55 protein-coding genes and 1 other RNA gene (2 of these 56 only partly in view) are annotated in these 55,464 nt (G+C 69.4%); 35 read left to right on the top strand and 21 right to left on the bottom strand.

The window, feature by feature from the left end:
• The 3 genes from rpsK to rplQ all read left to right on the top strand — a co-directional run.
• A protein-coding gene (gene rpsK, locus DK368_RS13090) for a 30S ribosomal protein S11 (protein WP_114394399.1) crosses the window boundary here: on the top strand, positions 1-203 show its 3' portion. The gene continues 196 nt to the left of window position 1, outside the view; only the last 203 of its 399 coding nucleotides appear in the window; its start codon lies beyond the left edge, outside the window; its stop codon occupies positions 201-203.
• A 181-nt stretch (positions 204-384) separates the two neighbouring features.
• Positions 385-1,401, top strand: coding sequence for a DNA-directed RNA polymerase subunit alpha (locus DK368_RS13085; RefSeq protein WP_114394398.1), 1,017 nt, complete (start codon positions 385-387; stop codon positions 1,399-1,401).
• A 167-nt stretch (positions 1,402-1,568) separates the two neighbouring features.
• Entirely contained in the window at positions 1,569-1,994 is a 426-nt protein-coding gene (gene rplQ / locus DK368_RS13080) for a 50S ribosomal protein L17 (RefSeq protein ID WP_114394397.1), read from the top strand.
• 83 nt (positions 1,995-2,077) lie between these two features.
• On the opposite strand, the gene DK368_RS13075 is transcribed toward rplQ, so the two are convergent.
• Positions 2,078-2,272 carry a phage holin family protein gene (locus DK368_RS13075; RefSeq protein WP_114394396.1) on the bottom strand — a complete coding sequence of 65 codons (195 nt, stop codon included), beginning with the start codon at positions 2,270-2,272 and terminating at the stop codon, positions 2,078-2,080.
• Positions 2,273-2,435: 163 nt separating this feature from the next.
• On the opposite strand from DK368_RS13075, the gene DK368_RS13070 reads away from it, so the two are divergent.
• The 3 genes from DK368_RS13070 to DK368_RS13060 all read left to right on the top strand — a co-directional run bounded on the left by DK368_RS13070 (position 2,436) and on the right by DK368_RS13060 (position 4,797).
• Positions 2,436-2,678, top strand: a complete 243-nt coding sequence (locus DK368_RS13070) for a hypothetical protein (RefSeq protein ID WP_114394395.1) — start codon at positions 2,436-2,438, stop codon at positions 2,676-2,678.
• 47 nt (positions 2,679-2,725) lie between these two features.
• Positions 2,726-4,141 (top strand): DegQ family serine endoprotease, encoded by a 1,416-nt coding sequence (locus DK368_RS13065; protein WP_114394394.1) that lies wholly within the window; start codon positions 2,726-2,728, stop codon positions 4,139-4,141.
• 221 nt (positions 4,142-4,362) lie between these two features.
• Entirely contained in the window at positions 4,363-4,797 is a 435-nt protein-coding gene (locus DK368_RS13060) for a DUF1842 domain-containing protein (RefSeq protein ID WP_162306022.1), read from the top strand.
• 85 nt (positions 4,798-4,882) lie between these two features.
• On the opposite strand, the gene DK368_RS13055 is transcribed toward DK368_RS13060, so the two are convergent.
• Positions 4,883-5,848 (bottom strand): pseudouridine-5'-phosphate glycosidase, encoded by a 966-nt coding sequence (locus DK368_RS13055; RefSeq protein WP_114394392.1) that lies wholly within the window; start codon positions 5,846-5,848, stop codon positions 4,883-4,885.
• 187 nt (positions 5,849-6,035) lie between these two features.
• On the opposite strand from DK368_RS13055, the gene DK368_RS13050 reads away from it, so the two are divergent.
• The 5 genes from DK368_RS13050 to DK368_RS13030 all read left to right on the top strand — a co-directional run bounded on the left by DK368_RS13050 (position 6,036) and on the right by DK368_RS13030 (position 11,706).
• The gene (locus DK368_RS13050) at positions 6,036-7,580 is read left to right on the top strand and encodes an AbgT family transporter (RefSeq protein ID WP_114394391.1); all 1,545 of its coding nucleotides are present in this window, start codon (positions 6,036-6,038) and stop codon (positions 7,578-7,580) included.
• Positions 7,581-7,695: 115 nt separating this feature from the next.
• On the top strand, positions 7,696-8,679 hold the full coding sequence (locus DK368_RS13045) for a ligase-associated DNA damage response exonuclease (RefSeq protein WP_240002482.1): 984 nt from the start codon (positions 7,696-7,698) through the stop codon (positions 8,677-8,679).
• A gap of 3 nt (positions 8,680-8,682) precedes the next feature.
• The gene (locus tag DK368_RS13040; protein WP_114394389.1) at positions 8,683-10,287 is read left to right on the top strand and encodes a cisplatin damage response ATP-dependent DNA ligase; all 1,605 of its coding nucleotides are present in this window, start codon (positions 8,683-8,685) and stop codon (positions 10,285-10,287) included.
• A 72-nt stretch (positions 10,288-10,359) separates the two neighbouring features.
• Complete coding sequence (locus DK368_RS13035) at positions 10,360-10,632, top strand: hypothetical protein (protein WP_114394388.1); 273 nt, start codon at positions 10,360-10,362, stop codon at positions 10,630-10,632.
• A gap of 78 nt (positions 10,633-10,710) precedes the next feature.
• Positions 10,711-11,706, top strand: coding sequence for an aspartyl protease family protein (locus DK368_RS13030; protein WP_114394387.1), 996 nt, complete (start codon positions 10,711-10,713; stop codon positions 11,704-11,706).
• A 7-nt stretch (positions 11,707-11,713) separates the two neighbouring features.
• Here DK368_RS13030 and DK368_RS13025 read toward each other — a convergent pair whose 3' ends face one another.
• On the bottom strand, positions 11,714-12,823 hold the full coding sequence (locus DK368_RS13025; protein WP_114394386.1) for a bactofilin family protein: 1,110 nt from the start codon (positions 12,821-12,823) through the stop codon (positions 11,714-11,716).
• A gap of 212 nt (positions 12,824-13,035) precedes the next feature.
• On the opposite strand from DK368_RS13025, the gene DK368_RS13020 reads away from it, so the two are divergent.
• Entirely contained in the window at positions 13,036-13,737 is a 702-nt protein-coding gene (locus DK368_RS13020; protein WP_114394385.1) for a hypothetical protein, read from the top strand.
• Positions 13,738-13,756: 19 nt separating this feature from the next.
• On the opposite strand, the gene DK368_RS13015 is transcribed toward DK368_RS13020, so the two are convergent.
• On the bottom strand, positions 13,757-14,104 hold the full coding sequence (locus DK368_RS13015; protein WP_114394384.1) for a hypothetical protein: 348 nt from the start codon (positions 14,102-14,104) through the stop codon (positions 13,757-13,759).
• Positions 14,105-14,352: 248 nt separating this feature from the next.
• Between DK368_RS13015 and DK368_RS13010 the strand changes: the two genes are divergently transcribed.
• The 3 genes from DK368_RS13010 to DK368_RS13000 all read left to right on the top strand — a co-directional run bounded on the left by DK368_RS13010 (position 14,353) and on the right by DK368_RS13000 (position 17,674).
• The gene (locus DK368_RS13010; protein ID WP_114394383.1) at positions 14,353-16,260 is read left to right on the top strand and encodes a propionyl-CoA synthetase; all 1,908 of its coding nucleotides are present in this window, start codon (positions 14,353-14,355) and stop codon (positions 16,258-16,260) included.
• Between the two features lie 83 nt (positions 16,261-16,343).
• Positions 16,344-16,865 (top strand): sigma-70 family RNA polymerase sigma factor, encoded by a 522-nt coding sequence (locus tag DK368_RS13005; protein ID WP_240002481.1) that lies wholly within the window; start codon positions 16,344-16,346, stop codon positions 16,863-16,865.
• Complete coding sequence (locus DK368_RS13000; protein ID WP_114394382.1) at positions 16,862-17,674, top strand: hypothetical protein; 813 nt, start codon at positions 16,862-16,864, stop codon at positions 17,672-17,674. The genes DK368_RS13005 and DK368_RS13000 overlap by 4 nt, the downstream gene beginning before the upstream one ends.
• Before the next feature lie 257 nt (positions 17,675-17,931).
• Here the strand turns inward: DK368_RS13000 and DK368_RS12995 are convergent, their stop codons facing one another.
• Entirely contained in the window at positions 17,932-18,423 is a 492-nt protein-coding gene (locus DK368_RS12995) for an Hsp20 family protein (RefSeq protein ID WP_114394381.1), read from the bottom strand.
• Positions 18,424-18,708: 285 nt separating this feature from the next.
• Here DK368_RS12995 and DK368_RS12990 point away from each other — a divergent pair, with 285 nt between their 5' ends.
• Entirely contained in the window at positions 18,709-19,110 is a 402-nt protein-coding gene (locus DK368_RS12990) for a DUF1465 family protein (RefSeq protein WP_114394380.1), read from the top strand.
• Between the two features lie 167 nt (positions 19,111-19,277).
• Here DK368_RS12990 and rpmE read toward each other — a convergent pair whose 3' ends face one another.
• Entirely contained in the window at positions 19,278-19,499 is a 222-nt protein-coding gene (gene rpmE, locus DK368_RS12985) for a 50S ribosomal protein L31 (protein WP_114394379.1), read from the bottom strand.
• 204 nt (positions 19,500-19,703) lie between these two features.
• Between rpmE and DK368_RS12980 the strand changes: the two genes are divergently transcribed.
• From DK368_RS12980 to DK368_RS12970, 3 genes are all read left to right on the top strand, one after another.
• A complete protein-coding gene (locus DK368_RS12980) occupies positions 19,704-21,512 on the top strand; it encodes an ABC transporter transmembrane domain-containing protein (protein ID WP_114394378.1) in 1,809 nt (602 codons plus the stop codon).
• Positions 21,513-21,665: 153 nt separating this feature from the next.
• The gene (locus DK368_RS12975) at positions 21,666-22,283 is read left to right on the top strand and encodes a LysE family translocator (protein WP_114394377.1); all 618 of its coding nucleotides are present in this window, start codon (positions 21,666-21,668) and stop codon (positions 22,281-22,283) included.
• Between the two features lie 190 nt (positions 22,284-22,473).
• Positions 22,474-22,905 carry a DUF5990 family protein gene (locus DK368_RS12970; RefSeq protein WP_114394376.1) on the top strand — a complete coding sequence of 144 codons (432 nt, stop codon included), beginning with the start codon at positions 22,474-22,476 and terminating at the stop codon, positions 22,903-22,905.
• A 45-nt stretch (positions 22,906-22,950) separates the two neighbouring features.
• Here DK368_RS12970 and DK368_RS12965 read toward each other — a convergent pair whose 3' ends face one another.
• The 4 genes from DK368_RS12965 to DK368_RS12950 are packed head-to-tail and all read right to left on the bottom strand — an operon-like array spanning position 22,951 to position 26,774.
• Positions 22,951-23,664 carry an ABC transporter ATP-binding protein gene (locus DK368_RS12965; protein WP_162306027.1) on the bottom strand — a complete coding sequence of 238 codons (714 nt, stop codon included), beginning with the start codon at positions 23,662-23,664 and terminating at the stop codon, positions 22,951-22,953.
• A gap of 2 nt (positions 23,665-23,666) precedes the next feature.
• Positions 23,667-24,527 carry a high-affinity branched-chain amino acid ABC transporter ATP-binding protein LivG gene (gene livG, locus DK368_RS12960; RefSeq protein ID WP_114394374.1) on the bottom strand — a complete coding sequence of 287 codons (861 nt, stop codon included), beginning with the start codon at positions 24,525-24,527 and terminating at the stop codon, positions 23,667-23,669.
• On the bottom strand, positions 24,524-25,840 hold the full coding sequence (gene livM / locus DK368_RS12955; RefSeq protein ID WP_114394373.1) for a high-affinity branched-chain amino acid ABC transporter permease LivM: 1,317 nt from the start codon (positions 25,838-25,840) through the stop codon (positions 24,524-24,526). The genes livG and livM overlap by 4 nt, the downstream gene beginning before the upstream one ends.
• 1 nt (position 25,841) lies before the next feature.
• Entirely contained in the window at positions 25,842-26,774 is a 933-nt protein-coding gene (locus DK368_RS12950; protein WP_114394372.1) for an ABC transporter permease subunit, read from the bottom strand.
• A gap of 345 nt (positions 26,775-27,119) precedes the next feature.
• Here DK368_RS12950 and efp point away from each other — a divergent pair, with 345 nt between their 5' ends.
• The 5 genes from efp (at position 27,120) to DK368_RS12925 (ending at position 31,724) form a co-directional block, all read left to right on the top strand.
• Positions 27,120-27,686 carry an elongation factor P gene (gene efp, locus DK368_RS12945; RefSeq protein ID WP_114394371.1) on the top strand — a complete coding sequence of 189 codons (567 nt, stop codon included), beginning with the start codon at positions 27,120-27,122 and terminating at the stop codon, positions 27,684-27,686.
• Positions 27,687-27,884: 198 nt separating this feature from the next.
• Positions 27,885-28,721: an inositol monophosphatase family protein gene (locus tag DK368_RS12940; protein WP_114394370.1), complete on the top strand. Its 837-nt coding sequence runs from the start codon at positions 27,885-27,887 to the stop codon at positions 28,719-28,721.
• 118 nt (positions 28,722-28,839) lie between these two features.
• A complete protein-coding gene (locus DK368_RS12935) occupies positions 28,840-29,433 on the top strand; it encodes an OmpA family protein (RefSeq protein WP_155524572.1) in 594 nt (197 codons plus the stop codon).
• 68 nt (positions 29,434-29,501) lie between these two features.
• Positions 29,502-30,635, top strand: coding sequence for a flagellar motor protein MotA (locus DK368_RS12930; protein WP_114394442.1), 1,134 nt, complete (start codon positions 29,502-29,504; stop codon positions 30,633-30,635).
• 36 nt (positions 30,636-30,671) lie between these two features.
• Positions 30,672-31,724, top strand: a complete 1,053-nt coding sequence (locus tag DK368_RS12925; RefSeq protein WP_114394368.1) for a peptidoglycan -binding protein — start codon at positions 30,672-30,674, stop codon at positions 31,722-31,724.
• Positions 31,725-31,739: 15 nt separating this feature from the next.
• On the opposite strand, the gene DK368_RS12920 is transcribed toward DK368_RS12925, so the two are convergent.
• Positions 31,740-32,636, bottom strand: coding sequence for a LysR family transcriptional regulator (locus DK368_RS12920; protein WP_114394441.1), 897 nt, complete (start codon positions 32,634-32,636; stop codon positions 31,740-31,742).
• 83 nt (positions 32,637-32,719) lie between these two features.
• Between DK368_RS12920 and DK368_RS12915 the strand changes: the two genes are divergently transcribed.
• Together DK368_RS12915 and DK368_RS12910 are read left to right on the top strand one after the other, a co-directional pair.
• Complete coding sequence (locus DK368_RS12915) at positions 32,720-33,943, top strand: YbfB/YjiJ family MFS transporter (RefSeq protein ID WP_114394367.1); 1,224 nt, start codon at positions 32,720-32,722, stop codon at positions 33,941-33,943.
• Positions 33,940-34,539: a glutathione S-transferase family protein gene (locus tag DK368_RS12910; RefSeq protein ID WP_114394366.1), complete on the top strand. Its 600-nt coding sequence runs from the start codon at positions 33,940-33,942 to the stop codon at positions 34,537-34,539. The genes DK368_RS12915 and DK368_RS12910 overlap by 4 nt, the downstream gene beginning before the upstream one ends.
• Here DK368_RS12910 and DK368_RS12905 read toward each other — a convergent pair whose 3' ends face one another.
• The gene (locus DK368_RS12905; protein WP_240002480.1) at positions 34,540-35,556 is read right to left on the bottom strand and encodes a lipid II:glycine glycyltransferase FemX; all 1,017 of its coding nucleotides are present in this window, start codon (positions 35,554-35,556) and stop codon (positions 34,540-34,542) included.
• Between the two features lie 55 nt (positions 35,557-35,611).
• On the opposite strand from DK368_RS12905, the gene epmA reads away from it, so the two are divergent.
• Positions 35,612-36,679, top strand: coding sequence for an EF-P lysine aminoacylase EpmA (epmA, locus tag DK368_RS12900; RefSeq protein ID WP_114394439.1), 1,068 nt, complete (start codon positions 35,612-35,614; stop codon positions 36,677-36,679).
• A 19-nt stretch (positions 36,680-36,698) separates the two neighbouring features.
• On the opposite strand, the gene thiE is transcribed toward epmA, so the two are convergent.
• The 8 genes from thiE to tkt all read right to left on the bottom strand — a co-directional run bounded on the left by thiE (position 36,699) and on the right by tkt (position 47,831).
• On the bottom strand, positions 36,699-37,322 hold the full coding sequence (gene thiE, locus DK368_RS12895; protein ID WP_114394365.1) for a thiamine phosphate synthase: 624 nt from the start codon (positions 37,320-37,322) through the stop codon (positions 36,699-36,701).
• 160 nt (positions 37,323-37,482) lie between these two features.
• The gene (locus DK368_RS12890; RefSeq protein WP_114394364.1) at positions 37,483-38,412 is read right to left on the bottom strand and encodes a class I fructose-bisphosphate aldolase; all 930 of its coding nucleotides are present in this window, start codon (positions 38,410-38,412) and stop codon (positions 37,483-37,485) included.
• A gap of 127 nt (positions 38,413-38,539) precedes the next feature.
• Positions 38,540-38,965 carry a hypothetical protein gene (locus DK368_RS12885; protein ID WP_114394363.1) on the bottom strand — a complete coding sequence of 142 codons (426 nt, stop codon included), beginning with the start codon at positions 38,963-38,965 and terminating at the stop codon, positions 38,540-38,542.
• A 137-nt stretch (positions 38,966-39,102) separates the two neighbouring features.
• Positions 39,103-41,178 (bottom strand): methyl-accepting chemotaxis protein, encoded by a 2,076-nt coding sequence (locus tag DK368_RS12880; RefSeq protein WP_114394362.1) that lies wholly within the window; start codon positions 41,176-41,178, stop codon positions 39,103-39,105.
• A 283-nt stretch (positions 41,179-41,461) separates the two neighbouring features.
• Positions 41,462-43,537, bottom strand: coding sequence for a methyl-accepting chemotaxis protein (locus tag DK368_RS12875; RefSeq protein ID WP_114394361.1), 2,076 nt, complete (start codon positions 43,535-43,537; stop codon positions 41,462-41,464).
• 525 nt (positions 43,538-44,062) lie between these two features.
• Positions 44,063-44,293, bottom strand: a complete 231-nt coding sequence (locus tag DK368_RS12870; RefSeq protein ID WP_114394360.1) for a DUF3126 family protein — start codon at positions 44,291-44,293, stop codon at positions 44,063-44,065.
• Between the two features lie 151 nt (positions 44,294-44,444).
• Positions 44,445-45,452 carry a type I glyceraldehyde-3-phosphate dehydrogenase gene (gap, locus tag DK368_RS12865; RefSeq protein WP_114394359.1) on the bottom strand — a complete coding sequence of 336 codons (1,008 nt, stop codon included), beginning with the start codon at positions 45,450-45,452 and terminating at the stop codon, positions 44,445-44,447.
• Positions 45,453-45,830: 378 nt separating this feature from the next.
• Entirely contained in the window at positions 45,831-47,831 is a 2,001-nt protein-coding gene (gene tkt / locus DK368_RS12860) for a transketolase (protein WP_114394358.1), read from the bottom strand.
• A 264-nt stretch (positions 47,832-48,095) separates the two neighbouring features.
• Here tkt and DK368_RS12855 point away from each other — a divergent pair, with 264 nt between their 5' ends.
• The 5 genes from DK368_RS12855 (at position 48,096) to DK368_RS12835 (ending at position 50,525) form a co-directional block, all read left to right on the top strand.
• Complete coding sequence (locus DK368_RS12855; protein WP_114394357.1) at positions 48,096-48,356, top strand: DUF4164 family protein; 261 nt, start codon at positions 48,096-48,098, stop codon at positions 48,354-48,356.
• A gap of 1 nt (position 48,357) precedes the next feature.
• Positions 48,358-48,726, top strand: coding sequence for a cell division protein ZapA (locus tag DK368_RS12850; protein WP_114394356.1), 369 nt, complete (start codon positions 48,358-48,360; stop codon positions 48,724-48,726).
• Between the two features lie 13 nt (positions 48,727-48,739).
• Positions 48,740-48,898: non-coding RNA, 6S RNA (gene ssrS / locus DK368_RS12845), on the top strand.
• Between the two features lie 117 nt (positions 48,899-49,015).
• Positions 49,016-49,681 carry a 5-formyltetrahydrofolate cyclo-ligase gene (locus DK368_RS12840; protein ID WP_114394355.1) on the top strand — a complete coding sequence of 222 codons (666 nt, stop codon included), beginning with the start codon at positions 49,016-49,018 and terminating at the stop codon, positions 49,679-49,681.
• 4 nt (positions 49,682-49,685) lie between these two features.
• Complete coding sequence (locus DK368_RS12835) at positions 49,686-50,525, top strand: TIGR00282 family metallophosphoesterase (protein WP_114394354.1); 840 nt, start codon at positions 49,686-49,688, stop codon at positions 50,523-50,525.
• A gap of 63 nt (positions 50,526-50,588) precedes the next feature.
• On the opposite strand, the gene DK368_RS12830 is transcribed toward DK368_RS12835, so the two are convergent.
• Positions 50,589-51,962 (bottom strand): cation:proton antiporter, encoded by a 1,374-nt coding sequence (locus tag DK368_RS12830; protein WP_162306021.1) that lies wholly within the window; start codon positions 51,960-51,962, stop codon positions 50,589-50,591.
• A gap of 517 nt (positions 51,963-52,479) precedes the next feature.
• Between DK368_RS12830 and DK368_RS12825 the strand changes: the two genes are divergently transcribed.
• The 3 genes in view from DK368_RS12825 to DK368_RS12815 are tightly spaced (at most 4 nt apart) and all read left to right on the top strand, a layout consistent with a single transcriptional unit that may run on beyond the window.
• Positions 52,480-54,807 (top strand): putative monovalent cation/H+ antiporter subunit A, encoded by a 2,328-nt coding sequence (locus DK368_RS12825; RefSeq protein ID WP_114394352.1) that lies wholly within the window; start codon positions 52,480-52,482, stop codon positions 54,805-54,807.
• On the top strand, positions 54,804-55,241 hold the full coding sequence (locus DK368_RS12820) for a Na+/H+ antiporter subunit B (protein ID WP_114394351.1): 438 nt from the start codon (positions 54,804-54,806) through the stop codon (positions 55,239-55,241). Before DK368_RS12825 ends, DK368_RS12820 begins: the two co-directional genes overlap by 4 nt.
• Positions 55,242-55,245: 4 nt before the next feature.
• On the top strand, positions 55,246-55,464 hold the 5' portion of the coding sequence (locus DK368_RS12815; protein ID WP_114394350.1) for a Na+/H+ antiporter subunit C. 192 nt of this gene lie beyond the right edge of the window; 219 of the gene's 411 nt are visible here — the first part of the coding sequence; its start codon is at positions 55,246-55,248; its stop codon lies beyond the right edge, outside the window.

Below are 55,464 nucleotides of genomic sequence, written 5' to 3'. Positions count from 1 at the left end.
CCCAGGTCGCTGCCGAGGATGCCGGCCGCAAGGCCCAGGAGCACGGCATGAAGACCCTCGAGGTCGAGGTGAAGGGTCCGGGTTCGGGCCGTGAGTCGGCGCTGCGCGCTCTGCAGTCGATCGGCTTCCAGATCACCTCGATCCGTGACGTGACGCCGATTCCGCACAACGGCGTTCGCCCGCCGAAGAAGCGTCGCGTCTGATCCACCGGTTACCGGATCACAGCCCCGCCGCCCCGGGACAGCCGGCCGCCAGCCATCGCGGCCGGCCAAGCATGGGGGCGGCGGGTCTTCCATTTGGTGCTGCCCTGTTCATAGAGGCGACGGCGAATGGAGGACCGGCTGGGATCGGGTGGTTTCCCCCTGATGGCGTGAGGTTGTCCCCGTGATCCAGAAGAACTGGCAGGCTCTCGAAAAGCCGAGCAAGCTCGACATCACTCCCGGTCATGACCCGAAGCGTGAGGCGACCATCGTCGCCGGTCCGCTGGAGCGTGGCTTCGGCCTGACGCTGGGCAACGCCCTGCGTCGCGTGCTGCTGTCCTCGCTGCAGGGCGCTGCGGTCACGTCGATCCAGATCGACGGCGTGCTGCATGAATTCTCCTCCATCCCCGGCGTGCGCGAGGATGTCACCGACATCGTCCTGAACATCAAGGCGATGGCGCTGAAGATGGGGGCGGAAGGTCCGCGCCGCATGCGTCTGCGCGCCGAGGGGCCGTGCAACGTCGTTGCCGGCATGATCGAGACCGGTGCCGATATCGAGGTCCTGGACCCCGAGCATTTCATCTGCACCCTGGACGCTGGCGCCAAGCTGAACATGGAACTGACCGTGCACAGCGGGAAGGGCTATGTCCCGGCGTCGATGAACCGTCCCGAGGATGCGCCGATCGGCCTGATCCCCATCGACGCCATCTACAGCCCGGTCCGCAAGGTCGCCTACAAGGTGGAGAACACCCGCGTCGGCCAGACCACGGACTATGACAAGCTGTCGCTGACGGTGGAGACCAACGGCGCCCTGACGCCGGAGGATGGGGTGGCCATCGCCGCCCGCATCCTGCAGGACCAGCTGCAGATGTTCATCAACTTCGAGGAGCCGCAGGCCGCGGTCTCGGAGTCGAAGGCGGAAGAGATCCCCTTCAACAAGAACCTGCTGCGCAAGGTGGACGAGCTGGAGCTTTCTGTCCGCTCGGCCAACTGCCTGAAGAACGACAACATCGTCTATATCGGCGATCTGGTGCAGAAGACCGAGGCGGAGATGCTCCGTACCCCGAACTTCGGCCGCAAGTCGCTGAACGAGATCAAGGAAGTGCTGGCCCAGATGGGTCTGCACCTCGGCATGGAAATCCCGAACTGGCCGCCCGAGAACATCGAGGAACTGGCCAAGCGTCTGGAAGAGCCGTACTGAGCCTTGTGATCCCGACCGCCGGACGCCGTCACCGCGTCCGGCGGGTTTTGCAGTGCGTACCCCGGGCATTCCGCCCGGCCCCGGCGTACCGGCCCGATCGCGGGTCAGGGCGCACGGGGATCACCATCGGCCCCGCCCCGCGGCGCCACATCTGAAGGAGACGGACCATGCGTCACGGAGTTTCCGGTCGCAAGTTCAGCAAGACCACCACCCACCGCCTGGCCATGTTCTCCAACATGGCCAACGCCCTGATCAAGCATGAGCAGATCAAGACGACCCTGCCCAAGGCCAAGGATCTGCGCCCGATCGTCGAGCGTCTGATCACCCTGGGCAAGAAGGGTGGCCTGGCCAACCGCCGCCTGGCCTATGCCGAGCTGCGCGACAACGCCATGGTGGAGAAACTCTTCACCGTGATCGCCGAGCGCTACAAGGACCGTCAGGGCGGCTATACCCGCGTGCTGAAGGCCGGCTTCCGCTATGGCGATGCCGCCCCGATGGGCGTGATCGAACTGGTTGACCGCGACGTGGCCGCCAAGGGCCAGGACAGCGGCCCGGTCGAGGTGCAGGACGAGGCGGACGAGGCCCAGGCCTGATCCGTCGTCCGTACCGGACCCGATCTGGAAACCGCGCCCCGGCAGCCGCCGCGGGCGCGGTTTTCTTTTGGGGGGACGAGCGCTCAGGGCACGGGCTTGTCGCCCCGTGCATGCAACGGACGCTGGTCCTGGCGCACCGGTTCCACCGTGGGGCGGGGCACCGTCTCCGGGGCCTTGCGGTTGCGCAGCATGGCGACGGCGATGACAATGCCCAGCACCACGAAGCCGCCGAAGACGGCGATGAAATAGATCCAGTCGGATGACCCGGTTTCGGTCATGGCGATGCTGCTCCTCTGCCGCGCGGACGGTGCCGTTCGAACAGGCGTGGCGGCGGCGGGGTTCCATCCATCCGGGTGGGCGGGGGCGATCCGCACGAGATGCCCGTTGCAAGTCGGTGACGGGGGCCTAGGATGGCGGCATGTTCCCGACCCGAGGTTTTTCATGACACGCCTCCTCCTGGCCGCCCTCTCCGCCTCCGCGCTGCTGCTGTCCGGCTGTATGAGTCTCCCCGCCCAGCGCGAGGCGCGGGACGGCAAGCTGGATTCCCACAGTGCCTGCATCGCCCAGTGCAACCGCGACAATTCGGTCTGCGGCGACCAGCGCTCGGCCCAGACGGGCAACACCTCCTATGGCATGGGCGCCACCTGCCAGAATGAACTGCAGAGCTGCCTGCGCCGCTGCTGACCGCCGCCCCGCCTGTCCCGTCCGCCTGCCGTGACCAGAGTTCCGCCATGACCCGAACCCTGTTGCGCCCGGCTCTCGCCGGGTTCCTGGCCCTTGCCCTGTCGATGCCGCTGACCGCCCTGGCGCAGACGCGCCAGGTGCCGGAGGGCCGGGAACAGATCAGTCTCAGCTTCGCGCCGCTGGTGAAACAGGCGGCGCCGGCCGTGGTGAACATCTACACCAAGCGCCGGGTGCAGCAGCGCCTTTCCCCCCTGCTGGAAGACCCGATGTTCCGCCGCTTCTTCGGTGATGCCTTCGCCGGCATCCCGCGGGAGCGGGTGGAATCGTCACTGGGCTCCGGTGTGATCCTGGAGGCGGACGGGCTGATCGTCACCAATGCCCATGTCATCAACGGCAGCGACGAGATCACCGTGGTGCTGGCCGACCGGCGCGAGTTCCCGGCCAAGCTGGTGAAGCTGGACGAGAAGGTGGATCTGGCCGTTCTGCGCATCGATCCGGGGGCGGAACGGCTGCCGACCCTGGCCCTGCATGACAGCGACGACCTGGAGGTCGGGGATCTGGTGCTGGCCATCGGCAACCCCTTCGGTGTCGGCCAGACCGTGACCAGCGGCATCGTCTCGGCCGTGGCGCGCACGGCCGTGGGCATCTCCGACTATAATTTCTTCATCCAGACCGATGCCGCCATCAATCCCGGCAATTCCGGCGGCGCCCTGATCGGCATGGACGGACGGCTGGTGGGCATCAACACCGCCATCTACAGCCGCTCCGGCGGCTCCATCGGCATCGGGTTCGCCATTCCCGCCAACATGGTGCGCACCGTGGTCGATGCCGTGGCCAAGGGCGGCAAGCTGGTCCGGCCCTGGATCGGTGCCGGTGGGCAGGCGGTGACAGCCGATCTGGCGGCCAGCATGGGGCTGCCGCGACCGGCCGGCGTGCTGATCAACCAGGTCCGGGCCGGGGGACCGGCGGCCAAGGCCGGGCTGAAGGTGGGCGACGTGGTCACGGCCATCAACGGTCGGGCCGTGGACGATCCCGATTCCATGCGCTATCGCGTCGCCACCCTGCCGGTGGGGCAGGCGGCGGCCCTGACCATCCTGCGCCAGGGGCGGGAGCAGCAGGTGTCGCTGCACCTGATCGCGCCGCCGGAGGACCCGCCGCGGCAGCAGACCAAGCTGACCGGGCGGCAGCCCCTGGCCGGGGCCGAGGTCGCCAACATCAATCCGGCCCTGGCGGAGGAGACCGGCATTACCGACGCCGACAGCGGCGTCGTCGTGCTGGAGGTGGAGCGGGGCAGTCCCGCCGGTGCGGTCGGGCTGCGTCCGGGCGATATCGTGCTGCGCCTCAACGAGGTGACGGTGCGCACGGTCGATGATCTGCAAGGGGCCCTGCGCCAGTCGGTGCGGCGCTGGACGCTGAGCGTTCGCCGTGGCGACCAGACATTGACCACCACCATCGGCGGCTGAGCGGAACAATGCCGCCGGCGCCGCGCCGGCCCGCCGCGGCCGGGTGCGGCGACAACGCCGCAGTCGGTGCGATATAGATGTTGAATAAATAGAAAAAAGGTGGATTCCTACACCCAATGGGTTCTATCGAAAGGATAGGATCCAGAGAGAACCGGCGAGACAACGCCGGTGACCGGCGCCCGGGAGCATCCGTGCGCCGCACTATGGGAAGGAGAACACCAATGGTTGCTGTCAATGCCCAGACCGGCACCCAGGCTGCCGGCCTTTTCCTGCTGCAACTGCGCACCCAGGCGGCGATGCCGGGGGCGCCGACGCTGGCCCTGACCCTGTCTGTCTATACGCCGGGCCAGAAGGTCACCGGTCACGCCATCGTGACCCAGGCCCTGGCCGATCCGGTGGTCTGCCAGTCGTCCGTGTCCGGCCCGCTGATCTATGAAACGGTGATGCCGCCGGCCAAGTCGGCCATCCGCATCGACCTGACGGGCTATCCCAGCATCCAGTGGCCGGCCCACGGCGGTGTCGGGCCGGCGCTGGAGCCGAACTTCCGGGCCATGATCGTGATGGCCACCGATTACAGCTCCGGCATGGCCCACTATCAATATCTGGACGCCAGCGGCAACTGGCACGCCATCGAGCAGCCGATCAGCCAGGCCTGATCCGGTCCGCCCTCTGACGGGAACGGCGCGCACCCCCTGGGGATGCGCGCCGTTTTTTCAGGGAGGCGGCACGGGTGGCCCCGCCTCAATAGCCGGGCGGACGCTTGGTGGTGACCACCTTCTTCGGCAGCGCCATTTCCGTGCGCAGGCGGGCATAGGCCACGGCGATCCCGGCCCCGACACGGGCATTGTTCAGCAGCAGCGCCGTATTGGCCGTCAGGCTGGCGCCGCCGGTCAGTTCCTCCAGCCGCTTCAGCAGGAACGGTGTCAGCGCCTTGCCGCGCACGCCCTGGGACTCGGCCTCGCCCACGGCCTGACGGATGGCGGCCTCCACCGCGTCGGCGTCCAGGGCCGCCGCCTCGGGGATCGGCACGCCGAAGACGACACCGCCACCCAGGCCCAGCTGCCACTTGGCCCGCAGGATGCGGGCCGCATCCTCGGCCGAGTCCACGCGCCCATCCACGGGCAGGCCCAGATCGGCCGTATAGAAGGCGGGGAAGCGGTCGGTACCGTAGCCGACCACCGGCACGCCCTTGGTCTCCAGATATTCCAGCGTCCGCGGCAGATCGAGGATGGCCTTGGCCCCGGCGCAGACCACGGCCACGTCGGACTGGGCCAGTTCCTCCAGGTCGGCGGAGATGTCCAGCGTCGTCTCCACCCCGCGATGCACGCCGCCGATGCCGCCGGTGGCGAAAACGGCGATGCCCGCCATATGGGCGGCGATCATGGTGGCGGCCACCGTGGTGGCGCCATCAGCCCCGGCCGCCAGCACCAGCGGCAGGTCGCGGCGGCTGACCTTGCGCACGCCCGGCTGGGCCAGCCGTTCCAGATCCGCATCGTCGAGGCCGACGCGGATGCGCCCGTCCAGCACGGCGATGGTGGCGGGGACGGCGCCGCCGGCGCGCACCGCCGCTTCCAGCGCCTTGGCCGTCTCCACATTGGTGGGATGGGGCAGGCCATGGCTGATCAGGGTGGATTCCAGCGCCACCACCGGCCGATTGGCCTTCAGAGCGGTCGCAACGTCGGGATGGATGGAAAGGAAGTCCTGCATGGCCCTGTCTCCTGGGAAGGCCCGGAGAATGCCCCCGCGCCGTCCGGAGCGCAACCCGCCACGCTGCCTCAGTGCCGGCCTCATGGACCCTCGACCCGCTATGGCGGAACGATGCTCGCCGCTTGCCCGGCGCCCCGCCTGCTGTCACCACTAAGGAAAACGGCAATCTCTGCACAGGAGGCAGCGTATGGGAACGGAAGGGGCCTGGGGACAGCGTGTGCTTGCGGGGATCGAGCGGACCGGCAACCGACTGCCGGACCCGGTGACGCTTTTCCTGCTCTCGATTCTGGGTCTGGTCGGTCTGTCGGCGCTGCTGGCAGCGCTGGGGGTGGCGGCGGTCCATCCCGGCACCGGCAAGACCATCGCCGCCGTCAGCCTGGCCGATGGCGCCCAGATCCGTCGGCTGCTGACGGAGCTGCCGCAGATCTTCGCCGGCTTCCCGCCGCTGGCCATGGTGCTGATCGTGATGATGGGCGTGGGTGTCGCCGAGCGCAGCGGCCTGATCGCCATGGCGTTGGGCAGCCTGGTCCGGGCCGTGCCGCCGCGGCTGCTGACGCTGACCGTGGTCTTCGCCGGCGTTCAGGCCAGTCTGGCCGCCGATGCCGGCTATGTCGTGCTGACGCCGCTGGCGGCGGTGCTCTATCACAGCGTCGGCCGCCATCCCGTGGCCGGGCTGGCCGCGGCCTTCGCAGGCGTGGCCGGCGGTTTCAGCGCCAATCTGCTGCCAACCTCGCTCGATCCGCTGCTGGCCGGCATCACCCAGACGGCGGCCCGGCTGATCGATCCGGCCTACGAGGTGCCGGTGACCGCCAATTACTATCTGATGGTGGCCTTCGTGCCGCTGTTCACCCTGGTCGGCGCCCTGGTCAGCGACCGCATCGTCGAGCCGCGCCTCAACGCCACGGCGCCGCTGGCGCCGGATCTGCGGCCAGAGGTGGCGGCGGCCACGCCGGAACAGCGGGCGGCCGAGCGGCGCGGCGGGCGCTATGCCGGCTGGACCCTGCTGGCCGCCGCCGCCGCCATGCTGGCGCTGGTGCTGCCGGAGGGCGCGCCGCTGTGGGACCCGGCGGCCACGATTCCGCTGACGCCCTTCCTGCATGCGCTGGTGGCGCTGCTGTTCCTGGTCTTCCTGGCCTGCGGCATTGCCTATGGCATCGGCACCGGCGCCGTCCGCAGCGACCGCGACGTGGTGCGGATGATGGGGGCCAGCATGGCCGACATGGGCGGCTATATCATCCTGGCCTTCGCCGCCGCCCTGTTCATCGCCCTGTTCGGCTGGTCGAACATCGGCGCCATCCTGGCCATTGAGGGGGCGGCGCTGCTGAAGGCCGTGGGCTTCACCGGCCTGCCGCTGATGCTGGCCATCATCCTGGTCACCTGCACCCTCAATCTGCTGATCGGCAGTGCCTCGGCCAAATGGGCCATCCTGGCCCCGGTGCTGGTGCCGCTGCTGATGCTGCTGGGGGCGACGCCCGAGGCGACCCAGGCCGCCTATCGCGTGGGCGACGCCATCACCAATCCGGTGACGCCCCTGATGCCCTATTTCCCGCTGATCCTGATCATGGCCCAACGCTATGTGCCGGGTTTCGGCATCGGCTCGCTGGTGGCCACCATGCTGCCCTTCAGCCTTTGGTTCGGGATCAGCTCCACCGGCCTGTTCGCCGTCTGGTTCCTGCTGGATCTGCCACTGGGGCCGGGATCGGGCGTGGGCATGCCGGCGCCGTCCCGCTAGGCGGGGTCGCCATGGCGGCGGGACGGGCTATATTAGCCGAGCCATGATCGATCCTGCCGCCCATCCATCCGGCCTTTTCCCGCCCCCTCCCGAACACTGGGTGCATCCCTGTCCGATGGAGCGGGGCGGGGGGTTGTGGGTCGAGCCGGGGGGCTTCCATATCGATCCGGTGCGGCCGGTGGACCGGGCCGTCATAACCCATGGGCACAGCGACCATGCCCGCGCCGGCCATACCCATGTGCTGGCGACGCTGCCGACGCTGGATATCATGCGTGTCCGGCTGGGGGAGGGGGCGGGGCGGCATCAGCAGACTCTGGATTACGGCCGGCCCCTGCGCATCGGCGATGTGACGGTGACGCTGGTGCCCGCCGGCCATGTGCTGGGCAGCGCCCAGGTGGTGCTGGAGCATGGCGGCCGCCGCGTCGTCGTTTCCGGTGATTACAAGCGGCAGCCGGACCCCACCTGCGCCCCGTTCGAGCCGGTGTCCTGCGATGTGTTCGTGACCGAGGCCACCTTCGGCCTGCCGGTGTTCCGCCACCCGCCGGCCGCGGCCGAGATCGCCCGGCTGCTGCATGCGGGACAGCTGTTCCCCGAGCGCGCACTGGTGGTGGGCTGCTACGCCCTGGGCAAGTGCCAGCGCCTGATCGCCCATCTGCGGGATGCGGGCTACGACCGGCCCGTCTATCTGCACGGCGCCCACCTGCCGCTGTGCGAGCTGTACCGGCGCCATGGGGTGGATCTGGGGCCGCTGCGTCCGGCCACGGCCGCCGACAAGGAGGAGATGCGCGGCGCCGTCGTGCTGGCCCCGCCCTCGGCCCTGATGGACCGGTGGGCGCGGCGCCTGCCCGACCCGCTGATCGCCTATGCCTCCGGCTGGATGCGGGTGCGGGCCCGGGCGCGCCAGCATGGGGTGGAACTGCCGCTGGTGATTTCCGACCATGCCGATTGGGACGAGTTGTGCCAGACCCTGCGCGAGGTGGCCGCGCCCGAGGTCTGGGTGACCCATGGCGCGGAGGAGGCGCTGGTGCATTGGGCCGGCCTCAACGGCTTCCGCGCCCGCCCGCTGCATCTGGTCGGTTTCGGCGATGAGGAGACGTGAGCCATGGACCGGTTCGCCGCCCTGATCGACGCGCTGGCCTATCAGCCGTCGCGCACCGGCAAGGTCCGCCTGCTGGTGGATTATTTCGCGCAGACTCCCGATCCCGATCGCGGCTACGGGCTGGCGGCCCTGACCGGCGGTCTGTCCTTCGCCGCCGCCAAGCCGGCCCTGGTGCGGGAGCTGGCGGCGGCACGCACCGATCCCACCCTGTTCGCGCTGTCCTACGATTTCGTCGGCGATCTGGCGGAAACGGCCGCCCTGATCTGGCCGGCGCGGCCGGGCAGCAACCAGCCGCCGCCGACGCTGGCGGAAATTGTCGGCGCCCTGGCCGGGGCCAGGCGGGCGGCGGCCCCGGCCCTGATCGAAGGCTGGCTGGACGGGTTGGACGCCACCGGGCGCTGGGCGCTGCTGAAGCTGATCACGGGCGGACTGCGCATCGGCGTTTCCGCCCGGCTGGCCAAGACGGCCCTGGCCGAGTGGGGCGCCGGCCGCGGCACCGCCGTGACCGTGGATGCCATCGAGGAGCTGTGGCATGGGCTGGCGCCGCCCTATGCCGACCTGTTCGCCTGGCTGGAGGGGCGGGGGGACAAGCCCGATGTCACCGGCGGCGGCGGCTTCCGTCCGCTGATGCTGGCGCACCCGCTGGAGGAGGCGGACCGGGCCGGGCTGGACCCCGCCGCCTACCGGGCGGAATGGAAATGGGACGGCATCCGCGTGCAGCTGGTGGCCCGGACCCTGGGCCAGCCGCGCCTCTACAGCCGCACCGGCGACGAGATCGGCAGCACCTTTCCCGATGTGGTCGGGCATCTGGCCTTCGATGCCGTGCTGGATGGCGAGCTGCTGGTGAGGCGCGACGGCGCCATCGCCCCCTTCAATGATCTGCAGCAGCGGCTGAACCGCAAGCAGGTGACGGCGAAGATGCTGCGGGACTATCCCGCCTGGGTGCGGCTGTACGACCTGCTGATGGAGGGGGAGGAGGATCTGCGCGGCCTGCCCTTCGACGCACGCCGGCGGCGGCTGGAGGCGTGGTTCGCCCGGGTGCGGCCGACGGGCATGGACCTGTCGCCGCTGATCCCCTTCGACGATTGGCCGACGCTGGAGGATCTGCGGGCCGGCGCCCGCGACAATGCCATCGAGGGGCTGATGCTGAAGCGGGCCGACAGCCCCTATGTGGCCGGTCGGCCCAAGGGGCCATGGTTCAAATGGAAGCGGGGGCCGCTGACGCTGGATTGCGTGCTGATGTACGCCCAGCGCGGCCATGGCAAGCGCAGCAGCTTCTACAGCGACTACACCTTCGGCGCCTGGCGCGGGGACGACGGGCCGGGGGGCGAGCTGGTGCCGGTGGGCAAGGCCTATTCCGGCTTCACCGACGAGGAGCTGCTGGAACTGGACCGCTGGGTGCGCGCCCACACCACCAACCGCTTCGGCCCGGTGCGGGAGGTGGCACCCGGTCTGGTGCTGGAGGTGGCCTTCGACAGCGTCCACCGCTCCAGCCGGCACAAGAGCGGCGTCGCCATGCGCTTCCCCCGCATCGCCCGCATCCGCTGGGACAAGCCGGCGGCCGAGGCCGACCGGCTGGAGACGCTGGAGCGCCTGATCGTGACGTGACCTGCGCGAAAGGCCATGGCATTCCCGGCGCCGGAGTGCCACATAGGGGCCGCGCTTTCCGCCGGAGTACCCATGCGCCGCAGTACCCAGATCGCCGTTCTGATCCGTGCCGTCGCCCTGGCCGTCGCCCTTGGCATCATGTCGCTGCTGGTCTCGGGCCTGGATGGTTTCCTTGCCGCGTTGCAGATGTTCATGCAGCCGCGCGTGCCGCCGGTGATGGTGGTCACCGATCCGGCCCTGCTGCGGGCCACGGCCACCGATCCGGCCGGCCAGCCGGCGCCGCCGGCCGGTCCCGCTGCAAATCCGGTTCCCGACCCCGCCCCAACCTCGGCCGGAACCCGCTGACCGGACGGACAGCTATCCGCACGGTGCCTATCCGTCCGCACGTCTGCCATTGCGGGCGGTTCCGCGCGTTGATGGGGCATGACCTGCCCCGCGCTTTTTCCCATCCTTTCCGTTTCCGCTGCCGCGGCGGCCCGCGCCGTCATCCGCCGGCTGTTGGCGGCCGGGCTGTTGCTGGGGCTGGCGGGGTGCGCCGGTGTTCCGCGGGACGAGGAGGCCCTGGGCCGCAGCCTGACCGGGCCTGTCGATCTGCCCTTCGTCCTGGACCGGCAGCGCATCGTGGTCGAGGCCACCATCAATGGCGAGGCCTCCCACGGCTTCCTGTTCGACACCGGCCTGACCGACACCCATCTCATCACTCCGGCCGTGGCCACGGCGCTCAGGCTCCCCTGGCGGCCGGTCGATACGGCCTATGATGCCGCCGGCCGCCCCTTCCGTATCGGGCAGGCGGCGCTGGACAGCCTGACCCTGGGGCCGCTGCGGCTGGCCGATGAGCCGGTGGCCGTGCTCGACCTGCCGGCGGCGGCCCTGCAGCGCAGCGACGGCGGCGTGCTGGCCGGCATCCTGGGCGACCGGCTGGTGCAGGATTTCCCCGTCACCCTGGATTTCGACCGCGGCAGCCTGCGCCTGGGCGGCGAGGTGCCGGCGCCGGATGCGGAGACGCTGGTGCTGCCGCTGGGCTGGCGCGGCAATCTTCTGGTCACGCAGGTCCGGGTCGGCGACCGCGATCTGCGCCTGCTGGTGGACACCGGCGATTTCGGCAGCATCACCCTGTTCGACGAGCATCGCGGCCTGCCGGGCCTGCTGGTGCCGGAGGGGCCGGGAACGGCCATCCCGGTGCTGGGCGCCGCCGGCCCCTATGCGCTGCAGATGGCGGTGATGCCCCGCCTGCGGCTGGGCGGGCGCGAGGTGGGGCCGCTGTCGGCCGCGCTCAGCCCGCGCGGCGAGGGCATGCCGGCCTTCCTCGACGGGCGGCTGGGGCTGGGACTGTTGAGCCGCTACCGGGTGGTGCTGGATACGCGGCGGCAGCGCCTGCTGCTGTTCCCGCGCGAATTCCGTCTGGCCCAGACGCGATGACGGGCGGTCAGCCCGCCAGGACGGCCTGACGCCGGCTGCCGGACAGCCGCAGCAGCAGCGCGCCCAGGCCCAGGGCGATGACGAGCATCGTGGCGATGCCGCCGACCAGTGGCAGCATGGACACCAGCGTCAGCAGCAGGGCGAAGAAGGCGAACCGCAGCAGCAGGCCGCTGCGCGGCGGGCGCCGCCGTCCGGCCCACTCGGCCAGGCCGAATCCGGCCACGGCCGTGCCCAGGGGCAGTGCCAGCAGATAGAGCCCCAGCAGCAGCAGCGCCAGGGGAATGCCGATGACGGTCAGGCACAGCAGCAGGATGGCCACAGGCAGGCCGACCAGGCCGATCAGGCCCACGCACAGGGCTTTGGCCCAATTGGCGCCGATTTCGGCATTGGTGGCGCGGATGAGGCCGGGGGCGGCCCAGGCCACACCCGCCCCCAGGAGCACCAGGGCCAGGACACGGCCGACCGTGCCGGACAGGCCGGGGCTGTCCCACTCTTCGCCATCGTCCTCGCGGTACTGCACGGTGCCGCCGACGGTGACGCCGGCCGGCACATCGACCGGGGCCGGCCCGGCATGACGGATATCGCCGCCGACGCGGGCGCCGGGTTCCAGCACCAGCTCCACCGCGGCCACATCGAGGGTGCCGTCGATGCGGCCGCTGACAACCACCCGCTCCGCCGCGATCTGCGCATCGCCGGCCACATGGCCGGACAGCACCACCTCGCCGCCGCTGGCCGCGAAGTCGCCGGCGATGATCCCCGCCGGCGCCAGCGTCACCGTCGTTCCCGTGGCGCGGGCATCGCCGCCGATCCTGCCGGTGATGCCGATCTCCATGCCCACGGCCAGCAGATCGCCGCCGATGGAGGCCGGGATCCGCAGATGATACCCGGCCAGCATGGCATCGCCGCCCACCGCATTCTCGGCCGACAGTTCGAACCCGGCGGAGAACAGGTCACCGGCCACCGGACTGCGCAGCGTCACCGCCTGGCCCGCGGCAAACAGGGTCTGGGACACGGGATCGGTGACCGTCACGGTCTGGCCGCTGCGGAAATCGGCGGCGGCGGCCGGGCCGGACAGGCCGAGGGCGAGCAGGATGAGCGGCAGCAGATGGCGGTGCATGGAGGAAGCCTCGTCTCTCCGGGCGGATCGGCGGGACCCAGTGTCCGGCCCTGCGCCGGTGCTGGCAAGGTCCACCCGCGCCTTCATCCTGGGCGCCAGCGCGGATTGCCGCGCCCCTTGCCGTTGACGGCCTGAGCCGCCATGATCCCGGCATGGTCGCCGGGCCTGGCGTGGAACCGGGAGCGCCAAACGGGCGGATGAGGACGAGCGTCATGCAGCCGGACGAGATTGCCAGTGCCTTCGTGGCCCATGCGACGGTCCTGCTGGCCGTCAATCTGGTGCATGACCTGGACCCGACCCTGGCCGGTTTCCTGCCCGACAAGGTTCCCGAGGCCGACGAGCTGTTGGATGATCCCGTGCTGCTGGGACAGGTGCTGCGGGCGCCGCGGGGCGAGCCACGGCTGGAGCGGGCCATCACCTGGTTCGACAGCGTCTGGTTCGAGCAGGCCGACCGGGCGGCCTTGACCCCCGTCGTGCGGGAGACACTGGACCGGCAGCGCGATGTGCCGGCCATCCTGGATCTCGAGACCGCCCTGTCCTCTGCCGTGGACCTGCTGGAGCCGTTGGTGACGCAGAGCAGCTTCTTCCGCGGCGTTGCGGACCTGGAACGGGTACTGGAGGCGGTCAAACGCTGGCAGGGGGAGCCGACGCGCGAGAACCTGCTGGATGTGCTCTGTCTGGCCCAGGCCATCGACGAACCGGACACGCTGCCGACGTCCGAGGTGGTCCGGCAGATCCGCTTCTTCGCCCAGGAGGGCACGCTGCTGGCCGCTGAATACCTGGCCCTGCATTTCAGCCCTGGCGGGCTGGTGGACTGGGATATGAATGAGCTGACCGATCTGCTGCGCAGCCGCTATCCGTTGATGCGCCGCAGCGACGTGGTCGAGGTGGTGGGCCGGCTGACCCGACGCTGAGACGCGGACGGAGCAACGGTCAGAGTGGTCCCGCCCGCGTCGGGATGGCTTTGCTGGTGACCAGCACCACATGCTCTCCGCTCATTTCGATGGCCTTGCTGCCGCTGCGGGGCAGCGGGATCTTGGCCTCGCGGCAATAGAGGATCAGCATGGCCGCCAGTTCGCTTTCCTGGATCTCCACTTCCCGGTAGCCATGGGCGCCGGGCGCCAGAACCTGCACGCCCAGGACCAGGGGCGCCGTCTGGCGGATCAGGATCGGGCCGAGTTCGCCCGGGGGCTGCTTCTGCGGGAACAGGGCGCGGTAGGTCTTCACCACCGCCCGCAGGGCTTCCGGCGAGAACATCAGGTGCCGTGTATCGACGATCATGGGGCCTGCATCATCCACGCAGAGGGGGGAGGGCCGGTGTAGAGGCGGAGTGCGCCGCCTGGACTGATCTACATCATGTCCACGCCGTTCCGGGCGCGACACGCTGATGCGGCGGCGGAAAAGTTGGCGGGCCTTCCCGGTTAGCCCCATACCAAAGGATAGGGTGGTCGGGCATTGCGACGCTCCGGCGGGTGGGGGATTACTTTTCCGTGCCGATTTAAGAAATCTTCGTGCGGGGGAGAAACGTCATGCTGCGCTATCAGGACCTCCACAGCCGTTCCCTGTCGGACCCGGAGGGATTCTGGGGCGAGGCCGCCGTCGGCATTGACTGGGTCCGCCGCTGGGACCGGGTGCTGGACGACAGTACCCCGCCGCTGTACCGCTGGTTCGCCGGTGGGCTGCTGAACACCTGCTGGAACGCCGTGGACCGCCATGTGGAGGCGGGCCGGGCGGAGCAGGCCGCCATTCTTTACGACAGCCCAGTCACGGCAAGCAAGCGGACCATAACCTACCGCGAGTTGCGTGACCTAGTGGCCCGGTTCGCGGGTGTGTTGCGCGGCCTGGGCGTGGAGAAGGGCGACCGCGTCATCGTCTACATGCCGATGGTGCCGGAGGCGCTGGTGGCCATGCTGGCCTGTGCCCGCCTTGGCGCCGTGCATTCCGTGGTTTTCGGCGGCTTCGCCCCGCATGAACTCGCCACCCGCATCAACGACGCCAAGCCGCATGTCATCGTCACCGCCAGCTGCGGTATCGAGCCGGGCCGCGTGGTGGCCTACAAGCCCATGCTGGACAGCGCCATCGAGCAGGCCACGCACAAGCCCGCCCGCTGCGTGGTGCTGAAGCGGCCACAGGCGGAGGCCGTGCTGCATCCGGGCCGCGATGTGGACTGGGACGAGGCCATGGCGGCGGCGACGCCGGCCGACTGCGTGCCGGTGGCGGCCACCGACCCGCTCTATATCCTCTACACCTCCGGCACGACGGGCCAGCCCAAGGGCGTGGTGCGCGACAATGGCGGCCATGCCGTGGCGCTGAAATGGACCATGGAGCATTTCTACGGCGTGAAGCCGGGCGAGGTGTTCTGGGCCGCGTCCGATGTGGGCTGGGTCGTCGGGCACAGCTACATCGTCTATGCCCCGCTGCTGCATGGCTGCACCACCGTGGTCTATGAGGGCAAGCCGGTGGGCACCCCCGATGCCGGCGCCTTCTGGCGCATGATCGCCGAACACCGGATCTGCACGCTGTTCACCGCCCCGACGGCCTTCCGCGCCATCAAGCGTGATGACCCCAATGCCCTGCTGCTGAAGCAATATGACATCTCCAGCCTGCGTGCCCTGTTCCTGGCCGGCGAGCGCAGCGACCCCGACACGCTGCACTGGGCCGAGGACCATCTCAAGGTACCGGTCATCGACCATTGGTGGCAGACCGAGACCGGCTGGCCCATCGCCGGCAACCCGCTGGGGCTGGAACTGTTCCCGGTGAAATATGGCAGCACCTGCAAGCCGCTGCCGGGCTGGGACATCCGGGTGCTGGGGGCCGACGGGCATCCGGTGAAGCCCGGCGACATCGGTTCCATCGTCGCCACGCTGCCGCTGCCGCCGGGCACGCTGCCGGGCCTGTGGCAGGCGGAGGAGCGCTTCGTGCGCAGCTATCTGTCGGAGTTCCCCGGCCATTACCAGACCGCCGACGCCGGCTTCATCGACGAGGACGGCTATATCTTCGTCATGGCCCGCACCGACGACATCATCAATGTGGCCGGGCACCGCCTGTCCACCGGCGCCATGGAGGAGGTGCTGGCCGGGCATCCCGACGTGGCGGAATGCGCCGTTATCGGCGTGGCCGACGATCTGAAAGGGCAGGTGCCGCTGGGCTTCGTCGTGCTGAAGGCCGGCGTGACCAAGGACCATGCCACCATCTGCAAGGAGGTGGTAGCCAAGGTGCGCGACGAGATCGGCCCGGTGGCCGCCTTCAAGCAGGCCATCGTGGTGGAGCGGCTGCCCAAGACACGCTCGGGCAAGATCCTGCGCGGCACCATGCAGAAGATCGCCGATTCCGAGCCGTGGAAAATGCCGGCCACCATCGACGACCCGGTCATCCTCAGCGAGATCGGCGAGGCCCTGCACAGCATCGGCTACGCCAAGGAGAAGCTGGCCGGCTAGGTCCCCCCTTTGGTCACAGGAGCCACGGCAACGTTCGGTCCCGGCCGCCTGTTCTTCCCTTGCATAGCGGAGGGAGGGGCGGCTTGGGCGATTTCGGCGGCAGCAGTTTCGGCAGCAGTATCGGACAGCATATCGGCCCGTTGCGGCGCTATGCCCAGGCGCTGATGCGCGACCGGGCCGCCGCCGACGATCTGGTGCAGGACAGTCTGGCCCGGGCCCTGTCGCGGGCGGACCGGTTCGAGAGCGGGACGAACCTGCGGGCCTGGCTGTTCACCATCATGCACAATCTCCACGCCAACCAGATGCGGCAGCGCAAGGCCCGGCCGGAGACGTCGTTGCCGGAAAGCACGGTGCTGCCGCTGACCAGCCCGGCCGACCAGGATGATCGCATCGCCCTGCGTGACATGGCCCGCGCCCTGTCGGTGCTGCCGCTGGAACAGCGGCAGGTCGTGCTGCTGGTGGGGCTGGAGGGGTTGCCCTATCAGGATGTGGCGGCGGTGCTGGGCATTCCCATCGGTACCGTGATGTCCCGCCTGTCCCGTGGACGTGAGGCGCTGCGGCGCCATCTGGCGGGGGAGGCCCCCCGGCTGCGGAGAGCGAAATGACCGACCCGGGCCGTTCCCCCATCAGCGAGGCGGAGCTGCACGCCCTGGTCGATGGTGCGCTGCCCGCCGGCCGCCGCGCGGATGTCGAGGCCTATCTGGCGGTCAACCCGGCGGCGGCGGCCCGGGTGGCGGCCTGGCGGGCGCAGAATGTGGCGTTGCGACGCCTGTTCATGGCCGGCGAGTCCGCCGGTGTCGATCCGGCGTGGCGGACGGACCTGCAGCAATTGTCGGCGCGTCCGCGCCGGATTGGTGGGGGACGGTGGCGATGGCTGCCGGGGCCGCGGGCGGCCATGGCCGCCGGCCTGCTTCTGCTGCTGGCCGGCGGCTTGCTCGGCCCGGGGGGACCGGACCGGGAGACCGGGGGCGAACTGGCAGGCTTCAGCCAGGCCGCGGAGCGGGCCTACCTGACCGCGGCGGTGCAGGAGGGGGAGGCGGCCCCGTCCGACTGGCATCCCCCCGATCTCAGCCTGCTGGGCTGGCGGCTGGTAGCGAGGGGGCAGGCGCCGCCGGGCAGTCAGGCCACGGCACGATTCGATTATGCCGACAGGGACGGCCGCCGGCTGCTGCTGCTGGTGGGGCCGCCCAAGAGCGATCCCCGGCCATCCTATGCCTATCTGCATGACGGGAACCGGGTGGTCTTCAGCTGGATCAGCGACCGTCTGTCCTATGCATTGGTCGGCGAACTGTCGCGTCAGGAAATGATGGGCTTGGCGGAACGGGCCCGGGCCGGCCTGCGCGCCGCCGGGTCCGCGCCGCCCCGTCTGGACGGAGCGCCGGTAATTCAATCAGCTCTGGACCACCGTCTGTGACACGAATGCAACGTTCCGTGACGGATCGATGAAATGTTGGAGATTGTTCGGCGGGTTAGCGCTTGACGGCCTCCGATCCGCTGCATACCGTCAACACACGTTCGACGGGTTGAACGGGCGGGGCTTCAAAAGAAGAGGGCGGCCAATGTAGCCGCCCTCACTTTTTTCCGGCCCAAGTTTTCCGGCCCAAGTTTTCCGGCCCAAGTTTTCCGGCCCAAGTTTTCCGGCCCCAGAGAGCGGGGCCGATCGCTGACGGATCAGGCCGCCTGGGTTTCGATCCGCGCGGCCGCAGGGACGGTGCCGGTCTGGATCGTGCCCGGCTGGCCCGGGCCAGTCTGGATGGCGATGGTCCGCGGCTTCATCGTTTCCGGGACTTCCCGCACCAGATCCACATAAAGCAGACCGTTCTCCAGGCTGGCATGGCCGACACGGATATGGTCCGCCAACTGGAAGCGCCGGTCGAAGGCGCGGCCGGCGATGCCGCGATGCAGATAGGTGACGCCGTCGGCCTCACGCGATTTGCCCTGGATCACCAGCAGATTGGGATGGGCCGTGATCTCCAGATCCTCGGGGCGGAACCCGGCCACGGCCATGGTCACCCGGTACTGGTCGTCGCTCAGCTTTTCGATGTTGTAGGGTGGGTAGGTGTTGCCTGTCTCATCCGTGTTCAACGCGCTTTCCAGCAGGCGTGTCATCCGGTCGAAACCGACGGTGGAGCGGAACAGAGGCGACAGATCATAGGTGCGCATGGGTATCCTCCAGATCGAGCGATACGAAAGCGGAGCCGCCGACATCGCACGGCTCCCGGTTGGCTTGCGGCGCTGGACCCCAATCGGGCGTCCCGGCCACGCCAGTGGAGATGGGAAGCCCCCGGGAGGGCGTCAAGAGGGGACCCGCGGTGCGCCCGATCGACACGGCCACGGCCATCTGCGCCTTTGCGCCCGCCATCCGCGCCGGGACCCGTTGGACAAGCCGCCGGTTAATCTTTACAGTCAAACCAGCAATCCGGGCCCGCTGCCCGGAGAAGGGGTGCCGTGAACGGTCCGACCGCCTTCTTCAACCGCCTGTATGACGAGACCATGGCCCTTCTCGTCGAAGCGCGGAATTATGTGGCCTATCAGGAAGCCAGCGACCAGCGTTCCCTGCCGCCCGCCGTGCGCCTGCAGGTCTCCTACGAATCCATGCGCGTCACCAGCCGCCTGACCCAGGTCATGGCCTGGCTTCTGGCACAGAAGGCCGTGCATGCCGGCGAACTGACCCAGGCCCAGGCCGTGGGGGAGGAGTTCGCCCTGTCCGGCGGTTCCGTCTGTTCCGATCCGGCGGGGGCGGACAATGAGGTGCTGCCCATGGGGCTGCGCTCGCTGCTGGAACGCAGCCACAGCCTGTATATGCGGGTGGAGCGCCTGGAAGGCATGGTCCGCCGCAACGTGGCCTGACCTCGCGTCGGCAGACGGAGTCGGCATGCTGTCCTGCCCGGTGCCAAGGGCCGGGAATCCCGGGGCCAAGATCGCCGCTCATGCCGGGGGCACAGACACGAAAAGGGCGCTCGCGGCTATCCGCGGCGCCCTTCCCGGGTACGCACCGAAGCGTTCAGAGGTCCGGCTTACTTCAGGCCGAAATTCTGGAAGCGCTTGTTGAACTTGGCGATCTGGCCACCGGTATCCAGCAGCTTCTGCACGCCCGTCCACGCCGGATGGGTCTTCGTATCGATGTCCAGACGCAGCGTGTCGCCGGCCTTGCCCATGGTGGAACGGGTCTTGAACGAGGTCCCGTCGGTCATGATGACGGTGATCTCGTGATAGTCGGGATGGATATCGGCTTTCATGGTCGGCAGTCCCCAAAAAGAAGCCGCGCTTATACTCAAAACGGCGGCGCAGCGCAACCACCTCTGTGCTGCCCTGTCATGCATCCGGCAGGACGGCCGGGCCGCAGCGGGGAAACGGCCTTGCCGGTTGCCCTGTCGACGGCGGGAGGCTACCACCGTGTGCGGGACGGCATTCCTTGTAACGGCGACCGCCGGGAGTAGCACGTGGCTTTCCGTGAACCGAACGCATCCGACACCGTGCCGCACGATCCCACCGCTCCGGCGCGGCGCGACCTGAAGCCGCTGCGGCGCCTGCTGCCCTTCCTGAAACCCTATTGGCGCCAGATCGCCGGGGCCAGCATCGCCCTGGTGGTGGCCGCGGGCACGGTGCTGGGGCTGGGCCAGGGGCTGATCGCCCTGGTGGACAAGGGATTCGCCGCCGGCAATGCGGCGCTGCTGGACCGCGCGCTGCTGGTCATGCTGGGGGTCATCGCCCTGCTGGCGGTCAGCACCTACGGCCGCTTCTATCTGGTGTCCTGGGTCGGCGAGCGGGTCATCGCCGACCTGCGCAAGGCCGTGTTCGACCATATCGTCAGCCTGTCGCCCGGTTTCTTCGAGACCACGCGCACCGGCGAGGTGCTGTCGCGCCTGACCACCGACACCACCCTGTTGCAGGGGGTGGTGGGCAGCAGCGTCTCCATCGCGCTGCGCAATACGCTGACGCTGGCCGGGGGGCTGGTCATGCTGCTGCTGACCAGCCCGAAGCTGACCGGTCTGGTGCTGCTGGTGGTGCCGCTGGTGGTGGCCCCGATCATCATCTTCGGCCGGCGCGTGCGCACATTGTCCCGCGCCAGCCAGGACCGGGTGGCCGATGTGGGCAGCACCGTGGACGAGGTGCTGACCGGCATCCGCACAGTGCAGGCCTATGTGCGCGAAGGTATGGAGCGGCAGCGCTTCGCCGACCGGGTGGAAGCGGCGGTGGACACCGCCGTGCAGCGCATCCGCATGCGCGCCTGGATGACCATGCTGGTCATCACCCTGGTGTTCGGCGCCATCGGCATCATCCTCTGGGTCGGCGGGCATGACGTGCTGTCGGGCCGCATCAGCGCCGGGGAACTGTCGGGCTTCGTCTTCTACGCCATCGTCGTGGCCGGTGCCGTCGGCGCCCTGTCGGAGATCATGGGCGAGCTGGCCCGCGCCGCCGGTGCCACCGAGCGCCTGTTCGACCTGCTGGAGACGCGGCCCGACATCGTGGCGCCGGCGCGCCCGGTGCCGTTGCCCCTGCCGGCGGCCGGCGCCGTGCGTTTCGAGGGGGTGCGCTTCCACTACCCGTCGCGGCCCGACTGGGCGGCGTTGCAGGATTTCACGCTGGAGGTGGCGCCGGGGGAGACGGTGGCCCTGGTCGGCCCCAGCGGTGCCGGCAAGAGCACGGTTTTCCAGCTGCTGCTGCGGTTCTACGACCCCCAGGCCGGTGTCGTCCGCCTGGACGGGGTCGATGTGCGTCAGGCCGACCCGCAGGAGGTGCGGTCGCGCATCGGGCTGGTGCCGCAGGACCCGGTGATCTTCTCCACCAACGCCCTGGAGAACATCCGCTACGGCCGGCCCGAGGCCAGCGATGCCGAGGTGCGCGCGGCCGCCCGCGCCGCCCATGCCCTGGACTTCCTGGAGGCGCTGCCGGAGGGGTTCGGCACCTATCTCGGCGAGAAGGGGGTGCGTCTGTCCGGCGGCCAGCGCCAGCGCATCGCCATCGCCCGCGCCATCCTGCGCAATCCGCCGCTGCTGCTGCTGGACGAGGCGACCTCCGCCCTGGATGCCGAGAGCGAGCGGGCGGTGCAGCTGGCGCTGGAAGGGCTGATGCAGCACCGCACCACCCTGATCATCGCCCACCGGCTGGCCACGGTGGTCAATGCCGACCGCATCATCGTCATGGATCAGGGCCGGGTGGCGGCCATGGGCACCCACACGGAACTGCTGCGCCAGGGCGGTCTTTATGCCCGGCTGGCGGCGTTGCAATTCGACGGGGCGGGGGTTTGACGCGAGGTCCGGTGTCCAGACCCGCCCCGGACCTCTGACCACGGGCGGCGCCGCTGCCCGTTGCTCCGGCACCGGCTTGCGCGCAGGTTTTCCCACATCGGGCGCCGCCGTTGCTGTACGATCCAGCCGACGTCCCCTGCCGGAAACACCCCGATGTCACTGGAGTCCCTTGTCGCGCTGGCCCTTACCCTGGCCGTCTTCGCCGTCACGCCGGGGCCGGGCATGCTGGCCGTGATGTCCTGCGCCGTGGCCCGCGGGTTCCGCCCGGCCCTGGCGCTGGGGGCGGGGCTGGTGCTGGGGGATCTGGTCTATATGACGCTGTCCGTGCAGGGCATGGCCCATCTGGCCCAGGCGCTGGGCGGGATGTTCCTGGCCGTGAAACTGGCCGGCGCCGCCTATGTCCTGTGGATGGGGGTCAAGGCGTGGCGGGCGGTGCCGCAGCTGCCGGCGGCGGCGGAGGCCGAGGGCGGCCCGGGGGCGGGGCGGACCTTCCTGGCCGGGCTGGCGGTGACCCTGGGCAATCCCAAGACCATCCTCTTCTATATGGGCTTCCTGCCCAACTTCATCGATGTCGGCCGGGTCGGCCCGGCCGATCTGGCGCTGCTGGCCGGGATTGTGGTGGTGGTGGTCGGCGGCGTTGCCCTGGTCTATGCCCGTGCGGCGGCCCAGATGCGCGCCCTGCTGACCAGCCGGCGGCGGGTGCTATGGATGAACCGGGCCGCCGGCACCGCCATGATCGGCACCGGCCTCGCCATCGCCCTGAAACGCTGAGGACCGAGCGGGCGCGCCACCCTCCAGATAGGCGACCCGTCCAGTCGAGGCAGGTCGGGACCGGCTTGATCAGCCGTCGGGTCTCATCTTGAAAGGCCAGTGTTTTGAAGGGCTGTGTCCGGGTGGTACGCTGCCGTCCCGTTTTGGCGCCGTTCCCGTTTTAGCGCCATTCATTGAGCAATGGACCCGCATGGCCCAGACAGATCAGAGCGTGATCAACGTGCGGATCGTCATAGAGCGGCCGGTCATCGGCGTGCTCCACAGCCTTCAGGCCAAGGACGGATCGCCGCTCGATCCGAGATGCTCGCGTGCGGGCGAGGCGCTTCCCTTCGATTTTCAGGTCCGTGTCGGGCCGGGGCCAAAATTCTTCGGCGATCAGGTCCGCCGCGAAGGTCCGGTGCGGAGATTTGTCTACATCCGTATCGGCCAATTGGCCGGCGACCCCTCCTCGCCTTGGTCCCGCCGGATGAAGATCGACATCCACGACATTGAAAATGACCTGCTCGCTCATGCCGTCGATGGCGGAGGGATCATCGAAACAACGGTCATCGGCACGGCCAAGGACGGCACTCCCGCCTGTGCCACGGTGCGACCGGCGGGGCGGCGCATCGTCGAGCGCTGAAGCCGCATGGGCGGGACGTCCTGCCGCCGGGATGGGGCGGGCGCCTCAGTGCGCGCCGCCCTCCAGATAGGCGGCCCGCACCTCCGGATTGGCCAGCAGGTCCTTGCCGCCGCCCTGCATCACCACCAGCCCCTGCTGCAGCACATAGGCCCGGTGGGCCAGCTTCAGCGCGTGGTAGGCGTTCTGCTCCACCAGCAGGATGGTCATGCCGCGCGTCCGGTTGAGGTCGGCGATGACGTCGAAGATGCGGCGGATGATCAGCGGGGCCAGCCCCAGTGACGGCTCGTCCAGCAGCAGCAGGCGGGGGCGGCTCATCAGCGCGCGGGCGATGGCCAGCATCTGCTGTTCGCCGCCCGACAGCGTGCCGGCGCGCTGGTCGCGCCGCTGCTTCAGGATGGGGAACAGGTCGAAACAATAGGCCGCGTCGGCGTCGAAATGGGCCGGGTCGGACAGCGTCGCCCCCAGCTGCAGATTCTCGAACACCGTCATGCGCGGGAAGATGCGCCGCCCCTCCGGCACCTGGGCGATTCCCAGCCTGGCCGTTTCGTGCGGGGGCAGGTCGTTGATGGCCCGCCCCTCGAACAGGACCATGCCGGCATTGGGCCTGGGATTGCCGCAGATGGTCATCAGCAGGGTCGATTTGCCGGCGCCGTTGGCACCGATCAGGGTGACGATCTCCCCGGCCTGCACCGTGACGTCCACGCCGCGCAGCGCCTCGATCGGACCGTAGTTGGTCCGCACGCCCTTCAGCTCCAGCATGGTCATGGCCGGGTCTCCTGCGACAGGTCCTGCGCCAGATCCTGGGCCACCTCGGCCGGCATCTCCTCCTCCTCCGGTTCGCCGAGATAGGCCTTGATCACGCGCTCGTCGCTGCGGATCTCGGCGGGCGTGCCCTCGGCGATCTTGCGCCCGTACTCCACCACATGGATGCGGTCGGAAATGCCCATGATCAGGCTCATGTCATGCTCGATCAGCAGGATGCCGATGCCGAACTCCTGGCGGATGCCCAGCAGAAGCTGGCCCAGGGCCGCCGTCTCGCGCGGGTTGAGGCCGGCCGCCGGCTCGTCCAGGCAGAGCAGCAGGGGCCGGGTGCTCATGGCGCGGGCGATCTCCACCCGGCGCTGCATGCCATAGGAGAGGTTGCCCGCCTCCTCATCGGCCACGGCGGTCAGGTCCAGCCGCTCGATCCAGAAGCGGGCCCGGTCGATGGCGGCATTTTCCGCCGCGCGCCAGCCCGCCAGCCCCAGCAGCCCGGCCACGGAGAAGCCGGATTTCGGCATCAGCTCCACATGCTGGGCCACCATCAGGTTTTCCAGCACGGTCATGCGCGGGAACAGGCGGATGTTCTGGAAGGTGCGCACCACCCCGTGCCGCGCCACTTGATAGCCCGGCAGACGCTGCAATTCGATCTCTCCCTGGTCCGGATGGCGCAGCAGCAGCCGGCCGGCCGTCGGCCGGTAGAAGCCGGTCAGGCAGTTGAAGATGGTGGTCTTGCCGGCCCCGTTGGGACCGATCAGCGCGGTGATGGCACCGGTCTGGGCGGTGAGGCCGACGCCATCGACGGCCACGAGGCCGCCGAAGCGCATGGTCAGGCCGCTGACCTCCAGCAGGGGGGCGGTCATGGCGTGGCCTCCTTGGCGGCTGAATCCCCGGCGGCGGAACGGCCCGCCAGGCGCAGGGTCGGTTCCCGGTTCGACAGCAGCCCCTGGGGCCGCCAGATCATGATGAGGATCATGGCCGCGCCGAAGATCAGCATGCGGTAATCCGCGAAGTCGCGGGCGAATTCCGGCAGCAGCACGATGAACAGGGCGGCGATGACGACACCGATCTGGCTGCCCATGCCGCCCAGCACGACGATGGCCAGGATCAGGGCGCTTTCGATGAAGGTGAAGCTCTCCGGGCTGACGAAGCCCTGGCGTGCCGCGAAGAAGCAGCCGGCCAGACCGCCGAGAAAGGCGCCGGTGGCATAGGCCGAGACCTTGCTGGCCGTGGGATTGATGCCCAGCGAGCGGCAGGCGATCTCATCCTCGCGCAGGGCTTCCCAGGAGCGGCCGATGGGCAGGTGGCGCAGGCGCCAGACGCCCCAGCTGGCCACCAGCACCAGCCCCAGGGCGACGAAATAGAGGAACATCAGCCGGTGCTCGCCGCTGAAGGCGATGCCCGTGACCTCGTGGAAGCTGCCCAACCCCTCGGGCGGGCGGCGGTCGAAGCTCAGTCCGAACAGGCTGGGCCGCGGAATGCCGGAGACACCGTTGGGGCCGCCGGTCAGGCTCTGCCAGTTCAGGAGGATGATGCGGGTGATCTCACCGAAGCCCAGGGTGACGATGGCGAGATAGTCGCCGCGCAGACGCAGGATCGGCAGGCTCAGCAGCACCCCGAAGCTTGCCGCCACCAGACCCGACAGCGGCAGGCTGAGCCAGAAGCCGAAGCCGAAGAACTTCGACAGCAGGGCGAAGGTGTAGGCGCCGATGGCATAGAAGGCGACGAAGCCCAGATCCAGCAGGCCCGCCAGCCCCACCGTCACGTTCAAGCCCATGCCCAGCAGGATGTAGATCAGCGCCGTCATGCCGATATCCAGCACATAGCGGTCGCTGAAGGGCAGGAAGGGCAGGGTGAGGGCGAACAGGGCGGCGCCGATGCCGAAGCCGCGGGTCAACCGCCCGGCCAGGGCCTCCGACACCAGGGAGCGGCCCGCCCTTGCCGTCCGCCGCCGCTCGGCCAGCAGATCGGCCAGGATGGCGAACAGCAGCCGTCCGGCGAAGATGACGGCCGCTGCGGCCAGCAGCCAGGGCCAGCGGGTGCCGATGGCCAGCCCCTGGTCGGTGCTGAGGGTCTGGAGGCCGATGAAGGGGATGCCCAGAACCAGGGCCAGCAGGGCGGCCAGCGCCGCATCCCGGAGACGGGCCGGCAGGCGCGCGATGATCGTGGACGCCATCTCACACCTTCTCGATGTCGGGGCGGCCCAGCAGGCCGGTGGGACGCAGCACCAGCACCAGGATCAGCACGCTGAACGCCGCCACATCCTTGTAAGCACCGGAGACATAGCCGGTGAAGAACGCCTCGATCAGCCCGATCAGCACGCCGCCCAGCATGGCGCCGGGCAGGCTGCCGATACCGCCCAGCACGGCGGCGGTGAAGGCCTTCATGCCGGCCAGGAAGCCGATGAAGAAGTCGATGACGCCGTAATACATGGTCACCAGCACGCCGGCCACGGCGGCCAGGCTGGCGCCCATGACGAAGGTCAGGCTGATGGTGCGGTCCACATTGATGCCCAGAAGCGCCGCCATGGTGCGGTCCTGCTCGCAGGCGCGCTGTGCCCGGCCCAGCGGCGTGCGCTGGATCAGCTGGGTGAAGCCCAGCATCAGCACCAGCGTCAGCAGCATGATGAACAGCTGGATGTAGCTGATGGACAGGTCGAAATTCTCACCCCGCCACAGGGTGAGGCCACCGACCAGAACGGGCTGAAGCGGCTTCGGCCGGGCACCCTGGGTCAGCATGACGTAGTTCTGCAGCAGGATGGACATGCCGATGGCGCTGATCAGCGGCGCCAGCTTCGGTGCCCCGCGCAACGGGCGGTAGGCCACCCGCTCCACGGTCCAGCCATAGGCCGCCGTGAACAGGATGGAGACCACCAGCACCGCCAGCAGTCCCAGCGCCACCGAGCCGACGCCGGCCGCCGACAGCAGGGTGAAGCCGGTCACGCCGACGAAGGCGCCGATCATGTAGATTTCGCCATGGGCGAAATTGATCATGCGGATGATGCCGTACACCATCGTATAGCCGATGGCGATCAACCCGTAGATGGCCCCCAAGGTGAGGCCATTGATCAGGTGCTGGAGAAATGTCCCCAGCGCGACAGCACTGTCCATGAAACCCCACCCGTTTGCCGCCCTGCGCGGTCTTCCGGCCTTGCCCTTTCTGCATCGGGGCTGATTGTTGCCGGTCTTGGGACTGAACCGTATCCGAGGCCCCCGCGGGCATCAAGCGCATGTGGGGCGGGAGACAGGGACAACAGCATGAAATCGCTGAAAATCCGGGAAAGAGGGCAGTTTCTGCCCGGAGGCGGGAGGTGCGGCCCCGATGGGGGGGCGGCAACGTTTGCATCGCCCGCCGGTTGCCTATGCGGCGGAAAACGGGACAAGGGATTTGCAGGGCTGCGGCCAAGCTGGTAGGTTCCGCGCCGTTTTCGGACTCCTACTGTTGAGAAGAGTGCCATGAAGGTCAACGCGAACACCATGCGCAAGGGCCACATCCTTGAGCATAACGGCAAGCTGTACGTCATCACCGGCACGCAGATCGTGCAGCCTGGCAAGGGTGGCGCCTTCATCCAGCTTGAGATGAAGGACGTGAAGACCGGCAACAAGAACATCGAGCGCTTCCGCACCGGCGAGTCCGTCGAGCGTGCCCGCCTCGACGATCACGAGATGACCTTCCTGTTCGCCGAGGGCGACCAGTACACCTTTATGGACAAGGAAAGCTTCGAGCAGGTCACCATTCCGGGTGAGCTGATCGGCGATGGCAAGATCTTCCTGCAGGACGGCATGGAAGTGGTGGTGCAGTCCTTCGAGGGCACGCCCCTGACCGTGGAGCTGCCGCAGACCACGACCCTGACCATCACCGAGGCCGACCCGGTGGTGAAGGGCCAGACCGCCTCCTCCTCCTACAAGCCCGCGCTGCTGGAGAACGGCGCCCGCGTGCTGGTTCCGCCCCACATCGAGGCCGGCACCCGCATCGTCGTGAACATCGAGACGGGCGAGTATCTGGAGCGCGCCAAGGACTGAGGCCGCGGGCAAGCGGACCATGTCCCGGGGGCCGGTCCTCCAGGGACGCTGTCCGCTTCCGCTTTCCAGCAGGAGTGCCCGGGGGCGACCCCGACGGCCTGCCGACTGTCAGGTCGAGTATCTGGTCGAGTATCCGGCGCCCGCGTGTCCCGCGCGGGCGTCTTCATTTCCGGTCTTGAAACAAGTGGAGCGATTTCCATGGCAGCCCGTTCGGCCATCCTCAACGTCATGACCCGTGCGGCGGAGAAGGCCGGCAAGGCCATCCTGCGCGACTTCGGCGAGGTGGAGCAGCTGCAGGTTTCCCGCAAGGGTCCCTCGGACTTCGTGTCCACCGCCGACCAGAAGGCCGAGCGCATCGTGCGCGAGGAGCTGCAGAAGGCCCGCCCCGATTACGGGCTGCTGATGGAGGAGACGGGCGAGGTCAAGGGCAAGGACCCGTCGCACCGTTTCATCGTCGATCCGCTGGACGGAACCACCAACTTCCTGCACGGCCTGCCGCATTGGGCCATCTCCATCGCCCTGGAAAAGGACGGGGAGATCGTGGCCGGCGTCGTCTACGAGCCCGTGCATGACGAGATGTTCTGGGCGGAGAAGGGCGGCGGCACCTTCCTGAACCACCGCCGCCTGCGCGTGTCCGGCCGGCGCGAGCTGGGCGACAGCCTGATCGCCACCGGCATCCCCTTCAAGGGCCACGGCAATGCCGGCAAGTTCCTGGTGCAGCTGGAAGCCGTCATGACCAAGGTCGCCGGGGTGCGCCGCTTCGGCTCCGCCGCCCTGGATCTGGCCTATACCGCGGCCGGGCGCTTCGACGGCTATTTCGAGACGGACCTGAAGCCCTGGGATGTGGCCGCCGGCGTGCTGCTGGTGTCCGAGGCCGGCGGCTTCGTCAGCGAGATCGGTCCGGGCAAGAACCCGGCCTCCGGCTCGTCGGTGCTGGCCGGCAATCCGCATATCCACGGCCAGCTGTCGGTGATCCTGCGCGACGCGGTGAAGCCGAAGGCGGCTGCCCCGGCGCCGGCCCCCGCCAAGTCCTGATCCGCGCCGGAGGGGGCATGCGGGGTTGTTCCCCCACGCCCCCTCCAGTAAGGTCGCGGCATCCGAACCGTTGCGGCCCGACATGCTGGGGCCACAATTGAAGGCTCTGATGGCGGCCGTGACCAAGACCCGAACCATTGCCGCGGCGGGTGCCGCGCTGTTCTCCAGCCTGCTGCTGACGGCGCAGGCCGCGGGGCAGGCGTCCCCCAGCGGTATCCCCGCCCCGGCGCAGCGCAGCGCTCCGCCTGCCCATGTGCAGGCGCCGCCGCCTCCCAATCTGGGCGAGCAGGTGATCCCGCCGCCGCCCGACCTGTCCGACATCCCGCCGGCTCCGCTGGCGGCCCTGCCGCCCGAGCGCACGGTGGCGCCGGCCAGCGGCAGCGTGCCCGCGTCTCTGCGGGGCAAGGACAGCGTGGCTCTGGCCTTCCCCGGCGGCAGCGACACGCCGCCGGCCGAGGCGGCGCCGCTGCTGGCCGATGTGGTGGCGCGGCTGAAGGCACAGCCGGCGGAGCGGCTGGAACTGCATGCACAGGCCCCGTCGCGTGCCGACCGCGTGGGCGAGGGGCGCCGGTTGGCCCTGCTGCGGGCCCGCGCCGTGCGCACCCAACTGGTGGCCAAGGGGATCGAGCCGACGCGCCTGATCGTCTTTGCCCAGACCGTGCCCACCGGCACCCCCGACTCCGACCGTGTGGATCTGGTGTTCCGCCCATGACCAGCCTGACCGCAGACCGGCGCCGGCCGGCCGACCCCGGTGACCCTGCGCCTGCCACGCCGGCGGCCATGTCGCGGCCCCAGCGCTATCTGACCCGGATGGTGGCGTTCCTGGCCATCGTCGCCGCCGTGGTGGCGGTGCTGTTCCCGGCCATCAGCCATGCCTTCCTGGCCAATCCCGGCCTGAACGGGCTGATCCTGTTCGCCGAGTTCATGGGCATCGTCTTCATCTTCCGCCAAGTGCTGATGCTGCGGCCGGAGGTGGACTGGCTGGAGGGCTTCCGGGCCGGACAGCCGCCTGCGGCGGAGCCGCGCCTGCTGGCACCCATGGCGCGCATGCTGGGCGAGCGGCTGGGGCGCTTCACCCTGTCGGCCGTGGCCACCCGCTCGCTGCTGGACGGTGTCGGCGCCCGCCTGGACGAAAGCCGGGAGATCAGCCGCTATCTCATCGGTCTGCTGATCTTCCTGGGCCTGCTCGGCACCTTCTGGGGCCTGCTGCACACGGTGTCGTCCATCGGCGGCGTCATCGCCGGCCTCAGCTTCGACAACAATGACGTGGGCAGCGTCTTCTCCACCCTGCAACAGGGTCTGGCCGCGCCCTTGAGCGGCATGGGCACCGCCTTCAGCTCCTCGCTGTTCGGTCTGGCCGGGTCGCTGGTGCTGGGGTTCCTGGAGTTGCAGGCGTCGCAGGCGCAGAACCGCTTCTATACCGATCTGGAGGACTGGCTGTCCGGGGCGACGCGCCTGTCGTCCGGCGCCATCGCCGAGACGGGGGAGGGCGGGTCGGTCCCCGCCTATATCCAGGCCCTGCTGGAGACCTCGGCCGAGAATATCGAGCGGCTGCAATACACCATGGCCGCCGCCGAGGAGGGGCGCCGCACCCACAATGCCCAGCTGATGCAGCTGACCGAGCGGTTGTCGACCCTGACCGACCAGATGCGCACGGAGCAGCAGCTGATGGTGCGGCTGGCGGAAAGCAATCTGGAGATGCGGCCGGTGCTGCAACGGCTGGCCGACGCCCTGGCCGGCGGCGGCAGCTTCGGCATCGACGAGGCCACGCGCACCCATATCCGCAATCTGGAGCTTTATACCGCCCGCCTGCTGGAGGAAACCAGCCAGGGCCGGATCCAGAGCACCCAGGAGATCCGCAACGAGATCAAGATCCTGGCCCGCACCATCGCCGCGCTGGGCGAGGGGGAGTGAGGACCGTGCGGCACCTCGGTCGGAAGGGAGCCTGAGATGGCGGCCTGGAGTCGGCGCGGCGGGCGCAGCACTGCCGTCGATGTCTGGCCGGGCTGGGTGGACGCCCTGTCCAGCCTGATCATGGTCGTGGTCTTCCTGCTGATGGTCTTCGTCGTGGCGCAGTTCTATCTGTCCACGGCCCTGCAGGGGCGCGACCGCGAGCTGGCGCAGCTGAACAGCCGCATCGCCCAGCTGGCCGACCTGCTGGCGCTGGAAAAGGACAATTCGGCCAAGCTGCAGGCCGACATCACCAGCCTGACCGACCGGCTGCGCGCCACCCTGTCCAGCAACGAGCAGCTGCAATCGCAGCTGAACGCCCTGGGGGCCGAGCGCGACCAGCTGGCCGGACGCCTGACCCAGCTGGGCGACACGGTGCAGCAGCGCCAGGGCGAGCTTGAGGCGGAACGGCAGGTCAGCGCCGAGGCCAAGGCCCAGGTCGATCTGCTGAACCAGCAGATCGCCGCCCTGCGCCAGCAGCTGGCCGAGCTGTCCCAGCTTCTGGACGCATCGGAGAAGAAGGCCAAGGAACAGGACGTCCAGATCGCCGATCTGGGCAAGCGGCTGAACGCCGCCCTGGCCGGCAAGGTGGCGGAACTGGCCCGCTTCCGCTCCGAATTCTTCGGCCGCCTGCGCGAGCTGCTGGGCAACCGCGAGGATGTGCGCATCGTCGGCGACCGCTTCGTCTTCCAGTCGGAACTGCTGTTCGAGAGCGGCAGCGCCGAGCTTGGCGATGGCGGGCGCCAGCGCCTGGCGGCGCTGGCCGCGACGCTGAAGCAGATCGCCGCCACGCTGCCGCAGGACCTGAACTGGATTCTGCGCATCGACGGCCACACCGATGTGGTGCCGATCAAGACCGACCGCTTCGCCAGCAATTGGGAACTGTCCACGGCCCGCGCCATCTCGGTCGTGCGCTTCCTGGTGCAGCAGGGCATTGCGCCGGAACGGCTGGCCGCCACCGGCTTCGGCGAGTTCCAGCCGCTGGACAACGCCAGCAGTCCCGAGGCGCTGGCCCGCAACCGCCGCATCGAGATCAAGCTGGACAGCCGCTGACCCGGAACAGCCCGGTCAGGCCGCGCGTGCGGCCTGCTGCCAGCCCAGACGGGCATGGTCGATGAAGCGGGCCAGCGCGCCGGTCAGGGTGGTGTCACGGCGCCGGACCAGCAGGGTCGGCGCCAGATCCCAGGGCGGTGGGACGGGGTGCAGCCGCACCGATGCGTGCAGGCGGGAGCCTTCGACCGAGGCGCGGGGCAGCAGGGCCACGCCGATGCCGGCGGCCACCCCGCCGATGATGCCGTCCAGCGTGCCGAACTCCTGGACCCGCGCATGGCGGATGTCGAGGGCGGCCAGCAAGCCCTCCTGCCGCTCGCGATAGGCGCAGCCCCGGCGGAAGGCCAGGATGCGCAGGTCGGCGGCATGCAGGGCCTGGGACAGGCCGCCGACCTCCATCGCCGTGGCCAGCATCATCTCTTCCTCGCCCATCGCCAGCATCTCCAGGTCGGGATGGTCCACGGGGCCGGCGACGAAGGCCGCATCCAGCCGATAACCCAGAACGTCGGCCAGCAGCGGACCGGTGGCCCCGGTCTGCAGCGACAGTTCCACCGCCGGAAAGGCGCGGTGGAAGCTGGCCAGCACCGTCGGAAGGCGGACGGCCGCCGTGGTCTCCATGCTGCCGATGGCCAGCGGCCCGCAGGGGGAGGCCGGGTTGCGCAGATCCCGCAGTGCCGCCCGCGCATCCGCCAGGGCCGCCACCACACGCCGGGCCTGGGGCAGCAGCACCTCGCCGGCGCGGCTGAGCACGAGATTGCGGCCGCTGCGGTGGAACAGCGGCGTGCCGAGGGCCGCCTCCAGCCCGCGGATCCGGGCCGTGACATTGGACTGCACGCAGTTCAGCCGGCGGGCGGCGGCGGTGACGCCCCCCTCATCCACGACGGCCAGGAAGAAGCCCAGATCCGTGCTGTCCATGCGCGCATCCATCATCCAAACAGAAGTATAATATCAAAACGTTTCATTTTTTCTGATGTCAAGCCCATGCCAGACTGCCGGCCATGCCGACAGTCCAGACCCGATCCGCCGCTGCCACGCGCCCCGCCTCGTCCGCCGCCGGACAGTGGCTGCGCCCCTCCCTGGCCGGGCTGATGGCGACGCTGCTGGGGCTGGGGCTGGCGCGCTTCGCCTATACGCCGCTGCTGCCGGCGCTGGTGCAGCAAGGCTGGCTGCGGGCCGATGCCGCCGCCTATCTGGGGGCGGCGGCGCTGCTGGGATATCTGATCGGGGCGCTGCTGGCGGCCCGGGCCGCGGTGCGCTGGGGCAATGTGCCGGTGCTGAAGGCCATGATGCTGCTGACGGCGCTGGCGCTGGCGGCCTGCGCCTGGAATGGCGGCGTGCTCTGGCTCAGCGTCTGGCGGGTGGTGGCGGGCATCACCGGCGCCGTGCTGGTGGTGCTGGCGGCGCCCACCGTGGTGGCGGGGCTGCCGCTGGCGCGGAAGGCGCGGGCCGTGGCCGTGGTCTTCTCCGGCATCGGTCTGGGCGTGATCCTGGCCGGATTCGCCATGCCGGTCCTGGCCGGGCAGGGACTGACCACGGCCTGGCTGGTGCTGGCCGCCGCGGCCTTGCTGCTGACGGCGCTGGCCTGGCGTCTGTGGCCGGAAGGGGGGCCGGCGCGGCCGGCGGTGGCCCCAGCCGCGCCGGTCACGTCCCATCGTAAGGCGCTGGCCCTGTTCACCCTGGCCTATGCCGGCGACGGCTTCGGCTATGTGCCGCACACGCTGTACCTGTCCGACTTCGTGGCCCGCGGCCTGGGCCAGGGCGTGGCCGCGGGGGGCTTCTATTGGGCGCTGTTCGGAGCCGGGGCGGCGGCCGGGGCGGCCGCGGCCGGCCTGCTGGCGGCCCGGCTGGGCTTCGGCCGGGCCTTCGTGCTGGTGCTGGCGATGAAGGCCGCGGCCGTGGCCCTGCCGCTGCTCTCCACCGCCGGGCCGGTGCTGGCCCTGTCGGCCATCCTGGTTGGGCTGCTGACACCGGGCAGCGTGGCCCTGGCCTCGGGCGTGTCGGCGCTGCTGGCGGGGCCGGCCGGGCATGTGCGGGCCTGGGGGCGCATGACGGCGGTGTTCGCCGCGACTCAGGTCGTCGGCGGCTACGGCCTGTCGGCCCTGTTCGCCACCATCGGCAGCCACCGTCCGCTGTTCGCCCTGGGGGCGCTGGCCCTGGCTGCCGGTGCGGCCGTCGGGCTGCTGGCCCTGCGCATCGACCATGAGGAACCGCGCCCATCATGAAGCTCTATGTCAACGCCACTTCCCCCTATGCCCGCAAGCTGCTGGTGCTGCTGCGGGAGAAGGGAGCCGCGGACCGGGTCGATCTGGTGAGCATCGATCCCTGGTCCGCCCCGGACGAGCTGGTGGCCCACAATCCCGTATCGAAGGTGCCGACGCTGGTCACCGGCGCAGGCTGGGCGCTGACGGAAAGCTGGGCCATCGCCGATTACCTGGATGCGGTGCTGCCGGGGCCGCGCCTGCTGCCCGCGGAGGGGGAAGGGCGCTGGCGCGACCTGCGGCTGGCCGCCCTGGCCCAGGGCCTGCTGGATGCAGCCTTCGCCGCGGCGGCGGAGGGGCGGCGGCCGGAGGACGGGCGCTCCCCGGCCTGGGTGGCGCGGCAGCGGGCTGTGGCCATGCGCACCCTGCCGGCGCTGACGGCAGCGCTGCCGGATCTGTCGGCGGGGTTCGGCCTCGGCGCCCTGTCGGTGGCGGTGGCGCTGGACTATCTGGCGTTCCGCCATGGCGATCTGGCGTGGGAGCGGCAGGCCCCCGATCTGGCCGGCTGGTTCCGGCAGGCAGCCGCCCGCCCGTCCCTGCGGGCCACGGATCCGCGCTGATCAGCGCCAGACGCCGACCAGTTCCTCCTCCTCGCCGCCCATGCCGCGCTTGAAGGCGGTCACGCCGGGGGCCTGGTCCGGCAGGATGCCGCCGAGATCGAACCAGAGGCGGCCCTGGCGCTTCAGCTCCAGCGCCGCCCGCCAGAGCAGCAGGTTGTGGGCGCGGCTGCGCCGGCCCTCCGCCCCGGTCCAGCCGATCTGGTAGGTGGCGGCCTTGCCGTGCCCCAGCAGCAGCACCCCGGCCACGGGCTGCCCGTCCTGGATGGCGCGCAACAGCAGAATGTCGCCATCCCCATGCATGGCCGTGCGCAGGCGGGTGACGAGACGGGCCGAGGGGCCGCGATAGCCCTTGGCGGCCCGGTCCTTGGCGTACTGCTCCAGCAGCCAGCCCAGTTGCTGCGTGCCGTCGCGGTCGATCTCCACCGTCAGGCCGGCGCGCTCGGCCTGATGCAGGGCGTTGCGCCATTTCTGGGCCAGACCGGCCCGCAGCGCGGCCTCGTCGGCCCGGAGGTCGAGCCAGAGCGTGCGGTAGCCTGGCCCCTTGACGTGGCTCCAGCCGGCCCAGCGCAACAGCGCCGCATTCTCGTCCGTGGCCGGCAGTTCGGGCACAATGGCGGTCCAACGCAGGGGGCCGCTGGGATAAGCCTGCCGCAGCGCCTTCAGCACGGCGGCATAGACGGCGGGCTTCTGTGCCTCCGGCCGCAGCAGCGGCCCGCGATGCAGGCGCACCACCCGGATCAGGCCCAGCACCCGCTTCTCCGTCACCACCACCAGCCCGATGGGCTTGTCCGCCAGTTCGATGACGCCCAGGCGGGGTTTCCACCCCTCCACCGTGAACTGGGCGGCGGAATAGCCGAAGCCCTGGGTCAGGGTGCTGCGCGGGCAGGCGGCCAGCAGCCGGTACCATTCCGGCACGGTGCCCACATCCCAGACGATGCGGATGGCGGGCGGGGCGGCGGTGCCTGGAGGCAGAGCGGGAGACGGGCCAGGGGGAGGAGTCGACATGGGTCCGGCCATGGGGGTATGCAGGGGCACTCTGCCCCGAGCCATGATCCGCTGTCGAGCCATGTCCATGCCCTCCGCCCCGCGCCCCGCCCTCCGCCGTCCCTGGTGGCATCCGGAGGCCTTCGCCCGCCGCCTGCCGCATCTGCGGACGCGCCAGACCATGACCCGCGCCGTGCGCGGCTGGTTCGAGGCGCAGGGCTTCACCGAGGTGGAGACGCCGGCCCTGCAGCGCTCGCCGGGGCTGGAAGTGCATCTCATGGCCTTCGCCACCGATCTGGTGGGGCCGCATCCCGACGACCGGCTGCGGCTGTATCTGCACACCAGCCCGGAATTCACCATGAAGAAGCTGCTGGCGGCGGGGCTGCCGGCCATCTTCCAGCTGTCACACGTCTTCCGCAACGGCGAGCGCTCCGGCACCCATCATCCCGAATTCAGCATGCTGGAATGGTACCGGGCCGGGGCCGGATACCGTGACCTGATGCGGGACTGCGAAGCGCTGGTGCGCACGGCCTGCAGCGCCGCCGGGACGACGCTGCTGCGCCGGGGCGAGGTCACCTGCGATCCCTTTGCGGACTGGGAGGTGCTGACGGTGCCGGAGGCGTTCCAGCGCCATGCCGGCATCGACCTGCTGGCCACCGCCCCCGACCCGCTGGCGCCCGACCGCGACCGTCTGGCCGCCGAGGCGGCGCGCATCGGCATCCGCACCGCCGCCAGCGACACCTGGGAGGACCTGTTCTTCCGCATCAGCCTGGACCGGATCGAACCGCATCTGGGCTTCGGCCGTCCCACTTTCCTGGCCGACTATCCCGTGTCCATGGCGGCACTGGCCCGGGCCAAGCCGGACGACCCGCGGCTGGCCGAACGCTTCGAGCTGTATGCCTGCGGGGTGGAACTGGCCAACGCCTTCGGCGAGCTGACCGATCCGTCGTTGCAGCGCCGCCGGTTCGAGGCGGACATGGCGGAGAGGCAGCGGCTCTATGGCGAGCGCTACCCGATCGACGAGGATTTCCTGGCGGCGCTGGCGCTGATGCCGGACAGCGCCGGCATCGCCCTGGGCTTCGACCGGCTGGCCATGCTGGTCAGCGGGGCCGACAGCATCGACGATGTGCTGTGGGCGCCGGTGGCCGCGGTATGAGGGCCCGCCGGCGCTGTGCCTAGCCGGCCAGGAGCGTGGTGAAGGCCTTCACCGCCGCGGCCGGGCCGTCGGGATGGGACCAGACGCCGCCGCAGACCGCCAGGAAGTCGGCCCCGGCGTCCACCAGGGGGGCGGCGTTCTCCACGGTGATGCCGCCGATGGCGACGCAGGGAATCTCCATCATCTCCTGCCACCAGCGCAGGATCTCGGGATCGGCGCGGGTCGGGGCGTCCTTGGTCTGGGTCGGGAAGAAGGCGCCGAAGGCCACGTAATCGGCCCCGTCCTCCCCGGCCACCATGGCCAGATGCCGGCTGTCATGGCAGGTGACGCCGACGATGGCGTCCGGCCCCACCAGCTTGCGCGCCTGCCGGTAGGGCGTGTCCTCCTGGCCGATATGCACGCCGTCGCAGCCCAGCTCCGCCGCCAGATCCGGCCGGTCGTTGAGGATGAAGGCCACATCGCGGGCCTGCACCAGCGGGCGCAGCAGGTCGGCGGCGCGGCGGACGGCATCATCCGGCACATCCTTCAGCCGCAGCTGGACGCAGGCCACGTCGCCGGCATCCAGCGCTGCGGCTAGGGTGGGGGCGAAAGCCTGCGGGTCGAAGGCGGGCGGGGTGATGAGATAGAGACGGCAGTCGGACATGCTGGACTTCTGACAGGAGGCGGATCTGGCGACCGGGATCGGTCCCAAACAGGAGCGGCCCCGCCCCGGAGAACCGGGACGGGGCCGCAGCATAGCTTGAACGGCGGGCCGTTGACACCGTTGCCGCCGTACAGGCGGCGCCGCATCACGGCCGCAGGGCTTACTCCTTGCCCTGGTAGATCTTCACCAGCTTGTCCAGCAGGGCCAGCGCATCCTCGCGGCTGCGCTGGAAGGCGTTGCGGCCGATGATGGAGCCGTTGCCGCCACCGTCGCGGATGGCGCGGGCATCCTCGAACACCGCATCCTCGCCCTTGGCGGCGCCGCCGGAGAAGACGACGATGCGGCGGCCGTTGAAGGACGCCTGCATGATGTGCTTCACGCGGTCGGTCAGCGTCTCACGCGGCACATTGGTCTTCTCGTAGATCTTGCGCGCCTCGTCCTGCTCCAGATCGGCGGTGGGCAGCTTGACCTTGATGATATGGGCGCCCAGCAGCGCCGCCATGTGGGCGGCATAGGCGTCCACATCCAGCGCCAGCTCACCCTTCTTGGAGATGTCGCCGCCGCGCGGATAGGACCAGATCACCGTGGCGATGCCCTTGGACTTGGCTTCGCGCGACAGCTCGCGGATCTCCTCGAACTGGCCGAACATGGCGTCGGAGCCGGGGTAGATGGTGAAGCCGATGGCGGAGCAGCCCAGGCGCAGCGCGTCGTCGACGCTAGCGGTCACAGCCTGGTCAGCGCCTTCCTTCAGACGGGACAGGCTGTTGGAGCTGTTCATCTTCAGGATCAGCGGGATGGAGCCGGCGAAGGTGCCGGCGCCGGCCTCCAGCGGGCCCAGCGGCGCGGCATAGGCCGACAGGCCGGCGTCGATGGCCAGCTGGTAATGGTAGTGCGGATCATAGGCCGGCGGGTTGACGCCGAAGCTGCGGGCCGGGCCATGCTCGAAGCCCTGGTCCACCGGCAGGATGATCAGCTTGCCGGTACCGCCCAGGCGGCCTTCCATCAGGATGCGGGCCAGGTTGGCCTTGGTCCCGGGATTGTCGCTCTCGTACCAGGACAGGATTTCCTTAACGCGCCGGGTGAGCTTCATAACCGCCTCGTTCCTCGGTTTTGGGATGGAAAGGACGAACGGTGGGCTTGATAGCCCACGCTTCTCGCCATTGCAACGGAGGGCGGGCGAAATGTAACGGACGTGCCGCCGTTACAAACCTTCGGATTCAGTCCTTTGGGGGAGCAGGTCGGGCCAGCCAGGCGCGCAGGGCGGCGGGGGACGCGCCGCCACGCAGGTCCAGCGCGCCGGCAACCGGCGGGTGCAGGCGGCTGCCAGCCTGGGCGGCGATGTCGGCCAGCCGGGCCCCGACATCGGCCGGGCCGGCAAAGGCGATGTCGCGCACGCCGGCTCGGATTGCAGCCAGCACATGACCGGGATTGTCGGCACAATCGAGCAGGGCGACGAGGGGATGGCCGTCGGCGGCCGTGTCCAGGGCCGACTCCAGTGCCGCCCACCAGCCCGGCCCGGCAAATCCGGCGGCACCGGGATCGCTCACCAGCACCAGCGGACAGCCCAGCTCCCGCGCGACGGCAAGAGCGGCGCGGCCATCGGCCAAACTGCGGATGCGGATGGGATTGGGGGGCAGCGGCATGGTGCCAGGGAACGCGGAAAGGGGGGACGGTGCCGACGATCCCCGACTCTGCCGGCCCGGCCGTCCGGTCGTCAACCCGACACAAAAAGAAGGCGGTGCCCCCGGAGGAGCACCGCCCAAGGCGGGGGGAACTTCGGTCAGGCGGCGCGGATGCCGGCCAGGAAGCCTTCGATGTCGCGGCGCAGGGTTTCGGACTGGCGCGACAGCTCGCTGGCGGCTCCCAGCACCTCGCCGGCGGCCGCACCGGTCTGGCTGGCGGCGTCGGCCACCTGGGCCAGATTGGAGGAGACCTCCTGCGAGCCGACGGCGGCCTGCTGCACGTTGCGGGCGATCTCCGCCGTGGCGGCGCCCTGCTCCTCCACCGCCGCGGCGATGGTGGTGGCGATCTCGCTGACGCGGCGGATGGTCTGGCCGATGGCGGTGATGGCGGCGACGGCCCCGCCGGAGGCGGACTGGATGCCGGCGATCTGGGCCGAGATCTCCTCGGTGGCCTTGGCCGTCTGGTTGGCCAGGGACTTCACCTCCGAGGCCACGACGGCGAAGCCCTTGCCGGCCTCGCCGGCGCGGGCCGCCTCGATGGTGGCGTTGAGCGCCAGCAGGTTGGTCTGGCCGGCGATGTCCTGGATCAGCTGGACCACGGCGCCGATGCGTTCCGCCGCCTCGGCCAGACTGCGCATGCTGGCGTCGGTCTGTTCGGCCTGGGCCACGGCGCTGGCGGCGATGCGGGAGGATTCGGACACCTGACGGCCGATCTCCTGGCTGGAGGAGGACAGTTCCTCCGCCGCCGAGGCCACGGTCTGGACATTGCTGGAGGTCTGGCCCGACACCGTCGCGCAGAGATTGACCTGTTCGTTGGTCTGGCGGGCGATATCGGTCATGGAGCGGGCGGTGCCGTCCAGCTCGGTGGCGGCCGAGGCCACGGCCTGCAGCACGTCGCCGATGGCGCTTTCGAACTGGCCGATCAGTTGCTCCACCCGCCGGGTGCGTTCCTCGCGGGCCTTGCGGTCGGCGGCGGCGGCCTGTTCCAGACGCTGGCGTTCCTGGGCATTGCGGTTGAACACCACCAGACCGCGGGCGATGTCGCCGATCTCGTCGCTGCGCTCGGCACCGACGATGCTGACCTGGAGCTGGCCCTCGGCCATGTGGCCGATGACCTGGGTCAGGCCATTGATCGGTGTGGTAACCCGGCGGCTGAAGATCATGGCCAGGACCAGGACGGCCACACCGACGCCGATGGTCAGCAGCACTTCCAGGATGATGCCGGTCATGGCACTGGCGGCGCGCTCATCCAGATAGGTCTCGCCGGTATCCAGGGCGGCATCGCGGATCAGCATGATGGGCTGGACGAAGTCGGACTGCTTGGCGCGGAAGGCGGGGACATCCAGCCCGTGCTTGCCATCGATACGGGCGGCATTGACGATGATGTCGTAGAGGTCGCCGCCTTCCTTGAAGTAGCGGGTTTCCACGGCCGACAGGGCCGCCACCACCTTGGGCGGGCTGCCGATCAGGCTGGCCTGCATCTGCACCCGCTTCCACACCTCATCGAGCCGCGCCATGGCGTCGGCATAGGCCTCGAGATTGGCGGCAGTGCCGGCGGCCGGATCATTGAGGAAGCGGCCGGCGATGGAGCCACGGTTGGCGACGGCGGCGCGGAGATCGATGGTCAGGCGGGCCAGGGAGACATAGTCACCGGCGCCGGGGCTGAGCCGGTTGACGCCCAGCTCCAGCGCTTCCAGGACCGGGGTGAATGCGGCGATGATCTGGCCGATGCTGGCCTGGTAGCTCTTGGCCAGAGCCGCATCGCGCTGCGATTTCTCCTGGCTGGCTGCGGCCACGGCCTGTGTGCGCACGGCCTGGAAGCGCGTGCGCAACTCGCCCACGGTCGCCAGCATTTTCTGGTCGCCCAGTTCGGTCTTGATCGTTTCAAGGCTGTCGTTGAAGGCCTTGTCGGTCTTGGCCGCCTCCTCGGCGATGCGGGCCCGGGTCTTCTCGTCGGCAGGGGCATCGGCCACCAGGGCCGCACCGACGACTCCACGCTCCAGCGGCAGCCGCTCGATGATCCGCGAGACGGCATAGAGCGAATGCATGTAGCGCTTGGCTTCCAGGCTGTCGCGGTGGCGTCCGATCTGCTGCACGACGAGGGTGAAGGCCAAGGCGACGGCGATCGCGCCGGCAGCAGAAATACAGACCATGAAAAGAGTTTTGACCCGCATGCCGCACCCTTCCTGAAGAGCCCAGGTTTCCTGACCGGACATTGATCGGCAGGAATTAAGCAAACATTACCAAATATCCCGGCTGGCGTTTGGTCGCAGACGGAATATTCATACGTGAAGTTTTCTTTGGTTTTGCGGAAATTATGAACTCACAGCGCTGGGTTGTCATGTGCCCGCATATGCCCTTTCGGGTAGGGTTGCGATGCGACACTGCGCGATGGCCAGAATCAAAAAGGCGGCGGCCCGGACAGGCCGCCGCCCGATGACGGTGAGACGATCTGGGTCAGGCGGCGCGGATGCCGGCCAGGAAGCCTTCGATGTCGCGGCGCAGGGTTTCGGACTGGCGCGACAGCTCGCTGGCGGCCCCCAGCACCTCGCCGGCGGCCGCACCGGTCTGGCCGGCGGCGTCGGCCACCTGGGCCAGGTTGGAGGAGACCTCCTGCGAGCCGACGGCGGCCTGCTGCACGTTGCGGGCGATCTCCGCCGTGGCGGCGCCCTGTTCCTCCACCGCCGCGGCGATGGTGGTGGCGATCTCGCTGACACGGCGGATGGTCTGGCCGATGCTGGAGATGGCGGCGACGGCCCCGCCGGAGGCGGACTGGATGCCGGCGATCTGGGCCGAGATCTCTTCGGTGGCCTTGGCCGTCTGGTTGGCCAGGGACTTCACCTCCGAGGCAACGACGGCGAAGCCCTTGCCGGCCTCGCCGGCGCGGGCCGCCTCGATGGTGGCGTTCAGCGCCAGCAGATTGGTCTGGCCGGCGATGTCCTGGATCAGCTGGACCACGGCGCCGATGCGTTCCGCCGCCTCGGCCAGACCGCGCATGGTGGCGTCGGTCTGCTCGGCCTGATTGACAGCGCTGGCGGCGATGCGGGAGGATTCGGACACCTGACGGCCGATCTCCTGGCTGGAGGAGGACAGTTCCTCCGCCGCCGAGGCCACGGTCTGGACATTGCTGGAGGTCTGGCCCGATGCGGTGGCGCAGACGGTGACCTGCCGGGTGGTTTCCTGGGCAATGTCGGTCATGGAGCGGGCGGTGCCGTCCAGCTCGGTGGCCGAGGCGGCCACGGCCTGCAGCACGTCCCCGATGGCGCTTTCGAACTGGCCGATCAGCAGTTCGACCCGCTGGGTGCGCTCCTCGCGGGCCTTGCGGTCGGCGGCGGCGGCCTGTTCCAGACGCTGGCGTTCCTGGGCGTTGCGGTTGAACACCACCAGACCGCGGGCGATGTCGCCGACCTCGTCGCTGCGCTCGGCACCGACGATGCTGACCTGCAACTCGCCTTCGGCCATGTGGCCGATGACGGCGGTCAGACTGTTCAGCGGGCTGATGACCCGGCGGTTGAAGATCATGGCCAGGACCAGAACGGCCACGGCAACACCCGCGGTCAGCAGCGCCTCCAGGATGATGCCGGTCATGGCACTGGCGGCACGCTCGTCCAGATAGTCGCCGCCGGCATCAAGCGCGGCGTCGCGGATCAGCAGGGTGGATTGCAGGAAGGCGGTCTGCTGGGTGCGGAAGGTGGCCAGTTCGAGCCCATGCTTGCCGTCGGCCCGGGCAGCCTTGAGGATGCCGGCGTAGAGGTCATCGCCTTCCTTGAAGTAGCGGGCCTCCACGGCCGACAATGCTTCGGCGATCTTCGGCGGACGGCCAGTCAGGGTGGCCTGGACTTCGATGCGCTTCCACAGCTCATCCACCCGGGCGGAGAGATCGGCATATTTCTCCAGGGATGCCGGCGACGCTGTCGCGCCGTCGGATACCAACTTCGTCATCAGCACGCCACGGTTGCCGGCCGACCCGCGCAGATCAATGGCGAGCCGGGCCAGGGAGATATAGTCGCCGGCATGGGCATCCAGCTGGCCGACCGAAATCTCGAGCTGCTCCAGGATCGGGGTCAGCTCGTCGATCTGCTTGGCGACGATGGTCTGGAAGTCCTTGACCAGGGTGGCGTCGCGGGCGGCCTTGTCCTGGCCGACGGTCTCCAGCGCACGGCTGCGCATGGCGAGGAAGCGCTTGTTGAGGTCGGTCAGCGTCGACTCGATGCCCTTGTCGCCGAGCACATCCTTGGCAGCGTGCAGACTGTCGGCGAAAGCCTTGTCGGTGGGGGCGCTGTCCTGGGCGATACGGGCGCGGACCTTGTCGTCGGCCACCGAGTCCGATTGCAGGGCGGCGTTGAGCGTTCCACGCTCCAGGGCCAGACGTTCGACGATGCGCGAGACGGCATGCAGCGCCCGCATCTGTTCCTGTGCCTCATGGCTGGCGTTGTAGCGGCTGATCTGCTGGACCACCAGCATCAAGGCGATGGCCACGGCAATCGCGCCGGCCGAAGAGATACAGAGTGTGAACAGGGTTCTGACGCGCATCACGGCACCTTCATCCCAAAAGATTGGTTTTTATGTCCTGCAACTTATAGGCGGCTGACCTTTCCAGAAGTTTATCGAATCCCCCATAAGAGATATGTCTTGCATACAACTAAATGCAGGTATCTTAGATGCAGGCTCTCTGCTGTCGGTCCAGACGACGCTGCTTGCCCCCGGTGCTGCGCTGCAGCATAAGGAGGCGGGGCGGGTGCCGGGAGATGATCCAGGGGTTCATCGGGATAGGATGGGCCGTAGCGCCGTTGTGCGGCTTCCCCGGCGCGAACAGGGCGGGGGATCTTCACCCGGCTGGTGACGCAAACAGGGGGGCCGGCCTCTGATGACATGGCCCGAGCCCGTGCATGGGGCGTCTCAGCGGAGCATGCCGGGAGCGCCCCGTCCGGCAGGGCGACTGGACGCGGGCTTCTCCCGCTCCGGCCGTTCATTGCGACCGGTCGATATCCGTCCAGGCATCGGGTCCGCTTTCCCGTGCTGGACGCCAGCGCCCGCGGGGAGCGCTGGCCTTCGGCATCATTTCTTCGCCGGGGCAACCGTGGGCAGGTCGTCGGCCAGGATGGTCATGTTGAAGGCATAGGAGATGTCGCCATCCTCCTCGTCCCGGTACAGGGTGCCGATGAACTCATCCCCGATGGTGACCTCGACGGGCTGACCCTTCTTGGCCGGCGGATTGACGGTCACCTTCTCGTTGCCGAAGGTCTTGCGCAGGTAGGTTTGCAGGCGGCTGATCTCGTTCGGGGTCATGGGACACCTTTGTTGACGGGAAATGGAGACGGGGCAGTGGTCGTCCGGTGCCGGTGGACCACCCTGTCAGGAAACGGATGCCCCGACCTATAATAGCAAAGGGCGCCGGCCCGTCACGGGCCGGCGCCCCCTGTCAGGCGAAAGTGATGGCTCAGCCGACCTTGGTCATGGCGACGGCGGTGTCGCTCATGCGGTTGGAGAAGCCCCACTCATTGTCGTACCAGGACAGGATGCGCACGAAGGTGCCCTGGATGACCTTGGTCTCATTCAGCGCGAAGATCGAGCTGTGCGCATCATGGTTGAAGTCGGTGGAGACCAGATCCTCGCTGTAGACGCCCAGCACGCCCTTCAGCGGACCGGCTGCGGCGTCGTTGATCAGCTTGGCGATCTCTTCCTTGCTGGTCTCGCGCTTGGCGACGAACTTGAAATCCACCACCGAGACGTTCGGGGTCGGCACGCGGATGGCGGTGCCGTCCAGCTTGCCCTTCAGGTCCGGCAGCACCTTGCCCACGGCCTTGGCGGCGCCGGTGGAGGTCGGGATGATGTTGACGGCAGCGGCACGGGCGCGGTGCAGATCCTTGTGGAAGGTATCCACGGTGTTCTGGTCGCCGGTGTAGCTGTGGATGGTGGTCATGAAGCCGTGGTCGATGCCGATGGCGTTGTGCAGCACATAGGCGACCGGGGCCAGGCAGTTGGTGGTGCAGCTGGCATTGGAGACGATCTTGTGCTCCGGCGTCAGCTTGTCATGGTTGACGCCGTAGACAACGGTGATGTCCTCGTCCGTGGCCGGAGCGGAGATCAGCACCTTCTTGGCGCCGGCGGTCAGGTGCTTGGCGGCATCGTCGCGCTTGGTGAAGCGGCCGGAGCACTCCATGGCCACGTCGATTCCCAGCTCGCCCCAGGGCAGCTGGGCCGGATCACGCTCCTGCACGGAGCGGATGGTGTGGCCGTTGACCACCAGATTGCCGTCCACCACCTCGACGGTGCCGGGGAAGCGGCCATGCACACTGTCATACTTCAGCAGGTGGGCATTGGTCTTGGCATCGGCCAGGTCGTTGATGGCGACGACCTCGATGTCCGTGCGACCGCTCTCATAGATGGCGCGCAGGACAAGGCGGCCAATGCGGCCGAACCCGTTGATCGCAACTTTAACAGCCATGCTTTCCTCCGGTTGAGCGGTCCGCGCGTCCCCCCAAGGGACGGCGCAATCCCGTTTGGTTCACAGGGCGGATTAGCCGGCCTTGCCCGTCAGGACAAGGGCGCAAGCGGCGTGGTCCCCATGCATGAGCTGCACGGCGCCCATGGTAGAGCTACGGAATTATTGGACAATTCCGTCTCCCTTTCCCGGACTGACCGTGCGGGTGACGTCGACAGATGAAATCACGCGGGCAAAATCGGCAACAGTGAAAAATGCCGCAATGATCCGCATCAATCGGAAGCAACACGGCTGATCCGGCATAAACAACGGGCGCCGGGACCCAAGCCCCGGCGCCCGCCGTTCCTGCCCGCCGGTGGCGGGCCGATGCTCAGGCCGCGATCACAGCCGCGCCTTGGCCGCAGCGACAATGGCCTCGGCGGTGATGCCGAAATGCTTGTACAGCTCCTGGAAGGGGGCGGACTCGCCGAAACCCGGCATGCCGATGAAGACACCGTCTTCACCCAGCCAGCGGTCCCAGCCCAGCCGGATCATGGCTTCGACGCCGATGCGGACGGTGCCCCTGCCCAGCACGGCGGCGCGGTAGTCCGCCGGCTGCTCGGCGAACAGCTCCCAGCTGGGCATGGAGACCAGGGCCGTGCCGATGCCCTCGGCCTCCAGCGCCTCGCGGGCGGTGGCGGCGATGGCGACCTCGGAGCCGGTGGCCAGCAGCGTCACCCGGCGTTCGCCGGCCGCCGCCTCGCGCAGCACATAGGCGCCCTTGGCCGACAGGTTCTCCGCCGTGTGCTGCTCACGCAGGGTCGGCAGGTTCTGACGGGTCAGGGCCAGGACCGAGGGACGGTCGCGGCTGTCCAGGGCGATCTGCCAGACCTCGGCGGTTTCCACCGCGTCGGCCGGGCGGAAGACCAGCAGGTCGGGGATGGCCCGCAGGGCGGCCATATGCTCCACCGGCTGGTGGGTCGGGCCGTCCTCGCCCAGGCCGATGCTGTCATGGGTCATGATGTAGATGACCCGCTGCTTCATCAGTGCCGACAGGCGGATGGCCGGACGGCAATAGTCGCTGAAGGTCAGGAAGGTGCCGCTGAACGGAATGACACCGCCATGCAGGGCCATGCCGTTCATGGCCGCGGCCATGCCGTGCTCGCGCACGCCGTAATGGATGTAGCGGCCGGCCCAGTTCGACTTCTGCACCGAACCGGCATTCTTGGCGCGGGTATTGTTGGAGCCGGTCAGGTCGGCGGAGCCGCCCATCAGCGTCGGGATGGCCGGGACCAGCACGTCCACCACATTGCCCGAGGCCACGCGCGAGGCGATGCTGGGCTTGTCGGTGGAGATCTTGCGCTTCAGCGCCTCGAACAGGGCCGGGACCTCGGCCGGCAGGCTGCCGTCGACGGCCTGGCGGAACAGGGCTTGCTGCGAGGCATCGGCCGCGGCCAGCCGCTGCTCCCAGGCATCGGCCTGATCGGCGTTGCGGCCGCCGGCGGTGCGCCAGGCGTGACGGATGTCGTCGGGGATGACGAAGGGGGCATGCGGCCAGTTCAGGGCCTTGCGCGCGCCCTCGATCTCGGCGGCGCCCAGCGGCGAACCGTGGGACGAGGCGGTGTTGGCCTTGGTCGGGGCGCCGAAGCCGATGGTGGTGCGGCAGGCGATCAGCGACGGCGCATCGGTGGTGCGGCAGTAATCGATGGCCATGGCGATCTGGGCCGGGTCATGCCCGTCCACCGTGCGCACTTCCCAGCCATAGGCGCGGAAGCGGGCCAGCGTGTCGTCGGTGAAGGACAGGTCGGTGGGGCCGTCGATGCTGATGCGGTTGTCGTCCCACAGCACGATCAGCTTGCGCAGGCCCAGATGCCCGGCCAGGGAGGCGGCCTCGTGGCTGATGCCTTCCTGCAGGTCGCCGTCCGAGGCGATGACATAGGTGTAATGGTCCACCAGCGCGTCGCCGAAGCGGGCATTCATGATGCGCTCGGCCATGGCCATGCCGACGGCCGTGGCGATGCCCTGACCCAGCGGCCCGGTGGTGGTTTCGATGCCGGCGGCCATGCCGTATTCCGGGTGGCCGGCGGTGCGGCTGCCCAGCTGGCGGAAGCGCTTCAGCTGCTCCAGCGGCATGTCCTCATAGCCGGTCAGGTGCAGCAGGCCGTAGAGCAGCATGGAACCGTGGCCGGCCGACAGCACGAAACGGTCGCGGTCGGGCCAGTGCGGGCGCTTGGGGTCGAACTTCAGGAACCGGGTGAACAGCACCGTCGCCACGTCGGCCATGCCCATGGGCATGCCGGGATGGCCGGACTTCGCGGCCTCCACCGCGTCCATGGCGAGGGCGCGGAGGGCGTTGGCCATGTCGGCGTGGGGCACGCCTTCAATCAGATCGGACGAGGACATTCACTCGGGCCTTTCGGTGCGCAAGACGGCGAAAACAACAGGGCGGGACACGGCGTCGCGCCTTCCCGCAGCAAGCCGCACCTTGCGCAGGCCGGGCCTGCCCGTCAAGCGTGCGCACGGCATGGCCGGCGCTCATGTGCGGCGTTTCGGCTGAATGCCGCCGAATCACCGTCGGGATAGGGGGCCGGGGCTGTGCGCGCCGTTGACGCCGCCGCGCTCCGGCCCCTACTGTTCGCACACGCAAACTGACCGGGACTTTTCGCGTTGGACCGCCTGCAATCCTCTCTCGACCGCCTGGACGAGGCCATCGGCCGCCTGGACCAGGCCATCCGCCTGCGTCTGGAGCGGGCGACCGAAGCCGGAACCGAAGCCGCCCGCGCCAGCTTCGACGAGGAGAAGCGGCGCCTGGAACGGGAACTGGCCGAGGCGCGGGACGGGGAGCGGAAGGCCCGCGAGGCCGCCGATGCCGTCGCCGCCCGTCTGGACCGCGCCATCGAACGGCTGCGCTCCGTTCTGGAGGACTGACATGCCCCGGGTCGAGGTCACCCTCAACGGCAAGCCCTATGCCCTGGCCTGCGAGGACGGGCAGGAGCCCCGGCTGCGGGAACTGGCGGCCTATGTCGACAGCCGCCTGCGCCAGCTCTCCGGCGGGGCGCCGGTGGGCGGCGAAAGCCAGTGGCTGGCGCTGATGACGCTGGTGCTGGCCGACGAGCTGTTCGACATGCAGGCCGAATTGCAGGCCGTGCGCACGGCCCGGCGCACGGCGGAGACAGCCGCCGCACCGCCCGCACCGGCCCCGGCGCCGCCCGATCTGCCGGCGGAAAAAGTGGCCGATGCCGTCGAGACCCTGGCAAAACGCATCGAGGACATTGCCGCCCGCCTCGAACGTGCCTAGATTAGGCAGCGGAAGATGGCTGCCTGGTGCGTCAGGTCGCATAATCCCCGGGGCCGATAACCATCTCTCTGGGAGCTGTCCCTGGCCGCATCGTGGTGCGGTCACACGGCGCCCACCTGCACTGGCAGGTCACGAGGGATACGCACATACCAACGGCCAAGGCGGCTGTCTTCCGCACCCTTTCCCTGTCCTGCCCGGAAAAGGCCGTATGTTCCGGTAACGGAACGATCCCGGCCGGCAGCCCCGGCGGATATTCTGCGCCGCGTCAGCGCGGCGAGCGGATGGCCCGATGACCCGGCAGACGACCGCCGATCCCGTTTCCCCCGCCGCCGAGGCGACGCCCGAAACCGATCCGCTGGCCGATCCGTTGGCCGCGGCCAAGCGCGCCGCCCGCACGGCGGCCCGCGCCGCGCGCGCCGCCGTGCCCCCGGCCGGCCTGGGCGACGCCGTCGCCCGCGTGGTTCTCGACAGCTTTCCCGATCTGCCGCCCGACACCATCGTCGCCGGCTACTGGCCCAAGGGCGACGAGCTGGATGTGCGGCCGCTGCTGCGGGCCTTGGGCGCGCGCGGTCTGCGCACGGCCCTGCCGGTGGTGGCCGGGCGCGGCTGGCCGCTGCTGTTCCGGCTGTGGCGCGACGGCCATCCGCTGGTGCCCGGCGCCTTCGGCGTCATGGAGCCCATGGCCGAGGCGCCGGTGGTGCAGCCCGATCTGGTGCTGGTGCCGCTGCTGGCCTTCGACCGGCAGGGCTGGCGTCTGGGCTACGGCGCCGGCTTCTATGACCGTACCCTGGACGCCCTGCGCCAGGAGGGGCGGCCGGGCCGGGGCGTTGTCGCCGTGGGCATCGGCTATGCGGCGCAGGAGGTGGCGTCGGTCCCGCGGGACGCCTATGACCAGCCGCTTGACTGGATCGTGACGGAGCGGGGCGCCTTCCGGCCCGGCGCCGGAAAGGACTGAGTGCATGCGTATCCTGTTCCTGGGGGATGTGGTCGGCCGCAGCGGCCGCGAGGGCGTGCTGCGGCACCTGCCGGGGCTGCGTGAGCGGCTGAGACCGGATTTCATCATCCTCAACGGCGAGAACGCCGCCGGCGGCTTCGGCATCACCGACAAGATCGCGGCCGAGTTCTTCGCCGCCGGGGTGGACTGCATCACCCTGGGCAACCACAGCTGGGACCAGAAGGATCTGGTCGGCCAGATCGACCGGCTGCCGAACCTGATCCGGCCCATCAACTATCCCGAGGGCACGCCGGGCCGCGGCCACACCGTGCTGCCAAGCCGCAATGGCCGTTACAAGGTGCTGGTGGTCAATGCCATGGGCCGCGTGTTCATGGACCCGATGGATGACCCCTTCGCCGCGGTGGAGAAGGTGCTGAAGATCCACCAGCTGGGCGGCGCCCGCATGGGGCCGGCCGGCGTCGATGCCGCCGTGCTGGATTTCCACGGCGAAGCCACCTCCGAGAAGATGGGCATGGGCCATGTGCTGGACGGCCGCGTCAGCCTGGTGGTCGGGACCCACAGCCATGTGCCCACGGCCGACACCCAGATCCTGTCGGGCGGCACCGCCTATCAGACCGATGCCGGCATGTGCGGCGACTATGACACCGTCATCGGCATGAAGAAGGAGGCGGCGATCTGGCGGATGACGCGCAAGATCCCCGGCGAGCGCTTCAGTCCCGGCGAGAACGACGCCATGGTCACGGTCTGCGGCGTCTATGTGGAAACCGACGACCGCACCGGCCTGGCCAAGCGGGCCGAGGCTGTCCGCGTGGGCGGGCGGCTGAAGGAAGCGGCGGGGATCTGAGGCGCCGGGCCTGCCCGCCCGCCGTGCGGCCGGCCGGTGTGTGGGCGGTGCGCGGACGGCGTGCTAGCCTTTCGGTTCCACCGGTGTGTCCGGCCCGCTCAAGGATCGTTGCGGCGGCGGAATGATCTCTGCCTCCGGGGTTTTCCGCCGCAGGCGGCCGGCACTGTCCAGCAGGGCGCTGCCGGCATGCAGCAGGGCGCGGGCCAGACGGTTGGCCAGCGCGATTTCCCCCCGGTAGACCTGGCCCAGGGTGGCGCGCATGGAGACGATGCCGGTCTGCGCCAGCCTGTGGAAGCGGCGCACGCTGATGAGCCAGAGCGGGCTGGCCAGCCAGCTCAAGGCCACCACGGTCACGGCCATCTGATAGCCCTGCGGGTCGATGACGGCCACCGACAGGCCGGCGGCGGCCAGGACGAAGCTGAATTCCCCCAGCGAGCCCATGATGGCCCCGGCGGGGAAGGCCCGCTCCCACGGCTCGCCCAGCAGGCGCAGCACGCCCACATTGATGGCCGTCTTGACCAAGGTCACCAGCAGCAACAGCAGCACCACCTCGCCCAGATTGGCCCAGATGTGCCGCAGATCGATCAGCAGGCCGATGGAGAGGAAGAACACCACCATCAGCACCGACTGGATCGGCTGCGTGGCGCGGATGGCGACCGGGCGGCCGGTGCTGTTGCCCAGGATGAAGCCGGCGACGAAGGCGCCGAAGGCGGTGGACAGGCCCAGCAGGCCGGTGACCGAGGCGAATGTGAAGCAGAAGGCCAGGGCCGCCAGCGGCACCACATCGGGATTGCGCTGGAACCAAGCGCCATAGGGCAGTTGCAGACGCTCCCGCCGCGACAGGAACCAGACCAGTCCGGCCAGCACGGCCAGGGCCAGCGCCAGCTTGACCAGCACGCCGGCATCGAGGCCGCTGGACTGGGGTCCCAGCGCGTTGGTCACCAGCAGCAGCGGCACGAAGGCCAGATCCTGGGCGATCAGCACGCCCACCGTGACCCGGCCCATGTCGGTCCGCAACTCGCCGATATCCTCCAGCATCTTGATGGCGACGGCGGTGCCGGACAGGGCGATGATGAAGCCGAAGACGATGCTGCGCGCCAGCGGCCAGCCCAGCAGCAGGCCGGCGACGGAAACGGCGGCCAGCGACAGCACCAGTTGCAGCAGCACGGCCAGGACGGCCACGCGGTACACCTGCCGGAAGGCCCGCACCGACAGTTCCATGCCCACCAGGAACAGCAGCATCAGCACGCCCAGCTCGGCCAGGGTATGGACCGATTCGGCATTGTCGATCAGGCCGAAGCCGGTGGGACCCAGCACCACACCGGCTACGATATAGCCGACGATGGCAGGCTGGCGCAGGCGTGACAGGGCCAGCCCGCAGAGCAGGGCGACGGAAGTGACGAGGGCGATCCCGGTGAGGTCGAAGTGACCGTGCATGCGATCCTGTCCCGGACGATTGGCCTGCGGCCGAGGAGGGGGCGACACTGTCCAGCCGGAGCGGGAAGGTGGCAACCCTGATGAAGGGGGTGCGCCCGATTTGTGGCAGGGCTGGGGCGGACGACGGCGACGGTGAGGCGCTGTATCCGGCCGGGCTTGCCGCCGGAGGTGCGGCCCAGTTCTGCCGGCGCCCGGCCCAAGGCATTCCAGTCCGGCCTGTCCGGCCCTGCCGATTCCGGTCAATAGCAGGCACGACCATTTCAGAGCTGCCACCGGCCTTCGTCGCACAGAATTGCCGCCCATCTCTGGCCGGCCGGCACGCAGCCTTTGAGCCATCTGTGGAATTCTCAGCAGCGCCTGCTCTCGATTTCGGTTGATCCGGCCGGGGCTCGTCCCATATACGCGAAATCTCCACTGCGTCCGGCGGCCTGAGCCATGCTCGTCCGTGCGGGCGTCGCCGTCCCCGCCGTCCGGTCGGGACGGTCCCGCTTCACCGGACAGGAAAGGGCGGACACGGATGCTCACCGCCGTGGTGGCGATCTTTCTGCTGGCAGCCCTGGCACCGAGCCTGCATCGCCTGCTGCCCAACGGGTCGCACTGGGTGCTGGCCCTGGGGCCGGCGGCGATCACCGTCTGGTTCGCCAGCCAGATCCCCGCCGTCAGTGGCGGCGCCGTCCTTACCCAGGCCATGCACTGGGTCCCGGCGCTGGGGGTCGAGCTGGCCTTCCGCCTGGACGGGCTGTCGCTGCTGTTCGCCCTTCTGGTGACGGGCATCGGCAGCCTGATCGTGGTCTATAGCGGGAGCTACCTGCACGGGCACGAGCATCAGGGCCGTTTCTACCTGTTCATCCTGGCCTTCATGGGCTCCATGCTGGGGCTGGTGCTGGCCGACGACATGATCGGCCTGTTCGTGTTCTGGGAGCTGACCAGCGTCACCAGCTTCCTGCTGATCGGCTTCAACCATGAGGATGCCCGCAGCCGCCGCTCGGCGGTGCAGGCGCTGCTGGTCACGGCCACGGGCGGTCTGGCCCTGCTGGCCGGTCTGGTGCTGCTGGGGCTGGAGGGCGGCAGCTTCCGCCTGTCGGCGGTGCAGGCGTCGGAGGTGGATCTGCGCGGCTCCGCCCTGTATCTGCCGATCCTGGGCCTGCTGCTGCTGGGGGCCTTCACCAAGTCGGCGCAGGTGCCGTTCCATTTCTGGCTGCCCAACGCCATGGATGCGCCGACGCCGGTCAGCGCCTATCTGCACAGCGCCACCATGGTCAAGGCCGGCGTCTATCTGGTGGCGCGGCTGCAGCCCACCCTGGGCGGGACCGAGGTCTGGATCTGGACCCTGGCCGGGTTCGGGGCGGTGACGGCGGTGTGGGGCGGGCTGATGGCCCTGCGCTCCACCGACCTGAAGAAGGTGCTGGCCTATACCACGCTGATGGCGCTGGGCGTGCTGACCCTGCTGGCCGGGCTGGGCAGCGAGGATGCCATCCGCGCCTATTGCGTTTTCCTGCTGGGCCACAGCCTGTACAAGGGCGCCCTGTTCATGGGGGCCGGCGGTGTCGACCACGGCACCGGCACCCGCGACGTGCGGGATCTGGGCGGACTGTGGCCGAAGATGCGCCTGACCGGCCTGGTCATCCTGCTGGCGGCCCTGTCCATGGCCGGGCTGCCGCCCTTTTTCGGCTTCGTCGGCAAGGAGCTGATCTATGAGGGCGTGCTGGAGGCCGACCCCGCCGGGCTCTGGATCCTGGCGGGCGTGGTGCTGGCCAATGCCACCATGCTGGGCGCGGCCGGGCTGGTGTTCGTGAAGCCGTTCCTGGGCCGGCCCACGCCGGCCACGGCCCACGCCCATGAGAACGGTCCGGCCCTGCTGCTGGGGCCGGCGGTGCTGGCGCTGCTGGGGCTGGGCTTCGGTCTGATGGGGTCCTGGCCGGCCGGCCTGCTGCAGGCCACGGCCGCCGCCGTGGCCGGGCGGCCGCTGGCGCTGGAACTGCATCTGTGGCACGGGCTGACGCCGGCCCTGGGCCTGTCGGCCCTTACCATCGCCCTGGGGGCGCTGCTTTATGTCGGCCTCGGCCCGGTGACGGCGGCCTTGGCCGGGCTGGCCCGGCTCAGCCGCGTCGATTTCGATGCGGGCTGGGACCGGCTGCTGGCCGGGCTCGACGCCCTGGCCCGTGCCATCACACGGCGGCAGCAGACCGGCGCCCTGACCTGGTACATGCTGGCCACCATCGCCGTGCTGACGCTGCTGCCGGGCGTGACACTGCTGGCCCGCGGCGGGCTGCAATGGCCCGACCAGCCCGTGGGTGACGATTATGTGGGCTGGGCCCTGTGCGGGCTGATGCTGCTGGGCACGGCCGGGGCGCTCTGGGCGCGGACCCGCCTGGGCGCCATCACGGCCCTGAGCATCGTCGGCATGTCCATCGCCCTGTTCTTCCTGGCCTTCAGCGCCCCGGATGTGGGCATCACCCAGCTGATGGTGGAGACGCTGACCGTTATCATCATCGTGCTGGTGCTGGCCAGGCTGCCGAAATTCGGCCCGCTGGAGCGGACGGGGGCGGGACTGCGCCTGCTGAAGGCCGGGCTGGCCCTGCTGGCGGGGGCCGTGACCACCGCCATCCTGCTGTCGGTGCATGCACAGCCGCTGTCGCCGCACCTGAGCGAGTTCTATGCCGCCGCCTCCTATGTGGAGGCGTTCGGGCACAATGTGGTCAATGTCATCATCGTCGATTTCCGCGGCTTCGATACGCTGGGCGAGATCGCCGTGGTGGCCATGGCCGGGCTGGGCGTGCTGGCGCTGTTGAAGGCGCGCGGTGCCCCCGCTGCCGAGGACCAGAAGCGGGAAACCGCGCCATGATGAATTCCCTGATCCTGCAGACGGCCACCCGGCTGCTGCTGGGGCTGATGATCCTGTTCAGCGTCTTCATCCTGTGGCGCGGGCACAACCAGCCGGGCGGCGGCTTCATCGGCGGTCTGATCGTGGCCGTAGCCTTCGCCCTGCATGCCCTGGCCTATGGCGTGCGCGCCATGCGCAAGCTGCTGGTGCTCGATCCGCGCACCATCCTGGCGGCCGGGCTGGCGCTGTCGATCCTGGCCGGTTTCGTGGCGGCGCTGGGGCCGGGCGGGCTGTTCGCCAACCCCTATCTGGAGGGGCGCTGGTTCGTCACCTACACGCCGGCGGGGGAGAAGAGCTTCGCCATCGGCACGCCGGTCCTGTTCGACATCGGCGTCTATCTCGTCGTCATCGGCGGCATCCTGGCCATGGTCCAGGGGCTGATGGAGGAGGACTGAACCCATGGAAATCGTCCTCGCCTTCACCGTCGGGGCGCTGGTGGCCGGCAGCGTCTATCTGCTGCTGTCGCGCAACCTGCTGCGCCTGCTGTTCGGGGTGATCCTGCTGTCGAACGCCGTCAACCTCTCCATCTTCCTGGTCGGCGGGCTGACCTTCGGCGCGCCGCCGCTGATCGCCGAGGGCCGGTCGGTGCTGGAAGCCCCCTATGCCAACCCGCTGCCC

The sequence above is a fragment of the Oleisolibacter albus genome (assembly GCF_003336875.1).
GTDB classification, from domain to species: domain Bacteria; phylum Pseudomonadota; class Alphaproteobacteria; order Azospirillales; family Azospirillaceae; genus Niveispirillum; species Niveispirillum album.
Note: the sequence above shows the minus strand (reverse complement) of the source record. Positions and strands in the feature narration are given on the sequence as shown.

Bases quoted from the DNA above. Each gene is read 5' to 3' on its own strand.
- efp (WP_114394371.1), top strand. From the start codon at position 27,120: ATGAAGGTCAACGCGAACACCATGCGCAAGGGCCACATCCTTGAGCAT.
- tkt (WP_114394358.1), bottom strand. From the start codon at position 47,831: ATGTCCTCGTCCGATCTGATTGAAGGCGTGCCCCACGCCGACATGGCC.
- DK368_RS12970 (WP_114394376.1), top strand. From the start codon at position 22,474: ATGGCCCAGACAGATCAGAGCGTGATCAACGTGCGGATCGTCATAGAG.
- DK368_RS12930 (WP_114394442.1), top strand. From the start codon at position 29,502: ATGTCGCGGCCCCAGCGCTATCTGACCCGGATGGTGGCGTTCCTGGCC.
- DK368_RS13060 (WP_162306022.1), top strand. From the start codon at position 4,363: ATGGTTGCTGTCAATGCCCAGACCGGCACCCAGGCTGCCGGCCTTTTC.
- DK368_RS12995 (WP_114394381.1), bottom strand. From the start codon at position 18,423: ATGCGCACCTATGATCTGTCGCCTCTGTTCCGCTCCACCGTCGGTTTC.
- DK368_RS12910 (WP_114394366.1), top strand. From the start codon at position 33,940: ATGAAGCTCTATGTCAACGCCACTTCCCCCTATGCCCGCAAGCTGCTG.
- rpmE (WP_114394379.1), bottom strand. From the start codon at position 19,499: ATGAAAGCCGATATCCATCCCGACTATCACGAGATCACCGTCATCATG.
- DK368_RS12885 (WP_114394363.1), bottom strand. From the start codon at position 38,965: ATGCCGCTGCCCCCCAATCCCATCCGCATCCGCAGTTTGGCCGATGGC.
- DK368_RS13020 (WP_114394385.1), top strand. From the start codon at position 13,036: ATGCAGCCGGACGAGATTGCCAGTGCCTTCGTGGCCCATGCGACGGTC.
- DK368_RS12890 (WP_114394364.1), bottom strand. From the start codon at position 38,412: ATGAAGCTCACCCGGCGCGTTAAGGAAATCCTGTCCTGGTACGAGAGC.
- DK368_RS13035 (WP_114394388.1), top strand. From the start codon at position 10,360: ATGCGCCGCAGTACCCAGATCGCCGTTCTGATCCGTGCCGTCGCCCTG.
- gap (WP_114394359.1), bottom strand. From the start codon at position 45,452: ATGGCTGTTAAAGTTGCGATCAACGGGTTCGGCCGCATTGGCCGCCTT.
- livM (WP_114394373.1), bottom strand. From the start codon at position 25,840: ATGGCGTCCACGATCATCGCGCGCCTGCCGGCCCGTCTCCGGGATGCG.
- epmA (WP_114394439.1), top strand. From the start codon at position 35,612: ATGCCCTCCGCCCCGCGCCCCGCCCTCCGCCGTCCCTGGTGGCATCCG.
- DK368_RS13055 (WP_114394392.1), bottom strand. From the start codon at position 5,848: ATGCAGGACTTCCTTTCCATCCATCCCGACGTTGCGACCGCTCTGAAG.
- DK368_RS13040 (WP_114394389.1), top strand. From the start codon at position 8,683: ATGGACCGGTTCGCCGCCCTGATCGACGCGCTGGCCTATCAGCCGTCG.
- DK368_RS12875 (WP_114394361.1), bottom strand. From the start codon at position 43,537: ATGCGCGTCAGAACCCTGTTCACACTCTGTATCTCTTCGGCCGGCGCG.
- DK368_RS13070 (WP_114394395.1), top strand. From the start codon at position 2,436: ATGACACGCCTCCTCCTGGCCGCCCTCTCCGCCTCCGCGCTGCTGCTG.
- DK368_RS13075 (WP_114394396.1), bottom strand. From the start codon at position 2,272: ATGACCGAAACCGGGTCATCCGACTGGATCTATTTCATCGCCGTCTTC.
- DK368_RS12965 (WP_162306027.1), bottom strand. From the start codon at position 23,664: ATGCTGGAGCTGAAGGGCGTGCGGACCAACTACGGTCCGATCGAGGCG.
- DK368_RS12915 (WP_114394367.1), top strand. From the start codon at position 32,720: ATGCCGACAGTCCAGACCCGATCCGCCGCTGCCACGCGCCCCGCCTCG.
- DK368_RS12825 (WP_114394352.1), top strand. From the start codon at position 52,480: ATGCTCACCGCCGTGGTGGCGATCTTTCTGCTGGCAGCCCTGGCACCG.
- DK368_RS12835 (WP_114394354.1), top strand. From the start codon at position 49,686: ATGCGTATCCTGTTCCTGGGGGATGTGGTCGGCCGCAGCGGCCGCGAG.
- DK368_RS13050 (WP_114394391.1), top strand. From the start codon at position 6,036: ATGGGAACGGAAGGGGCCTGGGGACAGCGTGTGCTTGCGGGGATCGAG.
- thiE (WP_114394365.1), bottom strand. From the start codon at position 37,322: ATGTCCGACTGCCGTCTCTATCTCATCACCCCGCCCGCCTTCGACCCG.
- DK368_RS13030 (WP_114394387.1), top strand. From the start codon at position 10,711: ATGACCTGCCCCGCGCTTTTTCCCATCCTTTCCGTTTCCGCTGCCGCG.
- DK368_RS12950 (WP_114394372.1), bottom strand. From the start codon at position 26,774: ATGGACAGTGCTGTCGCGCTGGGGACATTTCTCCAGCACCTGATCAAT.
- DK368_RS12940 (WP_114394370.1), top strand. From the start codon at position 27,885: ATGGCAGCCCGTTCGGCCATCCTCAACGTCATGACCCGTGCGGCGGAG.
- DK368_RS12830 (WP_162306021.1), bottom strand. From the start codon at position 51,962: ATGCACGGTCACTTCGACCTCACCGGGATCGCCCTCGTCACTTCCGTC.
- DK368_RS13025 (WP_114394386.1), bottom strand. From the start codon at position 12,823: ATGCACCGCCATCTGCTGCCGCTCATCCTGCTCGCCCTCGGCCTGTCC.
- rplQ (WP_114394397.1), top strand. From the start codon at position 1,569: ATGCGTCACGGAGTTTCCGGTCGCAAGTTCAGCAAGACCACCACCCAC.
- DK368_RS13045 (WP_240002482.1), top strand. From the start codon at position 7,696: ATGGAGCGGGGCGGGGGGTTGTGGGTCGAGCCGGGGGGCTTCCATATC.
- DK368_RS13065 (WP_114394394.1), top strand. From the start codon at position 2,726: ATGACCCGAACCCTGTTGCGCCCGGCTCTCGCCGGGTTCCTGGCCCTT.
- DK368_RS13000 (WP_114394382.1), top strand. From the start codon at position 16,862: ATGACCGACCCGGGCCGTTCCCCCATCAGCGAGGCGGAGCTGCACGCC.
- DK368_RS13015 (WP_114394384.1), bottom strand. From the start codon at position 14,104: ATGATCGTCGATACACGGCACCTGATGTTCTCGCCGGAAGCCCTGCGG.
- DK368_RS12840 (WP_114394355.1), top strand. From the start codon at position 49,016: ATGACCCGGCAGACGACCGCCGATCCCGTTTCCCCCGCCGCCGAGGCG.
- DK368_RS12870 (WP_114394360.1), bottom strand. From the start codon at position 44,293: ATGACCCCGAACGAGATCAGCCGCCTGCAAACCTACCTGCGCAAGACC.
- DK368_RS12925 (WP_114394368.1), top strand. From the start codon at position 30,672: ATGGCGGCCTGGAGTCGGCGCGGCGGGCGCAGCACTGCCGTCGATGTC.
- DK368_RS12850 (WP_114394356.1), top strand. From the start codon at position 48,358: ATGCCCCGGGTCGAGGTCACCCTCAACGGCAAGCCCTATGCCCTGGCC.
- DK368_RS12905 (WP_240002480.1), bottom strand. From the start codon at position 35,556: ATGGCCGGACCCATGTCGACTCCTCCCCCTGGCCCGTCTCCCGCTCTG.
- DK368_RS12975 (WP_114394377.1), top strand. From the start codon at position 21,666: ATGTCACTGGAGTCCCTTGTCGCGCTGGCCCTTACCCTGGCCGTCTTC.
- DK368_RS12880 (WP_114394362.1), bottom strand. From the start codon at position 41,178: ATGCGGGTCAAAACTCTTTTCATGGTCTGTATTTCTGCTGCCGGCGCG.
- DK368_RS13010 (WP_114394383.1), top strand. From the start codon at position 14,353: ATGCTGCGCTATCAGGACCTCCACAGCCGTTCCCTGTCGGACCCGGAG.
- DK368_RS12920 (WP_114394441.1), bottom strand. From the start codon at position 32,636: ATGGACAGCACGGATCTGGGCTTCTTCCTGGCCGTCGTGGATGAGGGG.
- livG (WP_114394374.1), bottom strand. From the start codon at position 24,527: ATGACCGCCCCCCTGCTGGAGGTCAGCGGCCTGACCATGCGCTTCGGC.
- DK368_RS12820 (WP_114394351.1), top strand. From the start codon at position 54,804: ATGATGAATTCCCTGATCCTGCAGACGGCCACCCGGCTGCTGCTGGGG.